The organism is Streptomyces sp. 4N124 (assembly GCF_052245395.1).
In the GTDB taxonomy this organism is placed as follows: Bacteria; Actinomycetota; Actinomycetes; order Streptomycetales; family Streptomycetaceae; genus Streptomyces.
Map to the genome: position 1 here is coordinate 1 of NZ_JBQQBS010000045.1, position 55436 is coordinate 55436.

A 55436-nucleotide genomic window follows, 5' to 3' on the forward strand; every position below is an offset into this window, starting at 1 on the left:
GCCCAGCCGCAGCAGGCGCCCACCCCGCCGTTCCCCTCCACCCAGCCCGTCCCCACCCCGGCGACCACCACCACGACCCGGGAACCCGACCGCAACCGCCGCGCCGCCATCGCCATCGTCGCGGGCCTCGCCGCCCTCGCACTGGCCCTGGCCGGACTGACGTACGCCCTGCTGAACAGGGAGGACAACGGGGGCGATCAAGGGGGCGGCACCACCACCAGCCAGACGAGCGAGGGCAGTTCGCCGTCCGAGGACGACGACGGGGCCGGTGGGGCGACCGGGCCTACCAAGAGTCAGAGCGAGGAGGAGACGACCTCGCCACCGCCGCAGCAGTCCGTGCAGGTCTCGTTGGCGGGGGCGAACACGGAGTACTCCGGGGCGTGTCCGCCGCCGAACGGCGAGGCGCCCGCGTTCACGGCGACGATCACGGTCGGGCAGCTGCCGGCAGAGGTGAGTTATCGGTGGGTGTCCCAGGACGGCGAGGTGATGGATCCGGGCTGGAAGACGCTGTCGTTCGCCGAGGGCGGCTCGCGGACCAAGCAGGACCGGGCGTTCGTGACGACGTACGACGCCAGCGGGACCTTCGAGAACGAGATCAGTGTCGAGGTGCGCGACCCGGTGCGGACCACGTCCAACTCGGTGCCGTTCTCGGTGACCTGTGAGTCGGAGACCCCGACGGGCGGGGTCTCCCCTTCACCTACGGCTTCTCCCTAGCCGTTCGCGTCGAGCATCAGTCGTTCGCTTCGAGCATCAGTCGTTCGCTTCGAGCATCAGTCGTTCGCGTTGAGGACCGGCAGATAGCCGCCCGACTGGCCGCCCGCGTTCGGGTGGTACGACTCGCTGATGTTGGCCAGGTTCACGCTGTGCAGCCAGGGGCTGCCGGAGCAGATCTCATGGCCGGTGAAGGTGGGACGGACGTCGCCGAAGGCGAAGCCGTGGTCGGCGGCGCGCTTGGCGATGGCGGTGTCGAGGTGGTCGGCGGCATCGTTGATCGCCTTCCGCTTGGTCTCGGAGAGCCCGAGGCAGAGGGCGCCGAGCCGGTAGAGGCGGGGATAACCGAGCACGACGACGCGGGCGGACGGTGCCTTGGCACGGATCGTCGAGTAGACGTTGTCGAGCTTGCCGGGCAGCGTCGAGTCGACGTACGCCCGCGCGGTGTTGACGCGGGACACGCAGGCGCTGTCGGACTGCAGCACGCAGGTGACCATCACGTTCATGAAGCCGGCGTCGTTGCCGCCGATGGTGATGGACACGAGGGACGTGGCGGCGCTGAGCGGGCCGAGCTGACTCGCCAGAACATCATCCGTTCGGGCGCCCGCGCAGGCGGTGAAGTCGAACGTCGAGGGTGAGTTGGCGGCGGCCCAGAGGTAGGCGTACGACCTCGTGCTGCGCTTGCACTCGCCGCTGGAGGAGAGGTAGCTCCCCGCGCCGAGTCCGGAGGAGTAGGAGTCGCCGAGGGCCACGTAGCCGCCTTCTGCGGCGGGCTGGGCGGCCTGCGCGGCGGCCGATCCGGTGAGGGTGACACCGACGGCCAGGAGGAGTGAACTGACGTATACGGCAATTCGGGAACGTCTCATGGAACCTCCCTATAGCAGGATCTCTGCCACAACCGTCGTAGCAACTACGCGTGTTGAACGGAAGTGTCCATGCCAAGACTTTCCGGGCCTTTCCGGGTTCTCCTCCATGAGTTCACCCGGCCGCAGATTTCGTGCCCATGACAGATTTGTTGACAGACGCTCAACTCCCTTTCGCTACGCCCGCAGACGGCTGATCCTTTACTTCAGCCCGGGACGGAACGCGACGCTCCGGGTCGTGTGCGCGATGACGCGCGCACCCCCCACAGACACGCGCCCCACCCAGGCGCGCGCCGCCAAGAGGAGGACTCCCTCGTATGGCACAGCTGCGTAGCAAGAGATTCCGGTTCGCCGCGATAACCAGCCTGGCGACCGCCGCCCTCGTGGGCGGGCTCACCACACTTCCCGCCGAGGCCGCACCGGCCACCGGCAAGGTGCTCGCCGCCGACTCCCCCACCGCGATCAAGGACAGCTACATCGTCACGCTCAAGAAGAGCGCCGGCCTCAAGGCCGCGTCGAGCGCGGGCAAGAGCCTGGTCACGGAGTACGGCGGCACGGTGAAGAAGACGTTCGGCACGGTGCTGAACGGCTACACGGCCACCCTCTCCGCAACCGAGGCCAAGCAACTCGCCGCCGACCCGGCGGTGGCCTCCGTCGAGCAGAACCAGCGCGTCCAGCTGACCGACACCACACAGAGCAACGCCCCTTGGGGCCTGGACCGCTCGGACCAGACCTCGCTCCCGCTGTCCGGCACCTACACATACCCGGACAGCGCGGGCAGCGGCGTGACCGTATACGTCATCGACACCGGCGTCCGGATCACCCACTCGGAGATCAGCGGCCACGCCACCTACGGCTACGACGCGGTCGACGGCGACACCACTGCCTCCGACGGCAACGGCCACGGCACCCATGTGGCCACCACGATCGCGGGCAGCACGTACGGCATCGCCAAGAAGGCGAACATCGTGGCGGTGCGGGTGCTGAACAACAGCGGCTCCGGCACCACGGCGGGCGTGATCGCGGGCATCGACTGGGTGACGCAGAACCACTCCGGTCCCTCGGTCGCCAACATGTCGCTCGGCGGCGGCGCCTCCACGACGCTGGACACGGCGGTCGCGAACTCCATCGCCAGCGGCGTGACCTACGCGGTCGCGGCGGGCAACAGCAGCGCCAACGCCTCCTCGTACTCCCCGGCCCGCGTCGCCTCGGCGATCACGGTGGGCGCCACCACCAACACGGATGCAAAGGCGAGCTACTCCAACTACGGCTCGATTCTGGACATCTTCGCGCCGGGCTCCTCGATCACGGCGGGCTGGTACACCAGCGACACCGCGACCAACACCATCTCCGGTACGTCGATGGCGACGCCGCACGTCGCGGGCGCGGCCGCGGTCTATCTGGCGAACCACACCTCGTCCACCCCGGCGCAGGTCGCCTCGGCGCTGACCAGCGGCGCGACCACCGGCGTGGTCACCAGCCCGGGCACCGGCTCCCCGAACCGGCTGCTGAAGATCGTTCCGTGACGGCAACCGGCCTGAAGTGACAGGGAGTTCCCCGGAGGCGTGCGTCGCCTCCGGGGAACACTTGTGCAAAGAGCGTCACGAGTCGGGGTCGCCGTCTTCCCCGTCTTGACGGCCCCCGCACGGCTGCGTCACATTGAAGTCCGGCATCCGGCGCGTCGGGGGGCAAAGTCGCCAATGCAGACCATAGGTATCAAGCGTTCTTCAACGGACGGCGCCGAGCGCGCGCGTCCCGGGCCGGCGAGAGACCTGACGCCGCTGCTCGCGGGCGCCGCGACCGCCGTCGGTGGGGTCGGCGCGGTGCTCGCGCTCGCCGACTCGGGCTCGCCGCTGCGCGGCCCGCTCACCCTCTTCTTCCTGCTCGCGGCACCGGCCACGGCCATCGCCGCGGCCCTGCACGGACTGCCCCCGCTCGGCCGGATCCTGGTCGCGGGCGCGGGCGCGGTCGTCGTGAACATGCTGGTCGCCCAGGCCATGCTGGCCGTGCACCGGTGGTCCATCGGAGGCGGTGTCGCGGCCGTGACCGCGATCAGCTCCCTGACTCTCCTGCTGGTTCTGGTACGGCGGCTGCGCGGCCGTACGGCTCAAAGGCGGACTGACTGACGTGGACATCAGCGTGTACCGCCCCGGCGAGCTGAGCCAAGCCGACCGGGCGGCCTGGACAGCCATGCAGTCGAAGGCCCATCTGCACGGATCTCCCGAGTTGGCGAACCCGTTCCTGTCCCCCGAGTTCACGCTCGCGGTCGGACGGCACCGGCGCGGGGTGCGGATCGCGGTCGTACGGGAGGACGGCGAACCGGCCGCGTTCTTCCCGCACCAGAGATCCGCCGCCGGCGTCGGACGGGCCATCGGCCTCGGCATCTCGGACGCCCAGGGCCTGGTGCACCGGCCAGGGTTCAGCTGGGACGCCCGGGCGCTGCTGCGGGCCTGCGGGCTGTCCGTCTGGGAGTTCGACCACCTGGTGGAGGGCCAGGGGCCGTTCCAGGCGGAGGCCACCGGAAGCTTCGCGTCGCCCGTGATGGACGTCGACCAGGGCTACGACCCCTATCTGAGCGATCTGCGGGCCCGGTCCCCGAAGTTCACCAGGACCACGCTCGCCAAGGAGCGCAAGCTCGGCCGGGACGCCGGCGAGGTGCGCTACGTCCATGACGAGCGGGACCCGGCCGCCCTGCGCACGCTCATGGGGTGGAAGTCGGCGCAGTACCGCAGGACCGGGCGCAGCGACCGGTTCGCGCACGAGTGGATCACGCAGCTCGTGCGGCACCTCTTCCACACCCGCTCCGAGCCGTTCGCGGGGATCCTGTCCGTGCTGTACGCGGGCGAGACGCCGATCGCCGCGCACTTCGGGCTGCGCACCGAGCGGGTGCTGGCCTGCTGGTTCCCGGCGTACGACCCGGCGTTCGCGAAGTACTCCCCGGGTCTGATCCTGCATCTGCGGATGGCGGAGGCTGCCGCCGCCGATGGGATCGCGTATCTGGATCTCGGCCGGGGCCAGAAGGAATACAAGGACTCCCTCAAGACACGGGAACTCAACGTGTCCGAAGGGTGGGTGACGCGCCGCCATCCGGTGGCGCTCGGGCACCGGGCGCGCCGCGCTCCGGTCCGGGCGCTGCGCAACACGGTGGTGGCCCGGCCGGAACTGTTCGAACGAGCGGACAACATGCTCAAACGGATAGGAAAAATCCGATCGGAACGATAGGAATCGCAATCTATCGTTTGGTAACGGACAGAACAACAAAAATGTGAGGCCTTGTTCCAGGTCTTGCCATACAGGCTCAATCGTCAATACCGTCGTACATCTCACCCGCATCGGGTTCATCGGCGTTCGGTCCGAGGGGAGGGCTCGAGGACCGCGATGGCTCCGGCGCGGGGCGCGGTAGGGGGGTGCCGTGCTCGGTGATCGCACCATGTGCCGAGTCGTGCCGCGCGACCGAATGCCCGTTCGCGGCAGTCGGCCAGCTTTGCCAGCTCACTCGGCATGCACGGAGATCGATTTCGGCATGCCGTGAGTGAGATACCCCCCTTTCGAACCGGACAAAGAGCCGGGCCGCCCGGGGGCGGGCGGTCCACCGGACGAGAGGGACCAGACTCATGAGCTCAGTTCTGCGCCCAGCCAGCACGGGCCAGGATCCAACCACCGCCGGTGCCTACCGGCCCATCTCCTCTCACCTGGCCATCGCGCCGCCGGTGAGTGTGGTGATTCCCGCCATGAATGAGGCGGAGAATCTTCCGTACGTCTTCAAGACGCTGCCCAGCTGGATCCACGAAGTGGTTCTGGTGGACGGCAACTCCACCGACGGCACCGTCGAAGTGGCCCGCGAGCTGTGGCCCGACGTCAAGGTCGTCGAGCAGCGCGGCAAGGGCAAGGGGGACGCGCTGATCACCGGGTTCGCGGCGGCCACCGGCGACATCATCGTGATGGTCGACGCGGACGGCTCGGCCGACGGCAACGAGATCGTCTCGTACGTCTCCGCCCTCGTCTCGGGCGCGGACTTCGCCAAGGGCTCCCGCTTCGCCAACGGCGGCGGCACCGACGACATGACGCCGATCAGAAAGCTCGGCAACTGGGCGCTGTGCACGGCCGTCAACCGCAAGTTCGGCGCCCGCTACACGGATCTCTGCTACGGATACAACGCGTTCTGGCGGCACTGCCTGGACAAGATCGAGCTCGACTGCACCGGCTTCGAGATCGAGACCCTGATCAACATCAGGGTGGTCAAGGCGGGTCTGAAGGTGCAGGAGATACCCAGTCACGAGTACCTCCGCATCCACGGCACCAGCAATCTGCGGGCCGTGCGGGACGGGCTGCGGGTGCTCAAGGTGATCCTCAGGGAGCGCTCCAACCGGCGTGCGCTGCGCCGCCGTGAGCAGCACTCCCCGATGCTCGACTCGGTACTCGACTCGACGCGGGGAGAGGTGTCTTGAGCAGCCCGGACATCTCCGTCGTGATCTGCGTCTACACCGAGGACCGCTGGGAGGACATCCTCGCGGCGGTCGCCTCGGTCCGGGCGCAGTCCCGGCCCGCCCTGGAGACGCTGCTGGTCGTCGACCACAACGCGACACTCCTGGACCGGCTGGCCAAGGAGTACAAGGAAGTGGCCGAGGTGCGGGTGCTCGCCAACGCGGGTCCCCGCGGTCTGTCCGCGGGCCGCAACACCGGTATCGCGGCCTCGCACGGCGAGGTGATCGCCTTCCTCGACGACGACGCCGTGGCCGAACGCGACTGGCTGCGGCACTTCGCGGCCGGGTACGCCGACCCGCAGGTGATGGCGGTCGGCGGGCGCACCATGCCGATCTGGGCGTCGCGGCGCCGGCCGGCCTGGTTCCCGGAGGAGTTCGACTGGGTGGTGGGCTGCACCTACAAGGGCCTGCCCGCCGGCCGGGTCCGGGTGCGCAACGTCCTCGGTGGCAACGCCTCGTTCCGTCGTACGGCGTTCGAGGCGGCCGGCGGATTCGCCACCGGCATCGGACGCGACGGTGACAAGCGCCCGCTGGGCTGCGAGGAGACGGAGCTGTGCATCCGGCTCACCCGGGCCAGACCGGACGCCGTGCTGCTGATCGACGACCGTGCGGTGATCCACCACAGGGTGCCCGAGGCGCGTGAGCACTTCGGGTACTTTCGCACGCGCACCTACGCCGAGGGCCTGTCCAAGGCGCTGGTGGCCCGAAGTGTCGGCGCCGACAAGGGACTTGAGTCGGAGCGCCGGTACGCGACCCGGGTGCTGCCCGCCGGAGTGGCCCGCGGGCTGCGCGACGCCCTGCTGGCCCGGCCGGGCGGCGCGGGCCGGGCGGGCGCGATCGTCGCGGGGGTGCTGACGGCGGCGAGCGGGTACGTCGTGGGGAGTGTGCGGGCACGCAAGGGGGCTTTCGTCGTGCCGGAGTCGGGGGGCGGTCGTGACTGACGCGCGCGTGCCGATCCTCATGTACCACGCGGTGGCGGCCGAACCGAACGATGCCACCCGTGCCCTGTCGGTGACACCCGAGGCGTTCGCCGAACAGATGGCGGTGATCGCCGACCTCGGCCTCACCCCCGTCTCCACGGCGGAGCTGGCCGAACGCTGGCGCCACGGCGGACCGCTGCCCGACCGCCCGGTCCTGGTCACCTTCGACGACGGCTACGAGGGCGTGCACCGGCACGCCCTGCCCGTGCTCGCCAAGCACTCCTTCGCGGCCACCGTGTTCGTCACCACCGGCTGGCTGCGCGGCCCGCACCACGCGGGCGGCGCACTCGACACCATGCTCGACTGGGAACAGGTCCGCGATCTCGCGTCCGCCGGCGTCGAGATCGGCGGGCACAGCCACACCCACCCGCAGCTCGACCAGCTCCCGGACGACCGGCTGCGCCGGGAGCTGATCCTGTGCAAGGAGATCGTCCAGGACGAACTGGGCTCCGTCCCGGCCTCGTTCGCCTACCCGTACGGCTACTCCACCCGCCGCGTGCGCGAGGCGGTCCACGAGACGGGGTACGGCCAGGCGCTCGCCGTCAGCAACGGCCTCGCGCGGCGCCGGCAGGGGCCGTACGCCCTGACCCGCCTCACCGTGCGGCGCAGCACGTCGATCGACGAGTTCACGCGGCTGGTCGAGGGCCGCGCGATCGCGCGCACGTTCGCCGGGGACCGTGCCCTCACCAAGGGGTACGCCCTGGTCCGCAGAGCCCGACAGGTCCGCCGGAAGGCCATCCGTTCCCGTGTCTGACACGACCACCAAGACCGAGGCCCAGCCCGAGACACAGGCGCCCGAGCGGTCGGGGCGCCGGCTGCGTCTGCCCGGACTCGGCCGGTCCGGGGGCGGCAGCCAGCTGTTCCGCAACGCCTACGCGCTGATGCTCAACACCGGTATCTCCGCCGTGCTGGGCCTCGGCTACTGGCTGGTCGCCGCCCGCTACTACTCCGAGTCGGCGGTCGGCCAGGGCTCCGCCGCGATCGCCGCGATGAAGCTCCTCGCGGGGCTGACCGCGGTGACGCTGACCGGCGCGCTGGCCCGCTTCATACCGCTCGCCGGACGCAGTACCGGGCGGCTCATCTTCCGTACCTACGCGGGCAGTTCGGTGATCGTGGCGCTGGCCGCGGGCGTCTTCCTGCTCGCGCTGGACATGTGGGGGCCGTCGTACCGCTTCCTGAACGGGCCGCTGCCCGCGCTCGGGTTCGTGGTCGCGGTGATCGCCTGGAATCTGCTCACCCTTCAGGACGGGGTGCTGACCGGGCTGCGCAGCGCGCTGTGGGTGCCGGTGGGCAACACCGTGTTCTCCGCGGTCAAGCTGGTGCTGCTGGTCGCGATCGCCGCGGCGGTCCCGATGGCCGGCGTCTTCGTGTCGTGGGTCGCGGCGATCGCCGTGTCGGTGCTGCCGCTGGGCTGGCTGGTGTTCCGGCGACTGGTGCCGGGGCACGTCAAGGCGACCGACGAGCAGGCCAAGCCGCCGACGCTGAGGGAGATCGGGCGGTTCCTGGCGGGCGACTACACCGGGTCGCTGTTCTCACTCGCGGTGGTCTATCTGGTGCCGGTGATCGTCGCCGCGCAGGTGAGCTCCGCCGACAACGCGTACTTCTACATCGCCGCCACCATCGGCGGGACGGTCAATCTGCTCGCCATCAACATGGGCGCCTCCCTGACCGTCGAGGGCTCGCACGATCCGGGGCGGCTGGCCGCCAACACCCGTGCCGCGCTGAAGCGGATGGCCCGGATCATGGTGCCGGTCGCCGTCATCCTGTTCTTCGGCGCCCCGTGGATCCTCGGAGTCTTCGGCGGGGGCTACGCGGACGCGGCCACGCCGTTGCTGCGGTGGTTCGCGGTGGGCGGGCTGCTGCGGGTCGTCATGGAGACGTACTTCGCGGTACTGCGCGCCCAGAGCCGTACCGCCGGACTCGCGTGGCTGCAGGGCCTGTTGTGCGCGCTGGTGCTCGGGCTGACGCTGGTGCTGCTGCCCCGCATGGGGCTGGCCGGCGCGGGCGTCGCCGAGGTCGGCAGCCTCGCCGTGATCGTGGCGATCGCCGCGCCCAAGCTCTTCCGGACCGTCATGACCGCACCGGCCGCCGCTCCCCAGGACGCGGCACCGCCCGACGGGGACCTCGCCGACCTGGGGGCGCGCGAGGTTCCCGTCGGAGCGAAGCCGCGTCGGCGCGGGCCGGGCTGGGCGCTCGACTCCGACACGCTCGCCCTCGGCATCCACGTCGACTTCGACCACCAGGAACGCCGCCCGGATGTGCGTCCGGGGCCGGGGACGCCGCCTACGGGGTCGCCGGTGGTGCGGGTGGAGCATCACCGGCCGACGTGGGCGCTCAAGTCGAGGGTGCCGGAGGTCGTGGGGCTGCCGGTGGAGGAGCGGGAGCCGGGGTCACCGGTGGAGGAGCGGGAGCCGGGCCTGGAGGTTTCGGCTGCTCCGGCGCCGATGGCCGAGGTTCCGGACACCCCGGAACCCCCCGAACCTCCCGCACCCCGCTCCCTCCGCGAACGCCTCCAGCCCACCCGCTCCGGCCTGATCCTCGGCTGTCTGCTGATCGCCGCCCTGCTCCTGTACTGGGTCCCGGCCCTGCGCCTGGGCGAGGCCGACCTGGACGGCATGGGCGGGCTCGGGCTGATCTCCGTACTGCCGCTGCCGACGCTGACCGGCGCCGCGCTGCTGATCGTGGTGTTCGCGTCGCTGCTCTGGCCTCAGCGCGAGCACCGGGCCCTGCTGCTGATCACGCTGCTCGTCACCGTCGTGTCGCTGCACGCGCTGCCCGCGGTGATCGAGACGGAACCGCGGTTCGCGACGGCCTGGCAGCATCTGGGCTTCCTCGACTACATCGACCGGACCGGGTCCGCCGTACCCGACCTGGACGCGCGCTGGAGCTGGCCGGGCTTCTTCGCGGCGGCCACGTTCGTGGCGGAGGCATGCGGGATCACGGACTTCACCGAGATCATCCGCTGGTGGCCGCTGACCATGCAGCTGCTGTACCTGGCGCCGTTGTTCCTGCTCACCCGCTCGATGCGGGCGAGCTGGCGCGCCAAGTGGACCGGCATCTGGGTGTTCGTGCTCAGCGGCTGGGTCGGCCAGGACTACTTCTCACCGCAGGGCTTCACCTATCTGCTGTATCTGGTGTTCGCGGCGATCCTGCTGGTCTGGTTCCGCGCGCCCCGGGTGATCTGGACGAAGCAGCGGCCCGGCGAGGCGGAGGTAGAGCCGACGGACCGGCGGCAGCGTGCCGTGCTGCTGCTGGTCGTGCTCGGCCTGTTCGCGACGACCGTGCCCGCGCACCAGCTGACCCCGTTCGTGATGCTCGGCGTGGTGACGGTCCTCGTGCTGATCGGCAAGTCCGAACTGCGCGGCCTGCCCATCCTGTTCGGCGTGATGGTGATCTCCTGGATCGGCTTCATGGCCGAGCCGTACTGGTCCGGCCACTTCGACGAGCTGTTCGGCGGGGTCGGCGGGGTCGGCGGCAATGTGTCCTCGTCGGTGTCCGGCCGGATCGAGGGCGGCAGCTCGACACACAAACTCGTGCTGTACGCGCGCGTGCTGCTGGCCGGCGGTGTGATGGCGTTCGCCTGCTGGGGCTGGTGGCGGCGGCGCGACCACAAGTACCGGGAGCGCTCGCTGCTCGTCCTGACCTTCGTGCCGTTCCTGGCCTTCGGCATGCAGTCGTACGGCGGTGAAATGGCGCTGCGTGTCTTCATGTTCGCGCTGCCGGGCGCGGCCCTGCTGATGGGTCTCGCCCTCTTCCCGCGGACCGGCGTCACCGCGAAGGAGCGCGACAAGGACCGGGTGAGCCTGGCACCGCTGGCCGCGCTGATGGCGGGCCTGGTCCTCATGGGCGGCTTCCTGGTGGCCCGTTGGGGCAACGAACCGTTCGAGCGGGTACGGCCCGGCGAGGTGGCCGGCATGGAGTACGTGTACGCCCATGACAAGCCGAGCGCCCGGCTGCTGTGGCTGAGCAGCGACACGGTGAACGACGTGACACCGGCGATGCCGTGGGGCTCGCGGGACATGGAGAAGGTGGCGTATCTGCCGACTCTGGCGCCGACCGACCCGGTGCTGGTGTCAGGGCTGGTCAAGGCGCTGAAGGACGCGGGCCCGAACTCGTATCTGATGATCAACCGCAGCCAGGTGGTCTTTCTGCAGTTGGACATGGGCTATTCGAAGACCTGGGACACCCGGCTCATCCAGAACCTGGACAGGCGGAAGGAGTTGACGAAGGCCTACGTCAACGAGGACGTGACCATCTACACCCTGCGCAAACAGCCCGCGGGCGACATCCCCAAGGCCGACCCCGGCCCGATCGGGCCCCAGGTGACCTGGACGCCCTGGTCGGTCGTCGGAGGCCTCGCCGCACTCGCGCTGATCGTGCTGCTCACCGCGCGCGAGGTGGTCCGGGTCGCGGTGCGGCCGAGCGTGCGGCAACTGCGCTGGCTGCAGAGCACGTTCTGGTTCTCGCTGCCGCTGCTGGCGGTGTTGCTGGCTTCGCTGGTGCAGCGGTTCCTGACGATCAAGTAGGTGAAGTGGCTCAACGCCGGAGCCACTTCACCTCGTACGCCTGCATCGTGAGCCGATGGCCGTCGACCGTCACGCCGACCTGCCGGTCCTGCGTGTTGACCACGAGGGCGACCTTGCCGGTGGCGAGGACCCGGACCTTGGAGACGTCGGACTGCGCGACGGAGACGTTCTCGTACCGCGTGCCGGGCGGGAACTCGGCGTTGAAGCGCGAGACCAGGTCGTACATGGGCAGCTTCTGGCCGCCCCGGCTCCCGGATGTGGGCGTCCACAGGCACCCCGGGCATTCGGTGCCCTTCTCGTCCTCCGGGTTCCAGTAGAAGCCGGAGGAGGCGCCGCCCTTGGCCATCGCGATCATCCCGGCGGCCTGGACGGCGCCGCGGCGGGCCTCGGACCAGCCGTGCCGGTCGTCGTTGCCGTCGGCGGGCTCGACGTAGTACTCGGCCCACCACAGCGGCAGTCCGGGCGCCCGCTCGCGCACCCACTGGCCGACGGCGGTGAACTTGTCGGTGGCCGCGAACTCGTCGGGCAGCAGTTCGTCGTCCCTGGTGTAGCTGGAGCCGTCGACGACGACGAAGTCGGCGCCGATCTTGTGCTCGTTCCAGTGGTCGAAGGCGTCCAGGGTCCGCTGGTCCATCGCGCCCCAGGGCCCCTTGAACGTCTTCGACGCGTCGTCCTCACGCGGATCGAGACTGTCCATGACCAGGTACGGGCCGCCGACCAGGATGTCCTTGTCGACCTTCTTCAGGGCCTTGTACACGAGGTTGTAGAGCTTGGTGTAACCCTCGTGGTCCCAGCGGGCCTCGGCGTCGTTCCAGAAGCCCTTGAACTCGTTCCAGACGATGAAGTGGCGCACGTCCGGATACCGCTTGGCGACGGTCGCGGCGAGCGCGGCGTAGTCGTCGAAGTGTTCGGGCTCCGGCGCGGTCTCCAGCGCTGCCTGGCTCCAGTCGGTGGCGTCGACGCCCGCCTTGCCGCCCTTCATCCAGTCCGGGGCGCAGCACAGTGTGACCACCGGGGTGCCGCCGGACCGACGGACGAAGTCGATACGGCGGTCCATCGCCTCGAAGTCGTAACGCCCCTTCACCGGCTCGGGGTTGTCGGCACCCCAGCCCATGATGTGCTGGATCTGCGGCAGGCCCCCGCCCTGCGCCAGCAGCCCCTCGACGCGGGCGACGGCGGCCGAGCTGCCCTCGTCGGCGCTGAACTGGGTGTGCGTGAAACCCCAGCCGACCTCGGGCTCGGGCCTGTCCGGCGTGGGGGCCGGCGTGCCGTGCACCTTGTCGCCTTCGCGTGAGGTGCCGTCGGTGCTCACGCCGTTCCCCGGAAGCGTGTTGAGCAGGGTCACGACCAGGGCCAGCGCGGCCGCACCGACCCCGAGCAGCGCGGTGAGCCGCCACCGCCCTGCCCCCGAATTCCACCCATGACGTCCCATCGAGGGCAAGAGTATCGGCGGAAACGGCCGTTCGGGAGGCTGTTCCCGTTACTGGACGGACACCACCAACACCGGCGATACACGACACACCCGACACTCCGGGCCCACTGCGGAAACCGGGTGCACACGGGGCCCGCGTGCCGGATCATGGCCCCATGTCTGTGAACCCTCACGAAGCTCTGCCGATCCGGCTCAACGTCGACGACAGCGACTCGCCGTCCGACGTCGTCGACGCGCTGTTCCTCGGCCGCTTCGCGACGGGCGAGCAGCCGCACTCGCACTCGGCGAACATCGAGCGCGTACGGTCCGGGGCGACCCTTCTGCCGCCGGGCGCCCGCGTGCTGCGCTCCGCCCGCGACGACGACCGCAGCGCGACGCTGGCGGAGGGCGACGGCTGGACGATGCTGATCTCCCGCTGGAACCGGGGCGCCGACGTCACCGTCACGGCGACCAGTGAGGAGCTTGCGGAGAAGGTCCTCGACCAGGCGACGGACGGCGCCGCGGACGAACCCGAGCCGCAGCCGGAGAACGTGACGATGGGCTTCTGGTACGTCTCACCCAGGCGCGGCCCGCACCGCACGACACGGCAGATCTCCGCGGGTACGTGGGACGAGGTGCGGCCCAACTACACCGCACCGGTCGCGGACGCGATGGACCGCCTGATGAAGACGACTCCGGAGGACATCGCGGGCCGTCTTCTCCTGCTGCACGGCCCGCCCGGCACCGGCAAGACGTCGGCGCTGCGCACGCTGGCCCGGTCCTGGCGGGACTGGTGCCAGGTGGACTGCGTGCTGGACCCCGAACGGCTCTTCAGTGACGTCGGCTATCTGATGGACATCGCCATCGGCGAGGAGGACTCGACGGGCAAGGGCCGCTGGCGGCTGCTGCTCCTGGAGGACTGCGACGAACTGATCCGCGGCGAGGCGAAGCACACCGCGGGTCAGGCGCTGTCGCGGCTGCTGAACCTGACGGACGGCCTCCTCGGACAGGGCCGCAACGTCCTGGTCGGCGTCACCACCAACGAGGACCTGGAACGCCTCCACCCGGCCGTCGTCCGCCCCGGCCGCTGTCTCGCCCGCATCGAGGTCGGTCCGCTGACCCACGCGGAGTCGGCGAACTGGCTCGGCACGGACGAGGGCATCGACCGCGAGGGCGCGACCCTGGCCGAGCTGTACGCGCTGCGCCGGGGCACGTCACCGACATCGCTGCCGGAGCCGCGGGGGCGGGCGGACGCGGGGCTGTATCTGTAGGCGGTGGCTGTAGCCGGTGGTTTCGGGCGGCCGGTGCTTTGATGGACGTATGACCCTGTTCGTCGGCACGTCGGGGTGGCAGTACAAGGACTGGCGGGGCGTTCTGTACCCGGCGGACTGTCCGACGCGGCTCTGGCTGGAGGAGTACGCGGAGCGGTTCGCGACGGTCGAGATCAACAACGCCTTCTACCGGCTGCCGACGCGGGAGAACTTCGAGGCCTGGCGGGAGCGTGTCCCGCCGGACTTCGTGGTCGGGGTCAAGGCGAGCCGCTACCTCACCCACATCAAGCGGCTGCGGGACCCCGAGGAACCGGTGCACCGCCTGATGACCCACGCGGCCGGCCTCGGCGACCGCCTGGGCCCGGTCCTCCTCCAGTTGCCGCCCACCCTCCGCGCCGACCCCGGCCTCCTGGACGCCTGCCTCGCCTGCTTCCCGCGCGGCACCCGCGTCGCCGTCGAACCACGCCACGACTCCTGGTGGACCGAGTCGGTCCGCCAGGTCCTCGAAGCCCGGGGCGCGGCCCTGTGCTGGGCCGATATCCAGGCGCGCCCCATGACCCCCCTGTGGCGCACCACCGACTGGGGCTACGTCCGCTTCCACGAAGGCCGGGCCCAGCCCTGGCCCCGCTACGGCCGCCAGTCCCTGACCACCTGGGTCCACCGCATCACGGACACCTGGACCGACGACCACGACGTCCACGCCTACTTCAACAACGACCCGGGCGGAGCTGCGGTGGAGGACGCGGTGCTGTTCGCGGGGGTGGCGAGGAAGGCAGGTGTGAGGGTGACGCGGGTGCCGGAGCATGTGCCGACGACGTGACCGTCCGTCCGCTCAGCCCTTGCTGTATGCCGCCCGCACCGCATCCCGGACGGCGGCAAGTGCCTCCTCCTCGCCGAGCCCCAGCCGCCGCACACGCTCCACGTACGCCTGAGCTGCCGACGCGGCCTCCCGCTCCGCGGCCGAGCCCGCCGCTGCCACGAACGTCCCGTTCCGCCCCCGCGTCTCGATCACCCCGTCCGCCTCCAGGGTCCGATACGCCTTGGCGACCGTGTTCGCGGCCAGCCCGAGCGACTCGGCGAGCCCGCGCACCGTCGGCAGCCGGTACCCCACGGGCAGCACCCCCGCCCGCGCCTGCTCGGAGATCTGCGCACGCACCTGCTCGTACGGCGGGGCACTGTCATCGATGTGGATCTTCAAGGTCACGGGCCGATTGTCCCGCACCCCGGGAAAATGAGAGGCATCGCGGCGCACGGCCCACGTAGCGTGCGGCCACATGACCGTCATCGTGCGCGAGCTGCGCCCCGAAGTCCGGGCCGACACCGAGGGCTTCGCCCACGTCCGCCAGCAGGCCCTCCCGTACATCCTGTACACCCCGGAGGCCATCGCCTACGACGTCACTCACGCCCATCCCGACGCCCACTACCTTCCCCTCGTCGCCGAGGAGGACGGCGAGGTGATCGGCACGGCCAACGTCGGCATGGTCCACGACAGCCCGGAGCCCGGCCAGGGCTACATCAACCTGTACGTACACCCGGAGCGGACGCGCCGCGGCGTCGGCTCCCTGCTGGTCCGTGCCGCCGACGAGCACCTGGCCGCGCAGGGCGCGACCAAGGTCTTCGCCTGGGTCCTCGACGAGCCTGGCAACCGCGTCTTCGCCGAGCGGCACGGCTATCGAGCGAGCCGTTCCGCCCACTTCCTCCGCCTGGACCTGGTGAACGGTTCCCTGCCCCCGCTGCAGGACCTCCCGCCGGGCGTCGAACTGCGGTCGGCCGCCGACTTCGCGGACGATCCGCGCCCGCTGTTCACGCTGGACGCGGAGACGATGGCGGACGAACCGAGCGACGTCGACTACGAGTTCACGGACTACGAGGCCTGGCTGGAGAGCACCTGGCGGCACCCCCTGCTCAGCCCCGAGCTCACCTCGGTCGCGCTCGTCGACGGCCGCCCCGCCGCCTTCAGCGCGGCCCGCACGGACGGCGGCACCCGCTACGGCACGGTCATGACCGGCACCGCCCGCGACTTCCGTGGCCGGGGCCTGGCCAAGCTCGCCAAGAACGACTCCCTGCACCGCGCCCGCGCCGCCGGATTCACGGAGGCGTTCACGGGCAACGACGCGGGGAACGGCCCGATGCTCGCGATCAACAAGTGGTTCGGATACGAGATCTGCGCGACGGAGGTGCGCTATGTCCGCGAGCTCGGCTGACTCGAAGACCCCTGTCGATGTCGTCCTGGTCAAGGCGGGCCGTACGAAGATCCGTTACCCGGCACAGCTGCTCGGCGACGACGGCACCAGGATCGCGGTACGCGCACCCTGGGCCGGCGACACCACCCGCGACTTCGGCTTCGTACGCTTCGAGTCCGGCGACGTCTTCACCGAGTACTACTGGCGCGACCGCTGGTACTCGGTGAAGGAGGTCCGCGACGCCCGAGGCGCGCTGAAGGGCTGGTACTGCGACATCACGCGCCCGGCCGTGCTCTCCGGCGCCGAGCTGGTCGTGGAGGATCTGGACCTCGACCTCTGGCGCTCCGCCGACGGGACGGACGTACGACGTCTGGACGAGGACGAGTTCGCCGAGAGCGGGCTGGCGCGGCGGGACCCCGAGGCCGCGGCCTCGGCGATGGCCGCCCTGGACGAGCTGGAGGCCTTGGCGCTCAGGGGTGACTTCGAAGCGCTGCTGGCCTGAGGTCACAGCTGGACCACCACCGCATACCGGTCGTCCTCCACCGCCCTCCCCCATAGCCGGGGCTCGTCCGACAGCCGTTCCACGCGCGCTTGTCCGGCGAGTGGCGCGAGCAGCTCGGTGAGCCGGTCGGCGGAGATGCCGGCCGGGCTGACCGTGCCCCAGACGCCCTCGACCAGCACGAGCCGGCCTCCTGGGCGCAGCAGCTCCCGCCAGTGCCGCAGGGCGCGGCCGGGGTCGGGCAGGGCCCACAGGACATGGCGTACGAGCACGGAGTCGAACCGGTCCTCGCCCACCGGTGGCGCCGCCGCGTCACCGACGAGGAACACGGCGTCACGTCCGGCGAGCTTCGCTCTCGCCAGCGCGACCATGGCCGGGGACAGGTCGACGCCAGTGACGCGGTGCCCCTGCTCGGCCGCGAGGAGCGACAGGCTGCCGGTGCCGCAGCCGAGGTCGAGGACGTCGCCCGGCCGCGGGGGCAGCCAGGCGCGCAGCCGGTCGGCCCAGGCCAGGCGCACGTTGGGGTCGCGCAGGCCGTGGTCGGGCTCGTCGTCGAAGGTGGGGGCCGCCGCGTCCCAGTCCGCGACCGCTCCGGCGTGCGTGTTCTCGTCATCGCTCATGCTCACAGCGTGACAGCCACCACTGACAATCGAGCCCTGGTCGAAGCGCAGTCGAATGAAGGTCGAAATCGTGATGACCGCCACTGACAGCCGGGCACCGATGAGGAACCCTCGCCGAAAGGGTCTACCTCCGTGACAACGCGGAACCCGGTAGCCCTGAAGGAGGCAGCCATGCGCCGAGTCACCGTGCAGAAGCCCCTGAAGAAGACGGACGTCCGCCGGCTCCGTGAGCGGGCCGACGAGCGCCCCGACGAGCGTTCCGAGGTCCGAAAGGACATCGCGCGCACATGGTGGCCGGACGGCTGACCGGGCGGGCGAGTTCATGAGACGCGTCAGATGAGCCGCTTGCGGTAGTGGATGCGGTCGTACGGCCCGTCCGCGCGATGCTCGATGACCTCGTAGCCGTATTTCGGGTAGATCTTCTGGTTCTCCCACATCATCACGTTCGTGTAGAGCCTGACCTCGGGCAGGCCGAGCGCACGCGCGCGTGCGTCCACGAACTCCAGCAGCCGTCGCCCGACGCCCTTGCCATGGGCGTCGGGGTGGACGGCGATGCTGTCGAGGAACAGATGGTCCTCGTGCGTCTCGAGCACGACCAGACCGATCACCGGATCGCCCGTGACGAACACCTTTCCCGCGGCCACGTTCGCCGCGTGGTCCGCCTCCATGGGCACCGGCACCACCCCGATCCGCTCGACATAGGGGCGGTACGCCGCGTCGGTGACGCTCTTCACGGCCGGTACGTCGGCGGCCCCGGCGGGCCGGATCTCGTCGTCTGTCATGTCTCGAACCGTAGCTACCTGATCCCAGTCTGAGTACTCCCTTAAAGCGACCATAAGGATCTCCCTCTCCCGCCTCCAGCAGGCGATTTCACGGTCATCCGGGGCTAGCTTGCTGATCGCCCCCCACGGGTTCCGGCCCATCGATCCAGTGACCGTTCCGAGGAGTTCCGTCATGCCCGCACGCCGCAAGGTCGCCACCGTCGCAGCCGTCGGCATCGCCCCGCTCGCCCTGACCGCGCTGGCCGCCGCGCCCGCGTCCGCGCACGGCTCGATGGGCGACCCGGTCAGCCGGGTCTCGCAGTGTTACGCGGAGGGGCCCGAGAGCCCGAAGTCCGAGGCGTGCAAGGCGGCGGTCGCGGCCGGCGGCACGCAGGCGCTGTACGACTGGAACGGCATACGCATCGGCGACGCGAACGGGCAGCACCAGGCACTGATCCCGGACGGCAAGCTGTGCAGCGCGAACAACGAGGCGTTCAAGGGGCTCGACCTGGCCCGCGCCGACTGGCCCGCGACCAGCGTGAGCAGTGGGTCGTACACCTTCAAGTACCGCGTGACGGCCCCGCACAAGGGCACCTTCAAGGTGTACATCACCAAGCCCGGCTACGACGCGGCGCAGCCGCTGGCCTGGGACGACCTCGATCTGGCCAACCCGGTCGCGACGGTCACCGACCCGGCCGCCTCGGGCGGCTACTACACCTTCTCCGGCAGCCTGCCCGAGCGCTCCGGCAAGCAGCTGCTGTACGCGGTCTGGCAGCGGTCGGACAGCCCGGAGGCGTTCTACTCCTGCTCGGACGTCACCTTCGGCGGCAGCGACGCCCCGGCCACCGACGATTCCTCCGCGGCCCCGGCCCCGGCTCCGTCCGCCTCCGCCCCGTCCGAGGAGCAGATCGAGGACGGCGCCGACAAGTCGACCATCGAGCACCACGGTCACGGCGACGACGACGCGAGCACGTCGGCGGAGCCGGCCACCGAGGCGGCCACCGATTCTGTCGCCGCCAACGAGCCGAAGGCGGCGGGCGCTTCGGAGAACCTGGCCGAGACCGGCGGCGACAGCAGCACTCCCTACATCGCGGTCGGCGGCGCGGCAGCCCTCGCGCTGGACGCCGCGGCCCTGTTCGCGTCGGTGCGCCGGCGTGCGGTGAGCGGTGGCCGGTCCGGCCGCTGACGCCCCCAGGACTCCGGGGCCTGACCGGCGGCTCAGGCCGGTCAGGCCCCGGCGCGTTCAACTGACCACCGATGCGCAGGTGGTCGGGGTGGCGCGGGCCGGGTCGAGGGCGTTCGCCACCTCATGGAAGGCGATCCGGCTGAACAGCCCGATGGACACATGCTCGGAGAGGTCGAGCGGGCACAGGTCCTGGAGCAGGACGTTGCGCACGCCGGATCCGCTCAGGTACTGGCTCCGGTACGGCGTGACGACCTCGTCGTACTTGGTGGCGAGGACCGTGTAGCTGACGCCGGGGACGGTGTCGCCGCCCTGGTTGAGCTTGGCGAGGAAGGCGGAGCCGACGATCTGGTCGGCGAGCGCGGGGGTCGCGGTGGTGAGCAGGTCCCCGGCGCCCGGGAAGTACGGCAGCAGGTTGGTCAGACCGTTGAGGTCGGTGCCGTAGTTGCTGGGCGCGATGCCGACGAGGGCCTTCACCTTGACGGCGCCGCCGAGGAACTTGACGTAGTAGCGGGGCATCATGCCGCCCTGCGAGTGGCCGACGAGGTCGGTCTCGGTGGCGCCGGTCGCGGTGAGCACCTTGTCGACGAAGGTCTTCAGCTGCTCGGCCGACTTGTCGACAGGTCCGAGGCCATGAAAGAAGGGGACGCCCGGCAGTTGGCCGTAGTCGAGGGAGAAGACGCAGTATCCGCGGTTCTTCAGATACGGCGCGAGGCCCAGCCAGTTGTCGACGGAGTTCCCGAGGGTGCCGTGCACCAGGACGACGGGGCGGGGGTGGGCGGCGGACGGTTTGCAGGAGTAGTTGTTCCAGCCACTGCTCGGGGAATCGGCGGCCTGAGCGGTGGCGGCGGGGACCAGGGCGACCGTGGCGGTCAGCAGCAGCGCGGTCAGGGGTCTGAGCACTCGTTTCCAGGGCAGCATCGGGTGATCTCCTTGCGGCTCAAGGGAGTTGCGACGGCTCTACGCCCTGTGATCCGGATCACGAAGGATGCTGTTCACTCGTCAAGTTACGAGTGGGTAGTTCACTTGTGAAGTTACGCGTCAGTAAAAACTTCCAGCGCTAGCCAGTGGCTGTGGCGGTGCCGTGGTAGTGCTACTGACGAACCATCACCAGATGGGCCTGAGGGGGCCATAGGGCGCGATGCGCCCCAACCGGTCGGACAACGCCCGCACTTCACTCTCGCCGAGCACATCGACCCACTCGCGCACCGCATCCGCGGCCGCCTCCTCCGCGGCCCTCGTGCAGGCCCACCCCCGCTCGGTCAGCACGACCAGCCGGGCGCGCGCATCGTCGGGATGCGGCCGCCGCTCGACATACCCCTTGCGCACAAGCTCCTCGACGAGCTGACTCGCGGCCTGCTTGGTGACCCCGAGATGGACAGCGAGGTCGGTGACCGTCGCCCCGTCGGGGGCGAGCCGCGTGAACGCGAAGCCGTGCGCGGGCCTCACCTCGAACCCGCGGGCCACTACACGGTCGTTGATGCGCTGCGTCAGGTCGGCCGCGGCGGAGAGCAGGGCGGCGGTGAGGGCGACGGCTTCGGAGTTCTGCACGGGGGCATTGAAACACCCTTGACGAATTGGTCAAGCAGCTTGATGATATGTCACATATAGTCAAGCTGCTTGACCATATTGCCGAGCCGAGGAGACCTCACCCATGCCAGTCATCCGCCAGTCCGACGCCGTCACCCACGAGATCCACGGCGCCCGCTTCGTCTCGTACGCCACTCCCCGCACCGGCAGCAAGGAACTCTGCGCCTGGCGGGGTGAGATCCCGCCCGGGACCAAGGCGCCCGCGCACACCGTCAACCGGGAGGAGATCCTGCACATCCTCGACGGCGAGCTGCTGATCACGCTCGACGGCCGCACCGACCGCGTCACGGCCGGCGACACCCTGATCATCAACCCCGGCGCGACCCTCACCGTCGAGAACCCGACCGAGCGGACCACGCTCACCTGGGTCACCACCTCCATCGGCCTGGAGGCGGAGCTGGCCGACGGCACACGCATCGTGCCGCCGTGGGCCAACTGACAGATCACCCAGGAGAGTTACGCCGCCAGCGTCCCCGGCATCACCGCGTGCGGGCCGAACTTCGCTCGCGCGCGGTCCGCCACTTCCTCGATACGGCGGGCCTTCTCGTCCACCGGGTCGAAGGTGAGCTGGTAGGAGGCCTGTTCGGCGGGGCCGAGGGCCTCGGCGCGCAGGGTGACCGACCGCACCCGGGCGCGCTGGAGGCCGAGGGCCTCGTACATGTCGTACGCGGTCCGGGTGAGGGCGGCCGAGTGGGCGGTGGGTTCCTTGAGGGTGCGGGTGCGGGTGGTCGCGGTGCGGTCGGCGTAGCGCACGGTGAGGGTCAGGGTGCCGCAGACCTTCTCCAGGGCGCGCAGCCGGGCGCCCAGCTCCTCGGCGGCAGAGAGCAGGGCGCGACGGTGCCGGTCGGGATCCAACTCATCGCGACGGAAGGGGCGTTCGGCGGCCAGGGAGCGGGAGACGGCGTTCGGTACGACCCGACCCCGGTCGAAGCCGTTCGCCTTCTCGCGCAGCTCGCGGCCGGTCTTCGCGCCGACCAGGCGCTGGAGCGTGGACAGGGGTGCGGCGGCGACCAGGCCGAGGGTGTCGAGCCCGTACTCGCACAGGGTGCGGGCGGTCGCGGTGCCGACGCCGGGGAGCGCGGTGACGGGCAGCTCGGCGATGCCGTCCGGCCCTTCGGGCAGCTCATGGGTCACCCCGGGCCGGGCGTCGTGCAGCGCCATGCGGGCCAGCATCGGTCCTGGCCCGGCGCCGATCGCACAGTCGACCCCGTACAGGGCCAGGGAACGGACACGGATCACCGCCGCCAGCTCGACGGCGCTACGCCCGAAGTACCGCTCGGCGCCCCGCAGATCGGCCAGCGCCCCGTCCGGCGGCAGCGCTTCGACGACCGGCGTGAACTCCTCGAGCAACCCGATCAGCTCCGGCAGGGCCGCCTCGCGCGCCGACGGCAGCTGGAAACGTACGCAGAGGATGGTCATCCCGCACTCCCCGGACTCTGGTGCCACAACTTCCGTACTTGTGAAGGCTCTTGACCCGCCGGACGCAGATCGGCCCACGGGTGCATTTCGTATCCGGTGGGCATCTGGATTCGCCGTCCGCCCGTCGAATCCCCGCTTCCTTCCGGCATCGGCTCCGCGAGCCGGGCCGCCACCACGTCGAGGCCGCCCTCGGCGCGCAGTTCGACCAGTTCGGCGAGGTTCCAGGCGGCGGCGCCCACCACGCTGAGGCTGCGCGGGCCGCGCCGCTGCACCACTCCGCGCACCAGCAGCAGCCAGGAGTGGAAGACGGTGTGGGCGCAGGCGTCGTGGGAGTCGTCGAAGAAGGCGAGGTCGACCAGGCCGGTGCCGTCGTCCAAGGTGGAGAAGATGACCCGCTTGCCGGACCGGATCGGCGGGGTCTGGGTCGCCGCCTTGGCGCCCGCGACCAGCACCGTCTCCCCGTGCCCGGCATCCCGCAGCCGCCGCGCGGACACCACTCCCAGTTCGTCGAGGAACGCGCGGTGATCGTCCATCAGATGGCGCGAGGTGTCCATGGACAGCACTCCCAGTTCGGCGCTGAGCCGCTCCGCCGAGGAGAGGTCGGGCAGTCCGGCCGGCGCGGTCTTCCGCCCGCCGGACAGCGGGAGTTGGCCGCCGCCCGCACCCCTGGCGCCTCGGTGCAGCTCGGTCAAGTGCAGTTGCAGATCACGGCGGTTGGCCCCGAAGGCGTCCAACGCGCCGACTTGGGCCAGCCTTTGGGCGAGCGGACGGCTGGGCCGCGCCCGCTCCCAGAAGTCCAGCAGCGAGGTGTACGGCTGCCCGTCCGCGATCCGCGCCGCCTCGGCCTCGCTGATGCCGTGCACGTCGGAGAGGGCCAACCGCAGCCCCCACACCCCGGATTCAGACACCAGTTCGATACGGTGTGCGACCCCCGACACATTCACGTCCAACGGCAGGATCGGCACCCCACGCCGCCGCGCGTCCGCCAGCAGCAGCCGCTTCGGATACATCCCGGGGTCGTGCGTGAGCAGCCCGGCGTAGAAGGCGGCCGGGTGGTGCGCCTTCAGCCACGCCGACTGGTAGGTCGGTACGGCGAAGGCGACGGCGTGCGCCTTGCAGAAGCCGTACGAGCCGAAGGCCTCGACGATCTCCCAGGTCCGCTGAATCGTTTCCGCGTCGTAGCCCTTCGCCGCCGCGTGCTGCGCGAACCACACCTTGATCCGCCCCTGCGACTCCGGGTCGGACAGCCCACGCCGCACCCGGTCCGCCTCGGCCCGTCCGCAGCCGGTCATGATGTCGACGATGTGGATGATCTGCTCATGGAAGACGACGACTCCGTACGTCTCCCGCAGCGGCCCTTCCAGATCCCGGTGCGGATAGCGGATCGGCGCCCGCCCGTGCCGCGCCTCGATGAACGGCCGCACCATGTCGGCGGCGACCGGCCCCGGCCGGAAGAGCGAGATGTCGACCACGAGGTCGTGGAAGGTGGCCGGCTGAAGCCGCCCGACCAGGTCCCGCTGCCCCGGCGACTCGATCTGGAAGCAGCCCAACGTCTCGGTGGAGCGGATGAGTTCGTACGTCGCCGGGTCGCCGTCCCCCCGTTCGAAATCGAGCGCGTCCAGGTCGACCCGCTCCCCCGTCGTCCGCTCCACCTCCGCGACCGCGTGCGCCATCGCCGACTGCATCCGCACCCCGAGCACATCGAGCTTGAGCAGCCCGAGGTCCTCGACGTCCTCCTTGTCGAACTGCGACATGGGGAAGCCCTCGCCGCTGGTGGGCATGACCGGCGTACGGCTCAGCAGGGACGCGTCGGACAGGAGCACTCCGCAGGGGTGCATGGCGATCCCGCGCGGGAGGGCGTCGAGGGCCTCGGTCAGCTCCCAGAGCCTGCCGTACTTCTCCTTCTCACCGGCCAGTTGGCGCAGTTCCGGCAGTTCCTCCAGGGCCGCGCGGGCGTCCCGCGCGCGGATGTGCGGGAAGGACTTGGCGATGCGGTCGATGTCGGCCGGGTCCATGGAGAGGGCGGCGCCGACGTCCCGGATCGCGTGCCGGACGCGGTAGGTCTCCGGCATCGAGACGGTCGCGACCCGTTCGGTGCCGAACCGGCCGATGATCTCGCGGTAGACCTCCAGTCGGCGGGCGGACTCCACGTCGATGTCGATGTCGGGCAGTACCAGCCGGCGCTTGGACAGGAAGCGCTCCATCAGCAGCCCGTGCTCGACGGGGTCGGCGTGGGCGATGCCGAGGAGGTGGTTGACGAGGGAGCCGGCGCCGGAGCCGCGCGCGGCGACCCGGATGCCCATCTTCTTCACGTCGTCCACGACTTGAGCGACCGTCAGGAAATAGGAGGCGAAGCCGTGGTGGGCGATGATGTCCAGTTCCTCGTGCATCCGCTCCCAGTAGGCGCGCCGGTGGTCGTAACCGTGCAGCACCATGCCCGCCGCCGCCCGGGAGGCCAGCGCGCGCTGTGCGGTGCGGCGGCCGGCGCCGACGAGGTGCGGTTCGGGGAAGTGGACGGTGCCGATGCCGAGGTCGTCCTCGGGGTCGACCAGGCACTCGGCGGCGGCGGCCTGCGTCTGTTCCAGCAGGCGGAGTGCGGTGTCGCGCCGGAAGCCCGCGGCCTCGACGATCCGCTCGGCCGCCTCGAGCATGACGTCCGCGTCCTTGAGCCAGGCCTCCCCCGAGTCCAGTCCCTTGGCGGGGTCGACCGGGACAAGGCGGCGGGCGGCGTCCAGGACGTCGGCGACCGGGCCGAGGCCGGGGTCGGCATAGCGGACGGCATTGCTGAGCACGGGCCGGATCCGCTGCTCGGCGGCGAAGCCGATGGTGCGGGCGGCCAGCCGCAGGGAGCCGGGGCCGGTGCCCGTGCGGTCGTGCCAGACGGCTTCGAGGCGCAGGGCGTCGCCGTAGGTCTCCCGCCAGGGGCCGAGGAGCCTCGCCGCCCGGTCGGGGCGTCCCGCGGCGAGCGCGCGGCCGACGTCGGAGTCGGGGCCGAGCAGGACGGTCAGGCCCTCCGCGGGGGCGGCGGACCAGGGCAGCAGCGGGGTGTCCTCGGCGGTGTGGGCGGCGGTGACGAGCCGGCACAGGCCGGCCCAGCCGCGGGCGCCGTCCCGGGCGAGGAAGGTCACCCGCGGTGTCGACTCGTCGATGAAGGCACCGCCACGGACCGGAGTACGGCGCTTTTGTCGACGTACGGACTCCTGCTCCTCCACCGCCAGGTTCACGCCGAACAGCGGACGGACGCCCGCCTTGGCGCAGGCCTTGGCGAAGCGGACCGTGCCGCCGAGGGTGTCGCGGTCGGTGAGGGCGAGGGCGTCCATGTGCCGTTCGGAGGCGCGCTCGGCCAGCCGCTCCGGGTGCGAGGCGCCGTAGCGCAGGGAGAACCCGGAGACGGTGTGCAGATGGGTGAAGCCAGGCATCCGCACCTCCCGCTATCGAACATCAGTTCCCGACTGCCTCACCCCCACCATAGACCAAATCCCGAACGTCTGTGCGATTACCACGCGAGCCTCCCTCACCTGCGGAAACGGCTACTCGGAGTCGGGAGCGTCCGTCTCGGCGGGTTCCTCGGCAGGCGTGCCGGTCGCCTGGGCGGTGGTGCCGGGCGTCGTGCGCTGCGCGGTCTCCAGGGCGTGCAGCCGGCGCTTGATGTCGCGGAGCTCGGTCAGGAGGGTGTCGGGGCGGTTGATCCTGGTCACGGGATGCTCCTGTTCGTGGTGGGTGTCACGGTCAGCTGGACCTGTTCCTCGCCCGCGTCGTTGCCCGGGGTGACCTCGATCCCGGTGATCCGTACGTCGAACTGGGTGCCCTCGGGGAAGAAGACGTCCTTGATGACGACGGTGGCGTCGTCGCCCACCTGGTAGGAGCCGAGCACCGGGTCCAGGTCGGCCCGCACGGTCAGCTCGGGCAGGACCACGGGGGCCGAGACGGCGGCGAGGGCCGAGCGGGCCTGGGAGGCCAGGAGGGCCGCGTCGGTGAGATGGACGTAGGAGACCTCGGTCTCGGTGAGCGGGCGTCCGGTGGCGCGGTCCTCGGCGACGGCGACGAGCTGGCTGTTCTCCCCCTCGCCCTGCTCGCCGAGGGCGAAGACCCGGCTCGCGGTGGAGGCGCCGTCGACCGGCCAGGTGTAGCCGATCAGATTGGCCCCGTACTCCCAGACGTGCGGGGTGCCCTGCTGGCCGAGGTGCGGAGTGCCGACGCGCAGCCGGTGGACGGGGCGGCCGTCGGTGCCGTACGCCATGTCGAAGACGAAGTCGGGGCCGTTCTCCAGGCTCGCCAGCTCGCGCAGGGCCTCGCCGGTGCTCTTGAGGTCGCTGCCGCGGTAGACGAGGGTGCGGGTGATGCCGGAGCCGGCCGTGGACTCGGGGCGCACCCGGATGTCGCCGCCGGGGTGTGCCTGGGCGGTGGCGACGAGGGCGCGGGCGATGTCGGACTGGTCGCGGTCGATGAAGGGCACGTCGGCCGCGGACAGGTCGGTGGCGTCCGGGTCGAAGTCGGCGGGCAGGACACGGCGGTGGTCGAAGTAGGAGAGGAAGCCGGCCGCCCCGATCTCCAGGTGCTGGTCGGCGGAGGTGTACTTGACGGTCCAGATCACCCCGCCCCATACGAGCACGCCGTCCCGCTCGACGTAGAGGGCGGTGCGTCCGGGCTCGGTGAGTTCCCGGGGGTGGTGCACGGTGACGCGCGGGTCGCCCAGGGGCAACCGGGCGCGGAACTCGCCCGCCTCGTTGAGTTCGCTGCTGAACGTGACGTCGTACAGCGGGAGTTCGTCGGTGATGGCGCCGGTGGCGAGGTCGGCGGTGTAGTAGGTGTAGCGGGTCGGGGTGCGGGTCACTGGTCCACCAGCCAGGTGGTGTTGAGGTAGATCAACTGGGTGGCCGGCAACTGGACGCCCTGAGCGAACAGCACCACGGTGCCGTCGGTGCGGAGCATGAGTTCGAGCCCTCGTGTCACACCGCCCAGCGCGGTGTACCAGTGGTGCCCCACCGCCGGGCGGAAACCGGCCGGGACGGCGATCATGGAGATGGCGTTGGTCGAGAGGGCGACGGCGGTCTGCAGGGCGCCGCGCATGTGGACGGTGGCGCCGACCCGGCGTACGGCCGGTGTCTCGTTGTTGTACACGTTCCAGTTGGGAAGCAGGGGGAGGGTGACCCAGCCGGTGTCGTCGTTGACCGCCTGCCAGCCCGCCGAACTGTCGTACCACTCCAGATGGTTGGTGTCCCAGCGGTGGATGTACATGCCGGTGTACGGGTACGTGGGCCGGTTGGCCGCGCCCCAGACCCGCAGGATGCCGCCGGCGGCCGTGGTCCAGGGGCGCAGGTCCTCGATGTTGGCGTTGGCGACGGACGCGGCGTTCTTCGGAATCCTGATCCGGGCGAGCGGGATGTGGTCGCCGGTCACCGCGGGGTCGGTGGGGGTGGCGGCGGCCGTTCCCTTGACGAGTTCGACGGTCATGGCAGTGGTGGCGTCGCCGTACTGTTCGTCCCGCTGCCGGGCGATGACCAGGTCGATGCGCGGGTTGGCCGAGTCGGCGGGGTGCGTGCCGAGTACGTCGAGGAGCTTCTCCTGGTCGAGCGTGACGAGGTAGGCGCCGGTCGCGGTGGCGCTCGTCCCCTGGATCACGCCCTGGAAGGGCGCCACGGTGACCTTGCCGGACACCGTGGTGGTGGCCTGGACCCGGCCGGGGTCGCCGGTGGCCGCGCGGATGCCGCTGCGGGCCTGGATGGGTCCGGCCCCGGGTGCGGCGAGCACGCCGGTCGCGAGGCGGGCGTCCTCGGCGTCGATGACCCCGCCGGAGATCCAGGCGGAGTCGCGTTCTGGAGTGGGCGTACTCATGCGGGTGCCTCTTCTGCTCGCGGAGTCAGGGGACGGGGAACGCCATCACGCGCAGACCGGTGTAGTGCGCGTCGGGCGAGAACACGGACGCGGTGCCGGTCGTCATGCCGCCGCCCCGGGCGACGAACTGCGTCAGCACCAGCGGCGTGTTCGCGGGCAGCAGCCGGTGGCCGCTCGCGACGCTGGTGGTGATCCCCGTGGCGCCGCCGTGGAAGCAGGCGAGGGAGTAGGGCGTCCCGTCCTGCCCGCGCACCACGTGGTCCCACCGCTCGTTGGCGCCCGAGGTCGACGCGGTCAACTGCCCCGTGATCAGGAGCAGTCGGGGATAGGGCGCGGCCGGCACGGTCACCTGGTTGAAGGTGTAGCCGGTGGCCCCCGCCGAACCGCTGGTCAGCGGCCAGCCGTTGTCGGCCGGGCCGAAGAACTGGACCGCGCCGGTGACCGCGGGCCGCCACTCGGTGCCGGTCCGTACGAGGTCGAGCCTGGTCTCCAGGTCGTACAGCCGCTGCCCGGAGTAGCCGTCGGCCGGGAGCGACTCGTGGGTCTGGAGGGGCAGCACTCCGCCGGCGGCGACGGTGGACACCCGCAGGTCCTTGATGTCGCCTCGGGCGATCGACCCCGCGTTCGCCCGGACGGTGATCGCGGCGAGCGGGATGTAGTCGTCGTCCACCGTGGGCGCGACCGGCGTCACCGCGGGGGCCCCGGCCACCACGTGGACGAGCATGCCGTCGCTCGCGTCGCCGTACTGCCGGTCGGTCTGCTGGGCCACGACGAGGGCGATGCGGGGGTTGGACGAGTGGGCGGGGGCCGCGGTCAGCACGTCGAGTTTCTTCTGCTGGGCGAGCGTGATCAGATACGCGCCCGCCGCGGTGCTCCGGGTGCCCTGCACGACGCCTTGGAACGGGCGCACGGTCACCTCGCGGGACGGCGTGGCGGTCGCCTCGACGGCGCCCGGGTTGCCGGGGCCCGGCTTGATTCCCGTACGGGCGGCGATCGGGTTGCCGGGGTCGGCGGACGCCGCAGCGAGCACACCGGTGGCGAGCCGGGCGTCCTCGGCGCCGACGACACTGCCCGAGAGCCATCCGGAGTCACGTTCGAATTCAGAGTCAGCCATGCGGGTGCGTTCCTTCTGTAGCTCTTTTGGTAGGCGGGTCAGAGCCAGGCGTCGCGCCACTCGGCGGTCAGCCGGGCGGCCGGGGCGTAGTCGCGGGCGCGGAAGAGGACGGGCGTCGAGCCCGGCCGGAGCGGGAACCAGTCCGAGCCGGGCCGCAGCGCGGAGCGGCGGGAGGCGGTGCCCTGGAGGAGGACCGAGCGCGCGTCGGTGTCGATGACCAGGAACTCGCCTTCCTGGAGGGCGAGTTCGAAGGCGAGTTCCTCGCCGGTCGCGGTGTTGGTGATCACCGGCTGGACGCAGGGCCCGCCGATCCGCCACACGGGCCAGGTGGGGACGGTGCCCTGGTTCTCCAGCAGCAGCCGGCCGCCGGAGGAACCCGATCCGAAGTCCAGGGGGAAAGTGAGCGGAAAGGCGACGCCACCGCTGGAGGAGGGCAGCGGGCAGGTACTGGTGTTGAGCCCGTACGAGTACCGCAGCGGATCCGGCGCGGTCATGGTCAGGGAGAACTCGAAGCCGGACTTGCGGTCGACGATCTTCGTCTCGGCGGTGAGCCGGACCAACGCCCGCCGGGTGCGGTGCGGTTCGGTGACGACGAGCGGCGTGAGCGTACTGCCGTCGGCGAGTACGGCGGCCAGCCGGTCCTTGGCCGTTTCGCGGGCCGGCCGGTCGGGGACGACGGCGGTGCCCTCCAGGGTGATCACGCGGGGTCCGCGGTAGGAGGGGGCGTCGAACGCGCCGTGCCGCTCGGGCCGGTCGGTCAGGGTGAGCCGGAGGGGCGGGGTGCCGGCCCAGCCCTGCTCGCTGGTGACCCACCATTCGACGCCGGAGTCGTCGACGGTGTTCCCGGCCCAGCCGTCCACCTCGAACACCGGCTGCTGGAGCTGCTGCCCGCTCATCGCTTGGCCGCCCAGGCGAGTTCACGGGCGGTGATACGGCCGATCTCGTACTCGGACTGTCCTGGGCGGGGATGGACGTTGACGGTGACCGGGGAGGTCGCGGTGGCGCCACCGGCACCGGTTCCCGAGCGGGCGGCGGTGCCGGTGAGGCGGTAGCCGGGACCGATGACGCTGCGCGCGGTGGCGGTGGCGAGCCGCCCGGCGGCACCCGCCACCCGGTTTCCGGCGCCCTCCATGCCCAGCGCGAGACCTTCGCCGACGTCACCGCCGAAGCCCATCATCACCTTGGACGGCGACGAGATGCCGAGGATGCTGCGGATGGGCCCGGGAATGGTGTTGATGATGAAGTTCTTGACGGTGTTGAGAAGGGCCGAGGCCGAGTTCTTGATGCCGTTGATGAGCCCCATGATGAGGTCGCCGCCCAGACCCATCAGCCGGTCGGGCAGTTCGGCGAAGAAGCCCCAGATCTTCCCGGGAACCCCCCGCAAAAAATCAACTACGGCGTTCCACTTGTCGACGATCCAGTCGCGCACCGTCCCGACCGCCTCTTTGATCCGGTCCCAGTGCTTCACGATCGCCAGCACGGCGATCCCCACCGGCCCGGTCAGAATGGCCACGAGCAACGGCCAGTTGGCCTTCAGCCAATTGACCACACTCTTCCCGGCATCAATGAGCCAGTTGATGGCGGCCGACGCCCCTTTCATGACCGTCCCCACCACCTGCCCGATAATCTTGAACGCCGCCTGCACCACGGCCTGCACGGTCTTCGACTGCATGGCCATGTCGATGAGCTTGGTGATGAGCGGCATGATGAGCGCGAGGATGGCACCGAGGATGTTGGCCTTCATCGCGGTGTTGAGCCCTCGCTGAGCGGTGGTGGCGGTCCGCAGCCCCTGACTGAACCGCGAGAACAACCCACCCCCCGACGCCGCACTCCGCCCCGCCCGCTGGACATCGGCGGAGGCCCGGGTGGCGGCCGTCCGCATCTGATTGAGCCCACCGCTCGCCTGGGTGGCGGCGGTCCGTAGCCGCCCGGTGGCGGTGCTCGCCTGCGTCGCGGCACTCCTGAGCCGGTCGACCGAACCACTGGTACCGGTCACCGCGGTCCGCATACGCGAGACGGCACCGCCGGTGTTGGTCGCGGCGGATCGCATCTGGTTCAGCGCCCGGGTGACCGATAGGAGTGACGTCTGCATGGTGGGTTGACTCCGTCGCTGTCGCCGTTGTGGTCGGGGTCGTGCGAGTCGCTCTTACCGCAGGGCGCGTTCGAGAGCGGTGACGCGGTCGATCAAGATGCCGATGTCACGGCCCGCGGCCTTGGCGCTGCCCTGCAACTGATCGACTCGCCGCAGGCCTGCCCTGACCTCTTTGTCCAGCTCCTTCACCCTGGCCTTCTCGACCCTGCTGCGGTCGTCCGCGTTGCGCGTGCCCTGGGCGACCTTGTTGCCGAGGGTGGTGATCCGGCCGTGCAGCTTCTGATCGTCGGCGAGCAGGCGGTCACGGATGGCGTTGACCTTGGTCCGGAGTTCGGGGACTTCCTTGCGCAGTTGCTTGTCGCCTTCACCCAGGGTCTTGCGGAGGGCGGCGGTGGTGGCCTGGAGGTCCTGCCTCACCTTGGCGATCAGGTCCCCAGTTTTCACAGCCCCGGCGGACAGACCACGGAGCCGGTCGTCCTGCTCCTTGTCCCGCCTCTCCTGGGCCCGGTCGGCCAGGACCTTGTTCAGGTCGAAGAGCGCGCCCTCGGCCTTGAACAGGCTGTACTCGGTCTGCGCCCCGAAGAACGTTGCGGCGGCGGCGTTGGCCTCCAGCTTCACACCGGTGGCTTCGGCCTTCGCACCGGTGACCGGCAGGTTGTCGGCGAGCCACTTGACGTCAACGACTTTTCTGACAGCGTCCTGGAAGGCCTTGGACGCCTCATAGGTGACGAACCACGAAGGAATGGTTCCGGGTGAGTCCGAGGGGGGCAAGGACTCCTCCTTTCATGCGGGCTTTCATGCGGGCGAACTCAGAAAGGCCACGATCTCGGCCGGAGTGGCGGAGTGCTCCTCCCCCGCTGTCCCCACGGCCTCCACCGCTTCCGTCGCCGAGCCGCCCGGTCGCGGCACCGGCTCCGGATAAGGAGCCGGCTCCGTGTCCTCGTCCCGGTTGGCCGTCGCGAACATCCAGTTGGCGACCGCGAGATGGTCGACGACGGCCGCCAGCAGATGATCCGTGACCGTCCAGTCCGCCTGTTCGCCGTGGACCGCCCGGGCGAAGGACGAGTCGGCGGGCAGGTGTTCGGTCAGGACGCGCAGGCGGCGGGAGGAGAGGCGGCCCCGGTGCCAGTCGAGGAGGTCGACTCCGTAGTGGCGGAGCAGGTCCGCCTCCAGGGCCTCGGCGTGCTCGTCGACCAGCGCGCCGAGGCTCAGCCTTCCCCCAGCGTCATGCCTGTCTCGTTGCCGTACGCCTCCAGGATCGCGGAGACGTCCTGGACGCTGATGTCGTACTTGCCCAGACGCTCGAACTGCTCGGGCCCGAGCAGCAGCGCCAGCAGGCCGTCGATGTCGTTGTCCTCCAGCGCCGCGATCTGCTTGGCGATGCTGCGCGGGAACTCGGTCGGCAGGTGGAACACATCGCTGTCCACCTCGAACTCCCAGTCCTTCCCGACGGTTTCGAGACGCTGGGCACGGGCGGCGTTGACGTTGAAACGGGCCATGGCGCGTAGGGCTCCTAGCTGGAAAGAAGGGGAATCGGTCAGGCCGCGCTGAAGCTCGGGTCCTTCATCAGGAACGTCGCCAGCGGTGCGTCGTCCACCGTCGCCAGCGCCGTGAAGGTGACGCCCAGCTTCACGGGGGCCGTACGGACGAGGGCGATCTCCTCCGTCTCGGTCACCTGGCCGCGGGCGACGATCATGCGATACGTCACCTCGTCCCCGTCGGTGAACTCCAGCCCGAGCATCCGCTCGTCGAACTTCGGCTCGGCCGCCATCTCGTACTTGTAGAGGCCGGACCCGGTCGCCGTCTCCGTCACCCGCCCGCCGCCGAAGAAGAACGGCAGGGTGTCCTCGTTCAGCTGAAGCAGCTGGAACTTGAAGCTGAGGTCGCGGTCGGAGTAGACGAACCTCGCCGAGCTGACGCTCTGCCAGGTGTCCACGGGGTCCAGCTTGTCCTTCTTGGAGATCTTGACCCCGTCGGTGGTGGTGTAGCCGAGGTCCTTCCACCCGGCACCCCACGCCGCGCCGGTGTCGGCGGGCGGTGCGGTGGCGAGCGGGGCGATGAGGACCCGGCCGCTGCCCGCGACCCGGATCTCCTTGGCGTTCGTTCCGGCCATCACTGCTCCTTGGTGGGAGATGGACATGACGTGCTACGGATGTGGTGCGCACCAGGCGCTGAGGGGACGTACGAGAGGGAACCGGCTCAGGCCGGGCGGACCACCAGCCGGGTGGTCGAGACATAGCGGTTGGCGGTGGCGTGCCGATAGTCGGGCAGCCAGCGCGGCCCGTCCTCCTCGACGACGTCCACGACGGTCGCCGCGCCGTGCACCGCTCCCCTGAGCTGGAGCATCAGAGCGCGGGCGACGAGGGAGACGGTGTGGGCCGCGGCCTTGGACGGCCCGTACACCTCAAGATCGACCAGTGGATTGTCGAGCCGCGGATCCTCCGCCCAGGCCCCGCCGACCCTGGAGACCAGCACGGCACGCTGCGAACCGTCGAACCCGGAGGGCGGCTGGACGTCCACAAGGACACCGGCCAGCTCGCTTCGGTCCTTCAGGAGATCGACGACCAGCTGCTCCACGTCCGGAAAGGTGACGTACGGCTCGCTCATCCCCGGGACTCCGGTTCGCCGTCCCGCTTGGCCTCGGCCTCAGCCTCCGGCACGGGCCGCGCGATCACACCGAGCACTCCGCGCGCGGTCGAGTCGTCGACCTCGACGACATCCCCCGGCTCATGCCCGTTCCACCAGTAGGTCAGCTGGATTTTCTGCACAGCGCTTCCCCCGAGCGTTCGGCTGTACGGCTGTACGGCCGTGAAGGAACTGACGGAGGATCAACTTCCGCTGCGGTCAACAACGTTGAGGTCCCCCGGAGCCCCAAATGTAACGGGCACCCCAAGCACAGCGTGAGCCACAAAAGATCTCGAACAGATAACGATGATGAAGAACGTGTGTACGGCACCCATTCGGCCGCACCCCGCCTGCGCAAACGCCCACCCCCTCGGACCGTAGGGGCATGACACAGAACAGCTTCCTCTCCGAGGTGAAGGACGCCGTCACCCCAAGAGCCACCCTGCTGGTCATCGGAGTGATCGCCCTCCAACTGCTGTTCATCGCCTCCTACGTCGGGGCACTGCACGACCCGAAGCCGAAGGACGTCCCCTTCGGCGTGGTCGCGCCCCAGGTCGCGGCCGAGCAGGCGGTGACCCGGCTGGAGCGGGTGCCCGGCTCACCCCTGGACCCGCGCGCGGTGGCCGACGCGGCGACGGCGCGCGAGCAGATCCTGAACCGGGACATCGACGGGGCGCTGATCATCGACCCGGCGGGGACGACGGACACGCTCCTGGTCGCGACCGGCGGTGGCACTGTCCTCGCCACCGCCCTGGAGACGATCGCCACCACCCTGGAGAAGGCCGAGCAGCGCACGGTCAGGGTCGTCGACGTGGCCCCGGCCTCGCCCCAGGACTTCGACGGGCTGTCGTCCTTCTATCTGGTCGTCGGCTGGTGCGTCGGCGGCTATCTGTGCGCCTCGATCCTGGCGATCAGCTCCGGCGCCCGGCCCGCCAACCCGCGCCGCGCGACGATCCGGCTGGCCGCCATGGCGCTGGTGTCGGTCGTCGGAGGGCTCGGCGGAGCGGTCATCGTCGGGCCGATCCTGGGCGCCCTGCCCGGGAGCGTGGCCGCCCTCTGGGGGCTCGGCGCGCTGATCACGTTCGCCGTCGGGGCCGCCACGCTCGCGCTCCAGGGCATCTTCGGGATCGTCGGCGTCGGTCTCGCGATCCTCATCGTGGTGATCGCCGGCAACCCGAGCGCGGGCGGCGCCTTCCCGCTGCCGATGCTGCCGCCGTTCTGGAACGCGATCGGCCCTGCGCTGCCGCCGGGCGCGGGGACGTGGGCGGCGCGCTCCATCGCGTACTTCAAGGGCAACGACACGACGGCATCGCTGCTGGTCCTGTCGGCGTGGGCGCTTGGGGGGATCGTGATCACGATGGCCGCGGCGACGTTCCGGCGGAAGCGGGCGGCAGTCTGACCCCGGGCCCATTGTCAGTCCCGTCTGCAAGTCTGGACACATGCTGCGCACACTCGCCGTCGAGAACTACCGGTCCCTGCGTCGCCTGATCGTGCCCCTGGACAGACTGAACGTGATCACGGGAGCGAACGGCACGGGCAAGTCCAGCCTGTACCGCGCCCTGCGGCTACTGGCCGAGGCCGCGCGCGGCGGCGCCGTCGCGGCCCTCGCGCGCGAGGGCGGGCTGCCGTCGGTGCTGTGGGCGGGGCCCGAGAAGATCAGCCGCGCGGTGCGCGAGGGCAGCCATCCGGTGCAGGGCACCCGCCGCTCCGGCCCGGTCAGCCTGCAACTGGGCTTCGCGGGAGACGAGTTCGGGTATGCGATGGACTTCGGGTACCCGGTCCCGGCAGGCCCGCCGTCCATGTTCGACCTCGACCCGGAGATCAAGCGCGAGTCCATCTGGAGCGGGCCGGTGCTGCGCCCCGCCGCCGTGCTCTCGGACCGCGCGGGGGCAGCCGTCAAGGTGCGCGGCGCGGGCGGCGGCTGGTCCCGGGCGCACGGGACGCTACGGCCGTACGACAGCATGCTCGGCGAAATGGCCGACCCCCAGCACGCGCCGGACGTGCTGGCGGTGCGCGAACTCATCAGGTCCTGGCGGTTCTACGACCATGTCCGCACCGACGCCCACGCCCCGGCCCGCGCCGCCGTGATCGGCACCCGCACGCCGGTGCTCAGCGGCGACGGCTCCGACCTGGCGGCGGCGCTCCAGACGATCCGCGAGATCGGTCACCGCGAGGCGCTGGACGAGGCGGTCGACGCGGCCTTCCCCGGCAGCCACGTCGAGGTCATGAACCACGGCGGCCGGTTCGAACTCGCCCTGCGCCAGCATGGACTGCTGCGCCCGCTCACCGCGGCCGAACTGTCCGACGGCACCCTGCGCTATCTGCTCTGGGCCGCCGCGCTGCTCACACCCCGGCCGCCGTCTCTCCTGGTCCTCAACGAGCCCGAGACCAGCCTCCACCCCGACCTGATCCCCCCGCTCGCCGATCTGATCCTCACCGCGACGAAGGACATCCAGATCATCGTCGTCACCCACGCAAGACCGCTGGCCGACGCCTTGGCCAAGGGCGCGATACGTCACCGCCTGGACGTCAACTCCATAGAGCTGGTGAAGGAGTTCGGACAGACGGAGGTGGCGGGGCGGGAGGGTCCGCTGGACGAGCCGCTGTGGTACTGGCCGAAACGCTGATCGGCTCCGCCGAAGTCCCGTCCGGTTCTGCGGCGCCGGAAGGGGCGCGGGGAACCGCGCGACCAGCCACGACGCACCCGCAGCCGCTGCACCGGACTTCCAGACCCACCCTGATCGCGCGAAAGTCCCGCCCCTCACAAAGGGGCGGGACTTCACGGCGCTACAAAAAGCGTCAGCCGATCTCCGTACCCGTGGCAGACAGCGCCTCGGTCACCGGCTGGAAGAACGTCTCGCCGCCGGACGTGCAGTCGCCGCTGCCGCCGGAGGTGAGGCCGATCGCCTGGTCGCCGGAGAACAGCGAGCCGCCGCTGTCACCGGGCTCGGCGCAGACGTCGGTCTGGATCAGGCCGTTGACGATGTCGCCGTTGCCGTAGTTCACGGTGGCGTCCAGGCCGGTGACCGTGCCGTCGTGCACCTGCGTGGTCGAGCCGCTGCGGGTGACCTCCATGCCGACGGTGGCCTCGGAGGCGCCCGCGATGGCCTGCGAGGAGCCGTTGTAGAGGTTGACCTCGCTCGGGTGCTCGACGTCGGCCGTGTACTTGACCAGGCCGTAGTCGTTGTCCGGGAAGCTGGAGACCTCGTTGGTGCCCAGCTCGTTGCCGTCCGAGTCCTGCCAGGTCGTGATGGACTCGGTGCAGTGACCGGCGGTCAGGAAGAACGGCTCGCCGCCCTTGACGACGTTGAAGCCGAGCGAGCAGCGCCCGCTGCCGTCGGTGATGGCGTCGCCACCCGCGATGAAGGGCTTGAACTCGCCCTTGGTGCGCTTGAGTTCCGCCGTGGCGCCGAGCCCGTCGACGACCTTGGTCAGCTTGGCCCACTCGGCCTTGGAGACCGTGCGGTCGGCGGTGACGACGACCTTGTTGGTGGCCGGGTCGGTCATCCAGGAGGTGCCCGGGATGGTCGCGTCCTGCTTCAGGGTGGTCCGGGCGCTCTTGAGCTCGGCGAGGGAGTTCGCCACGACTCTGGCCTTGGCTCCGGCCTCCTCGACGGCCTGGGCGGCGGCCTCGTCGAGCACGTTGACGACGAGGTTCTTCGCCTGCGCGTCGTAGTAGGTGCCGGCCGCGTCGGTGCCGAGTTCCTTGCCCAGCGTCGAGGCGAGCTTTCCGGCCGCCGTGACCGAGAGCGTCTCGGGCGCGGAGTTCTCCGTGCTCTCGCTGGCGTTCGCAGTCTGCAAGGTGACACCCGCGGCTACGAGTGCGGCGATGCCCGCACCTGCCACGGCGGCACGCCGCTTGGGTATGCGTCGGTGCTTCAACTCACGTCCTCCTGTGGGGGGTCGGTCCGCAAGGCTGTGGGGGCCTGACGAACCGGAAGGCGTACGGCACGGGGGACGACCTACAACAAAAAGGGCCGCGTCCGTGCCGGTTGAACAACGTTCACTATCCCGAGACTTACAGGGGGCACACAAGGTCGACTTCCGGACGCGCGTAGAACGCGGTTGCGCGCCCCCTCACCTTGACCGTGCACAGTCACCCCTGGTGTGTTCGCGCTGCAAACACTACGAGCGAGTAATTCATGAGCTGTCCGTGAGGACTAGTCCTGTCTTGAAATCGACCCTTCGGGGTCCGGATCCAAGCGCGGTTCGGCGGGCGGCAGTTGTTCCTGCGCCGGGCGCGGGGGCACCGCCGGTGCCGACGGGGCCTGTCCCGGCGCCTTCTCCAGGAAGCGCAGCAGTTCCACCGGGATGGGCAGCACGAGCGTCGAGTTCTTCTCGGCGGCGACCGCCATCACCGTCTGGAGCAGCCGCAGTTGCAGCGCGGAAGGCGTGTCCTCCATCTGCTGGGCGGCCTCGGCGAGCTTCTTGGACGCCTGGAGTTCGGCGTCGGCGTTGATGACCCGGGCCCGCCGCTCCCGGTCGGCCTCCGCCTGCCGCGCCATGGAGCGCTTCATGGTCTCGGGCAGCGACACGTCCTTGATCTCGACGCGGTCGATCTGCACGCCCCAGCCGATGGCCGGGCTGTCGATCATCAACTCCAGGCCCTGGTTGAGCTTTTCGCGGTTGGAGAGCAGATCGTCCAGGTCGCTCTTGCCGATGATGGAGCGCAGCGAGGTCTGTGCCATCTGCGAGACCGCGAAGCGGTAGTCCTCGACCTGCACGATGGCGTCGGCCGCGTCGACGACCTTGAAGTAGACGACGGCGTCCACCCGCACCGTGACGTTGTCCCGGGTGATGCCCTCCTGCGCGGGCACGGGCATCGTCACGATCTGCAGGTTGACCTTGCGGAGCTGGTCCACGAACGGAACGATCATCGTGAATCCGGGCCCGCGCACATCGGACTTCAGCCTGCCGAGCCGGAACACCACACCGCGTTCGTACTGTTTGACGACCCGCGCCGCCGACATCACGTACACCGCTCCGACAGACGCGAGCGAGACGCCCGCCGCCACCAGCTCCTCGACCATCACGGCCCCCCAGGGTCCGAATCGGGCGCACAAGGTGTGTACTTCGACGGTAACTCCGGGATGTTCGCGTTGGGGAGACGGAGGACGCAGGTGGTCGACGGCGTACGGATGCGGGACGGCCGATGGCTGGCGGTGGCGGAGCGAGGAGATCCGGACGGCACGCCGGTGGTGCTGCTGCACGGCACCCCGGGCTGCCGCCACGGCACGGTGCCGGAGGACGTCCTCACCGCGCGCCCCGGCGTGCGGTTCATCTCCTACGACCGTCCCGGCTACGGCGATTCGGACCGCCGGCCGGGACGCCGGGTGGCCGACGCCGCCCGGGACGTGGCCGCGCTGGCGGACGCCCTCGGCCTCGACCGGTTCGCCGTCCTCGGCCACTCGGGCGGCGCCCCGCACGCACTGGCCGCCGCCGCGCTGCTGCCGGCGCGGGTGCGGCGTACGGCGGCGCTGGTGTGTCCCGCGCCACCGAACGCCGCTGGACTGCGCTGGTTCGAGGGCATGGCCCCCTCGAAGGTGGAGGACTTCACCCGGGCCCTCACCGACCCGCTGGACTTCGCCGACCGGCTGGCCGCGCGCGCCGCCGCCATCCGCAGCGATCCGGCCCAGCTGCTGGTCTCCATCCGCGACGGGCTCACCGACTCCGACCGGCGGATCATCTCCGACCCGGCCATCAGCGACATGCTGCTGCGCACCTACCGCGAGTCGCTGCGCACTTCGGCGTACGGCTGGCTCGACGACGACCTCGCCCTGCTCAGCAGCTGGGGCTTCGACCCGGCGGTCATCACCCGGCCGGTGCTGCTGTGGCACGGCGCCCTGGACACCCTCTCCCCCGTGGGCCACTTCAAGTGGCTCGCGGACCACATCCCCCGGGCCCGCCCCGTCCTGGACCCGGACGCCGGCCACTTCGGAGCGCTCAAGGCCCTGCCCGCCGTACTGGACTGGCTGTGCGCCACACCGGAATCCAGGGCCACATGATCCTGTCGCCCGAGCCGCACTCCAACTGCCATTCCTCTCCCACATGTTCCCGCTCCACGACAGCGAGCCCCCGCACGCGGGTGCGTGCGGGGGCTCGCCTGCTGCCGGCTGCAGGTGGTGCCGTGCGAGTGCGGTGGTGCGAGGCGGCTGGGAGTACCCGCCGTACGGCCTAGTAGACGCTGACGCCGTAGGCGCTCAGGGCCTCTGTGACCGGCTGGAAGAAGGTCGTGCCGCCGGAGGAGCAGTTGCCGCTGCCGCCGGAGGTCAGACCGTACGCGGTGCCATTGCTGCCGTAGAGCGAACCTCCGGAGTCGCCGGGCTCGGCGCAGACGGTGGTCTGGATCAGACCGCCGACGACGTCGCCGCCGCCGTAGTTGACGCTCACGTTGAGGGCGGTGACCCGGCCGCTGTGCGTACCGGTGGTGGAGCCGTCGCGGATGACGGTGGTGCCCACGCTGGGCGTGGCCGCGCGGGTGATGTCCACGCCGTTCGCGGTGCCGGGACGGCTGACGGACCCGGAGTAGCGCACGATGCCGTAGTCGTTGCCCGGGAAGCTGGAGCCGGCGGTGGAGCCGATGACCGTGGTGCGGCCGGAGTTGGAGTACCAGGTGCCGGCGCCGTCGGTGCAGTGACCGGCGGTCAGGAAGAACTGGGCACCGCTGCTGTTCTGGACGTTGAAGCCGAGGGAGCAGCGCCAGCTACTCGCATAGATGGCGTCGCCGCCTTGGATGAGCTTCTGGAACTTGCCTTCGGTGTGCTTGATCGTCAGCGCGGAGGCGTTGGCGCCCGCCTGCTGCTTGATCTTGGCTATCTCGGCCTTGGAGACCGTGCTGTCGACGGTGACGACGACCCGGTTGGTCTTCGCGTCGACGGCCCAGGCGGTGCCGGGGATGTCAGCCTTGAGCACCGAGGAGCCGGCGCTCTTGAGCTGGGAGGCGCTGAACGTGGTGGGGTCGGCGGCGTTCGCGTTGGGGATCGCGATCGCGGCTGCGGCCACGAGACCGGTACTGACGGCGATCAGCCGGGTCCGTCTCTGAATACCGCTGCGGGGGGTGGTGCGCTTGATCCTCACTTGTCGTTCCTCCACATGGGAAGTTGGGGGCCCGCGTGGGGTCGGGGCCCGTGAGGCGCAGCCAGTGGCCCGAATGTCCGGATTCCGAACACGTCGTGCCCCTGACAAGCGCTGGAGGGAGTATTCGGCCGAACGACCGGTAGACGCAAGGGCGCCTTTCGGCCGTCAATCATTGAACGATCTGTGAAATGTGCGCCCCCTGCCCCGCCCCCGCCCCGCTCAGAGCAGCGTGCGCTCCCCCGCCGCCACGGCGACGCCCAGCGTGTTCCCCGGCGGCGGGAACGGGCAGATGAAGTGGTCCGCGAAGGCGCAGGGCGGCAGCAGCGCACGGTTGAAGTCGACCGTCGTACGGCCCTCGGCGTCGGGCGCGGCCGGGCGCAGAAAGCGGAAACGGTAACTGCCGCGCCCGCTCGTGCCATCGCCGAAAACCGCCCACAGCGAGCCGTCCGACTTGACGCTCACCTGAAGCGTCAACTCCTGCCCGTCGAGAGTGAACGCCAGCTCCCCGCCGAGCCCGAGCCCCCGCTGCCGTCCGTCGGCGTTGTCGACCCGCACGGTGCGCCCGGAGTCGTACGGCGTGAAGCGCCCCGGCACCGACCAGCGCGGCTCGTACGGCGTGGCCTTGATGCCCCGGAACGCCCGCCGCGCCTCGGAACCGGGGTCGAAGTCGCGTACGCCCCACGCCCCTTCGCGCACCAACACCACGAGCCGGCGCTCCCCGTGCGCCACCCGGGCCGCGCTCGCCGGCCCCGGATCGGCGGCCAGCCTCACCTCGCCGGTGAAGGGCCGCCCGTCCATGGTCAGACCGTCGGCTTCGGACGCGGTCAGGACGACTCCGTCGCCCTCGGCCGCCCAGATCCCGGGGATGTCCGGCAGCCGCCCGCCCGGGTGGTCCTCCAGCCAGTGCGTGCCGGTCAGGGCGAGCGGTCCGTAGGGCGCGGAGACCGAGGCGACACGGTGCTCGTGCCACTGCTGCCATTCGCCGAACGCGTCTCTCGTCATCTGCTCAGCCCTTCCGTGCCGGATCGGACAACCGGAGAGGTGAGCGTAGGGTCGCGCCCTCGTATTCCGTCGCCTCGGGCCCCTTCGCCTTCACACGCGCCCTCGCCTCACTCAGCAGTCGCAGCCACAGCAATCGCAGCCGTCACCGCAGTTCCCGCAACAGTCGCAGCAATCACAGCAGTTGGAGCAGTCGCAGTTGTTGCACAGCCCCTCCCTGCGCTCCCGCGTCCAGGGGTCCTCGTACTCGCCGCAGCACATCTGGCACGTACAGGCCAGCCCCATCCAGAGGGCGCACCCGGCGAGCAGCCCACGCCGGTCGCGGCGCGGCGGCTCCGGCGGCAGCCAGGGACCGCCGGGACCACCGGGACCGCCTGGTGGGGCGTACGGGCCCGCCATGTGCGCACACGAGGCCGTACCGAAGGCACGGTCGACGGAGCTGTGCAACTCGTGCACGAGCAGCCGGTGCGCCAGCTTGCCGTCAGTGAACTGGGCTTCCCGCAGCGCGAGCCGTATCCCGTGCAGGGCGTCGTCGGCGAGCCGCCGGGCCTCCGTGAGCGAAGTGCCGGTCGCGGTGAGCGGGTTCCACGCGCCCGACGCGGCGTCAGCCTCCCTGTCCTCCACGGCGTCCAGGAGATGCGCGAGCCGTCCGAAGAGGCGCCCGGCCTCGGCGAGCGGCGCGGCGTTGCCCGGCCGTCCGGCGAGGACCGCGGTGTGCGCGAAGGCCGCGGCGGTGGCGGTCTCGGTCGGCTCGGTGACCGTCAGAAGGGGCGTGCCCGGCCCGGCAAGGGTCTCGATGCCGAGCTGCCGGTCCACGGCGTCGACGAGTACGGCGGTGTCGAACCCGACATCGGATCCGGTACGGGCGCCCGCGCGTCCCCAGCCCGCGGCGACCCGGCGTGCCGCGAGCGCGACCGGCCTGCGGGCCAGCAGCCCGTCCCCGTCGGCGACATGGTCGCGCACCTTGGCCGAGGCGAGCACCAGCGAGACGGCGGCCGCGAGCCGGGCGCCCTCGCCGTGCGCGACGGACGCGGTGCGCATCCCGCGCAACGGGCAGGGTCCCGCCGTACGTCTGCCGCCGCCGTCCCGATCCGCCTGAGCCTCCGTCAGAACCGAGATGAGCAGCCCGTCGTAGTTGGTCACGACGCGGGCGAACTGGCCGTGGTCCCGGCGCAGCGCGAGGCACAGCCCGCACAGATGCGCCATCCACTGGGTCTTGAGACTTGCACCGAGCCGGTGCCGGCACGGCCTGACGATTCCGAACACGACGATCCCCCGTGATGCGTGCGATGTTGAGCGGCCGCATCGTACCGACCGATCATCACACCAATGAGACCGTCAGTGTTCACCCGTACGCTCCGCCAGTCACCCATACGACGCGAACAATCATATTTCACTCACAGTCAGCAGCACTGTCCGGCAAGACCCTTGGGGGACCAGGGCTCTCGACGAATTCGCTGTGCACCAGTACCGTCACAAACCCCCCGCGCGGCGTCTATCCCCTTGGCGCGACGTCCGCATCATGGATGACGATAGGGATGCGGAAAGCAAAAGAGACCGCTGTGAGAGGAGGCGTCCATGGGATCGGTACGCAAGGCGAGTGCCTGGCTTGGCCTCGTCGACGACAACGATGACGAGCGTTACTACGACGACGACTACTCCGAAGGGACCGAGCCCGGGGAGGCCTGGGTCACCGATCCGCGGGTGAAGGTGGCCTCGGACGTGGCGGTCGAGAAGGGCCGCCGGATCGGCACGGTCACTCCGGACAGCTTCCGGGACGCGCGCGCCATCGGCGAGCTGTTCCGCGAGGGTGTCCCGGTCATCATGAACCTCACGGCCATGGAGCCGGGCGACGCCAAGCGCGTGGTCGACTTCGCGGCGGGCCTGATCTTCGGTCTGCGGGGTTCGATCGACCGGGTGTCCAACCGCGTGTTCCTGCTCAGCCCGGCCGACACGGAGATCGTCAGCGGGGAGCCGGCGGCACACCGCGCCGACGGTTTCTTCAACCAGAGCTGAGGCAGGGCCGCCCGTCGGCCCTGCCCGCTCTGCCGGGTCTTACCGGAACGCGTCGAGTCCGGTGAGCGCCTTGCCCAGCACGAGCTGGTGCATCTCGACGGTGCCCTCGTAGGTGAGCACCGACTCGAGGTTCGTCGCATGCCGCATGACGGGGTACTCCAGGGAGATCCCGTTGGCCCCGAGGATCGTCCGAGCCGTACGGCAGATCTCGATCGCCTCCCGTACGTTGTTCAGTTTGCCGAAGCTGACCTGCTCGGGACGCAGGCGCCCGGCATCCATCCGCCGCCCCAGATGATGGGCGAGCAGAATCCCCTTGTGCAGTTCGACCGCCATGTCGGCGAGCTTGGCCTGGGTGAGCTGGAACCCCCCGATGGGCCGCCCGAACTGCTCCCGCGTCCTCGCGTATTCCACAGCGGTCTCGAAACACGACCGCGCCGCCCCCATCGCCCCCCACACGATGCCGTAGCGCGCGTGGGAGAGACAGCTGAGGGGGCCGCGCAGACCGGTGACGTCCGGCAGTACGGCGTCGGCGGGCAGCCGTACGTCTTCGAGGACGAGTTCGCTGGTGACGGAGGCGCGGAGCGACCATTTGTGCTTGATCTCCGGGGCGGAGAAGCCGGCGCTGTCGGTGGGCACGACGAACCCACGGATCCCGTCGTCGGTCTGCGCCCAGACGACGGCGACACCGGCCACTGACCCGTTGGTGATCCACATCTTGCGCCCGTTGAGCACCCAGTCGCCGCCGTCGCGCTTGGCGTGCGTGCGCATGGAGGCGGGGTCGGAGCCGTGGTCGGGTTCGGTGAGGCCGAAGCAGCCGATGACCTCGCCGGAGGCCATACGGGGCAGCCAGCGCTGCTTCTGGTCTTCCGAGCCGAACTTGTGGATGGCGTACATGGCGAGAGAGCCCTGCACGGACACCAGGGAGCGGATGCCGGAGTCGGCGGCCTCCAGTTCCAGGCAGGCCAGCCCGTACTGCACGGCGCTCGCACCGGCGCAGCCGTACCCGCTCAGCGACATCCCCAGGGCCCCGATCCCGCCGAGTTCACGGGCCAGTTCCCTTACGTCGGGCAGCTCGCCCTTCTCGTACCAGTCCGCGACATACGGCAGGACCCGGTCGGCGGCCCACCTCCGCACGGTGTCGCGGATCGCGAGGTCCTCCGGGTCCAGCAGGTCGTCGATGCCCAGGGGGTCGGCGGGATCGAACGGGGGCAACGGCATGGGACACCCTCCGGATAATTAACTAGCACCGGTAGTTACCGTACCCGGGGTTCGCCGTCACACCGAGACGCGGGACTCCGCGACTTCCCGAGGACCGGGAAGCTCCACGGTCGCCGCCTGCTCACACTGCATGACCCGCGGCAACCGCAGCGCCATCACCGCGCCCAGCACCAGCAGCCCCGCGCTCACCAGGAGCGTCACATGCAGCCCGTGCACGAAGGCGTCCTGGGCGGCCCGGCGCAGGGCGACACCGGCCGGGCCGCCGAGACGGTCGGCGACCTCGTACGCCTCGCCCAGCGAATGCTCCGCCGAGGCCGACGCCCGCCCCGGAACCCCCGGCACGGACGACAGTCCGGGCGCATACGCCGCGTTCATCACGCTTCCCAGCAGCGCGATCCCGATCCCCGCACCGAGCTGGTACGACGTCTCGCCGATCGCGGCGGCGCCGCCCGCCTGTTCCTGCGGAGCCTCGCTCAGCATCGACTCGTACGCCCCGAACAGCGTCGTCTCCAGACCGAAGCCCAGCAGCACGAACCCGAACAGCAGCAGGCCGGGATTGTCCTCGCCGCCCATCGCCATCAGCGTCAGCACCGCGACCGCGGTCAGCGCGAACCCGGCGCACACCATCCGCCGTGGCCCGAACCTGCGCAGCATCCGCGCCCCGGCAAGACCCGCCGCCATCGCGGCGAACGTCAGCGGCAGCAGTCGTAGACCCGTCTCCAGCGGGGAGAGCTCCAGCACCAGCTGCAGATACTGCGCCGCGATCAGCTCGAGCCCGACCAGCGCCAGCATCGCCAGCACGATGCAGCCCACGGACGTGCTGAACGCGGGGCGGGCGAACATCCGCAGGTCGACGAGCGGATGCTTGAGCCGCCGCTGCCGTCGTACGAACAGGACGAGCAGCAGCGCGCCCACCACCAGCGGCAGCGCGGTGGCCTCGTCCACTTCGCCGCCCCCGAGCCGCTTGACGCCGAGCACGACCCCGAAGAGGCCGGCCGCCGCCATCAGCGCGCCGATGACATCCCAGGGCCCCTTGCCGTCGCCCTTCGACTCGGGCAGCAGCAGGCGTCCCACCGGAAGGCTGACCAGCATCAGCGGGATGTTGACGAGGAAGACCGAGCCCCACCAGAAGTGCTCGAGGAGGAAGCCGCCGAGCAGCGGCCCGACGGCCGCGCCCACCGCGGCCACCGCGCTCCAGATGCCGATGGCGAGGGCCCGCTCGCGCCGGTCGGGGAAGACCTGGCGAAGGATCGAGAGGGTCGCGGGCATGATCATCGCGCCGCCGACGCCGAGCAGCGCCCGTGCGGCGATCAGCACCTGGGCGGTGTCGGCGAGGGCCGCCATGGCCGAGGCGACGCCGAAAAGGCCGTATCCGAGGAGCAGGATCCGTCTGCGGCCCACCCGGTCGCCGAGCGTGCCGAAGAGGATCAGCAGCGAGGCGCAGACCAGCGGATAGATGTCGACGATCCAGAGCAGCTCTATCGCGCCGGGCTTGAGGTCCTCGGTGACGGCGGGCACCGCCACGTGCAGCACGGTGGCGTCGACGGCGACCAGGAGCAGGCTCACGCAGAGGACGACCAGGACGACCCAGCGGTTTGCACCGGCCCCGGCCGCCCGACGGCGCAGCGCAGCGGCCGTGGTCGTCCCGGACATGTACGTACCTCCCAGATGTTCCCTCGCGTTCGGCGGGCACACGGGGTGGGGCTCCCCGTGACTCGGCCGGAGAGGAGCGGTGGTCTCCGGCCCGCGCAACGAATGGCGAGTGACACGTCAATGTACGCGAGAACGCGCCGGTCCTGCGTGGCGGACCTCTCACACGTCCCACGGAACACATGTGGCGTACGCCACTCCGCCTCCCCCTCCACCACATAGCGCGGGTCGGTCCGGTTCCGGGGGCCGTCGATAATCGGACCCGTGACCGATCTTGCGACGCGCGTGGCACCGGCCAGACTCACGGGGACGGCCCGGGCCCTCCTCGGGTACGCGGCCGTCCGCGCCCTGGGCCTGCTCGCCCTCGCCCTGTGGAGCGCGGCGCGCGACAAGAGCGCGTACACCCTGCTGACCGCCCGCTGGGACTCCCTCTGGTACACGAGGGTCGCCGAGCTGGGGTACGGCTACGAGGTCCGCCTTCCGAACGGCGACATCCACTCCAACCTCGCCTTCTTCCCGCTGCTGCCCTGGCTGGAGCGGCTGCTGCACGCGACGACCCCGCTGTCGTACGCGGGCGCCGGCTTCCTCGTCGCCGTGCTGGCCTCGCTCGCCGCGGCCTGGGGGATCTTCGCGGTCGCCGACCTTGTGTACGGCCCGCGCGCGGGGTTCTGCGCGGTGCTGGTGTGGGCCGTGCTGCCCGTCGGGATCGTGCAGTCGATGGCGTACAGCGAGTCACTGTTCACCGCACTCGCCGCCTGGTCGCTGTACGCCGTCCTGACCGGCCGCTGGCTCACGTCCGGCACCCTGGCCCTGCTGGCGGGCCTGACCCGCCCGGTGGGCCTGGCGGTTGTGGCGGCGGTGTGGGCGGCCGGGATCGCCACTTTCGTACGACACCGAAGCGCGGCGCCCGACGAGGGCGCACGCAGCCCGGAACACGCCCCCTCCCTTGCCCCCGGTACGCCGGAAAACGGCGCATCCGCGTGGCGGCGCGCCCTCGGGATGCTGCTCGCGCCCCTCGGCGCCGCCGGGTACGTCCTGTGGGTCGGCCACCGCACCGGCAAGGGCCCGCTCGGCTATCTCGACGTCCAGGCGGGCTGGCGCAACGGCTTCGACGGCGGCTGGGCGTTCGCCCGATTTGTCGCCGCAAAGTTCACGTCGTTTCCGTCGGCCCTGGCCGGGGTCGGGCTGATCGCCGGCGTGGGCCTGGTCGTCTGGCTGTATGTCGTCTGTGTACGGCAGCGCCAGCCGCTGCCGCTGCTGGTGTACGCGGGTGTCGTCACCGCGCTGGCACTGTGCGCGTCGAGCTACTTCGGCTCGAAACCGCGCCTCCTCATGCCCGCCTTCCCCCTGCTGCTGCCCCTCGCCCTGGCCCTGGCCCGGCTGCGAACCTCCAGGTCGGCGCCGGTGCTGGGCGCTGTCGCGGCCGGCTCGGCGGTGTACGGGGCGTTCTGGCTGAACGGCTCCGGTCCGCCCTGACAGGCCACCGCGGAGCCGCCGACGGAGGGTGAGCTTCCGGAGAATTCCCGGCCATCACCCGGTGAACGGATTTATAAGGGGGGCAAAACCTGGCCCCTGAAGTGATCAAAGGAATTGAAGGGAAGGGGCACAGGGGATTGCAGAATCCTCGGAAATAAACCCCGCCCTGAGAGCTTTCCCACATCACATCGTCATTACAAAGGGCCAGCTTCTGCGGGTAACTCCACTCACTCCCTGTAACGTCGATCGTGTGCGTACCGAACCAAAGCCGAGCCGGCTCGACCGGATCTTCGCCCGGCTGGACCGTGAACCGGAGCGGCCCGTCCTAGACGTGCCCCGGATGACGCGGCACCGGGTGGTCCTTTTCGGCGCGACGCTCGCCTTCTACCTCACGATCGTTCTGGCGGTCGTGCTCACCTCTTGGCTGGTCCGGTTCGACTGGCAGGCGATGCTCTTCCGGCCGTACCAGCAATGGCCGGAGATCCACGCCTTCCTGGACTACTGGGTGGTGCTCGGCCAGCGCGGCCCGACGGCGGTGATGGTCACGGCCTGGCTGGGCTGGCGCTCCTGGCGGCAGCACACGCTGCGCCCGCTGCTGGCCTTCGGCGCGGCCGTGCTGCTGCTGAACATCACAGTGGCCGTGGTGAAGTACGGCCTGGGCCGCTCCGGTCCGCACTACGCGACCGACATCGGCTCGAACGAGATGTGGCACTGGTTCCAGGCCGGCAGCGACATATTTCCTTCGGGACACACCGCGAACGCCGTGGTGACCTGGGGCATCCTCTCCTATCTGGCCGCCACGCCGCAGGCCCGGCGCTGGCTGTCGGCCCTGTCGGCCGTGGTGTCGCTCAGCGTCGGCCTGACCACCGTGTACCTGGGTACGCACTGGCTGAGCGATGTGCTGCTCGGCTGGGCCGCGGGTCTGCTGATCCTGCTGGCGCTGCCGTGGTTCGAGCCGATGGTGGCCCGCGCCGAAGCACAGATCTTCGACCTGCGCGACCGCTGGCGCTCCCGCCGCGCCGCCCCGGCGACCGTCCCGACGAGCCCGGTCGAGGTCCCGGTGGTGCTCAAGCCGCGTCCGTCCGCCCAGGGGGAGCCCGCCGCGCCCGAGCCGGTGTCCACGGCCACGGAGCCGGTGTCCACTGTCTCCACGGCGCCCGAGCCGGTCTGCGCGGCTCAGGAGCCGGTCTCCACGGCGCCCGAGCCGCTCTCCACGGCCCACGCGCCCAAGACGCACCTCCATATGGCGCCGGGCCCGCACACGGCCCGCTCGGAGCGCACACCGGTCACTCCGGTCGGCAGCCGCCGCCCGCCGCAGGCGGACCGCGTCACCCGCGGCACAACCACCTCGGCCCACCCCATCGCGGGCGGCTGAGCGCGCAGCACGACGGCCCTGGTTTCCCGCATCGGACGCGGGAAACCAGGGCCGTCGCCGTTTCTCAGCCCTTCCAGGCCCGCGCCACCAGGCCGTCCTTGACCTCGAAGTTCAGCCGTCCCACGCGGTACTCCATGGTGATGATCGCGCCCGGGGGCAGGGACCGCACGGTCGACCAGCCCCGGTCACGGGCGCGTTGTTCGGCCGCTCCGGCATCGAGGCCCACATACGAATCCGGGCTGTCCTGAGGTTCGGCGGGAGGTTTCGGAATGGGTGCCATGGCGCCACGCTAGGCCCCATCGAACGGGCACGGAAGTCGGATCCGTACACCGTGGGTCACTGATCCCTCTCGGGTCACACTTTTGTCACAGGATCACGACATGCGTTTCTGATGCACTTCGTCACACCAACGGGCGCGCGCGTACGCCTTACGCAGGCATTCGAACGTGATTTCCGCGTGTCGCCCCGACTCTCCGAAAAGCCCGGCGGAAAGTGCCGGGGTAACCGCCACGGATCCGCATTCCATTCCGATTCCGCGTGGGGCGCCCATGGGGGCTGACGTCGCACAGGAAATGCATGGCTCAGGCACAGAACCCCGGTACGCCCCCTGTCGCGGCGCACGACGACGCGAGCATCATGACGTGAGCTCGCGGGCACTCGCGCGCCGCGGGCGGCAGCGGCCCGTGGCGCGACGAGCGAAGGGGCGAGCGAGCGTATGGGGACTCAGACCGTGCAGACGGCGATGCGGCCCGTGCGGAGGAGGCCGCAGGGACGGGTGATCGTCGACTGGCTGACGACCACCGACCACAAGAAGATCGGCCATCTCTACCTGATCACGTCGTTCGCGTTCTTCCTCGTCGGCGGCCTGATGGCGTTGATCATGCGCGCCGAACTCGCCCGGCCGGGGCTGCAGCTCATCGACAACCAGCAGTTCAACCAGCTGTTCACGATGCACGGCACGATCATGCTGCTGCTGTTCGCGACGCCGACCTTCGCGGGTTTCGCCAACGAGCTGATGCCGCTGCAGATCGGCGCCCCCGACGTCGCCTTCCCGCGCCTGAACATGCTGTCGTACTGGCTGTTCCTGTTCGGCGGCCTGATCGTGCTGGGCTCGCTGCTGGTGCCCTCGGGGCCCGCGGCCTTCGGCTGGTTCGCCTACGCGCCACTGAACAGCGCGGAACGCTCACCGGGCGTCGGACCCGACCTGTGGATCATGGGGCTCGCGCTGGCCGGTTTCGGCACGATCCTCGGCGCGGTCAACTTCATCACCACCATCATCGGGATGCGCGCCCCCGGCATGACGATGTTCCGGATGCCGATCTTCGTGTGGAACACGCTGTTCACGTCGATCCTGATCCTGATGGCGTTCCCGGTACTGGCCGCGGCGCTGCTCTGTCTGGAGGCCGACCGGCGGTTCGGCTCGCAGATCTTCACGGCGGCGAACGGTGGCGCACTGCTGTGGCAGCACCTGTTCTGGTTCTTCGGGCATCCCGAGGTGTACATCATCGCGCTGCCGTTCTTCGGCATCATCACGGAGATCATTCCGGTCTTCAGCCGGAAGCCGATCTTCGGCTATCTGACGCTGGTCGGCGCGACGATGGCGATCACCGGTCTGTCGGTGGTGGTGTGGGCGCACCACATGTTCGCGACGGGCGCGGTGCTGCTGCCGTTCTTCTCCTTCATGAGCTTCCTGATCGCGGTGCCGACGGGCGTGAAGTTCTTCAACTGGACCGGGACCATGATCAAGGGCTCACTGTCCTTCGAGACGCCGATGCTGTGGTCGGTGGGGTTCCTGGTGACGTTCCTCTTCGGCGGTCTGACCGGCGTGATCCTCGCCTCGCCGCCGATGGACTTCCACGTCACGGACACCTACTTCGTGGTCGCCCACTTCCACTACGTCGTGTTCGGCACCGTCGTCTTCGCGATCTTCGCCGGGTTCTACTTCTGGTGGCCGAAGTTCACCGGGAAGATGCTCGACGAGCGGCTCGGCAAGATCCACTTCTGGACGCTGTTCATCGGCTTCCACACCACGTTCCTGGTGATGCACTGGCTGGGCGCCGAGGGCATGCCGCGCCGCTACTCGGACTATCTCGCCGCCGACGGCTTCACGGCGCTCAACACCATCTCGACGATCGGCTCGTTCCTCCTCGGCCTGTCGACCTTGCCGTTCCTCTACAACGTCTGGAAGACCGCCAAGTACGGCACGAAGGTCGAGGTCGACGACCCCTGGGGCTACGGCCGCTCCCTGGAGTGGGCGACCTCCTGCCCGCCGCCCCGGCACAACTTCACCACGCTGCCCCGGATCCGGTCCGAGTCCCCGGCGTTCGACCTGCACCATCCCGAGTACGCGGAGCTCGCTCCAGAGCGCGAGACAGCCGGTCCCGAGCGGTCCTGATCGTGTCGGTGAGCTCGGCGGGCTCCAGCACCTCGAACTCGAAGCCCATCAGCATCACGTGAATGACCATCACGTCGAGACTCGCGGCCCCGGTGCGCAGGACGCAGCTGTTCTCGCCGTCGGGCTCCAGCACCCCGGCCGACGGCGAGATCCGCTCGGCCGCCTCCGCGAGCGGCACCAGCAGCCGGACGACGGCGTGCGCGGCGTACGCGCGCGTGGAGACCCCTTGGGAGACATACGCGGCGAGGTCGTCGGCGGGCGGCTTGCGCGGGGTGAAACGCGGGCCGTGCGGCGGCTTGGGGGTGATGCGGTCGACGCGGAACGTACGCCAGTCGTCGCGGTCCAGGTCCCAGGCGACCAGATACCAGCGGCGCTCGGTGCACACCAGGCGGTGCGGTTCGACGGTACGGCGGGTCACGGCTCCTTCGTGCGTGCGGTACTCGAAGCGCAGCCGCTCGGCGTCACGGCACAGATGGGCGAGCTCGGTGAGGACGGCCGGGTCGACGGCGGAGGGCTGGGGGCCGCGCAGCATCGGCACGGTGAACGCGTTCAGGGCGCCCACGCGGCGGCGCAGCCGGCTCGGCAGGACCTGTTCGAGCTTGGCGAGGGCCCGTACGGAGGTCTCGCCGATGCCCTCGATGCCCTGCCCGGCGGCCGTGCGCAGCCCGACGGCGACGGCCACCGCCTCGTCGTCGTCCAGGAGCAGCGGCGGCAGCTCGGCGCCCGCGCCCAGCTGATAGCCGCCCCCCGTGCCAGGACTGGCGTTGACGGGGTAGCCCAGCTCGCGCAGCCGGTCCACGTCCCGGCGCACGGTGCGCGGCGTGACGCCGAGGCGCTCGGCCAGGTCGGCGCCGGACCATTCGCGGTGCGCCTGGAGGAGCGAGAGCAGGCGCAGCAGTCGTGCCGAGGTCTCCAACATGGTCGTGAGTCTGCCAGCCCTTGCGGACAGGGATGGTCCGCAAAGACGTCATTGCTCGTACGGCAGTTGCGGCACGTCGAAGCACGTGTCGTTCATGTCTCCCTGGGAGACCCAGCCCTTGTCGTCCTGCCAGCGGGCCACCGACAGACAGGTCCTGCGGGTTCTGGGCGGCTCGGCCAGCCGCTCGAACCGGACCGGAACCAACAGCCCGCCGGCGGTGTAGCCCTCGCTGCGGTTCATGAAGTCGTCGACACACGCGCGCGTGACGCCCTCCTGGGCACAGGACCGGGCCGCCTCCGTGAACCACGCCGCGGCGGCCCACCCCTCCAACTGCCACTGGGAGTGCGTCTTCAGGCCTTCGGTGGCGTCCCGGAACTCCCGTACGGCCTCATGGTCCGTGTCCTCGTAGTTCCGGCTGGATCCGGTCGCCCACAGGGCGTTGCGGCAGCGCGGCGAGTCCCTGTAGTCGTCGGGGACGGCGGACGTCCAGTTCTGTACGTTCGTGACCTTGGCGGTGACGTCGGCGCCGACGTCGTCCATCGCCTTGCACAACTGGGCGTTGCCGTGCCCGTCGATGGCGTCGAAGACGAGGTCGGCGCCCTGCTCCTTGAGGTCGGCCGCCACGGCACGGAAGTTGGACAGCGCGAAGTCGACCTGCTCGGTGACGACCTTGTAGCCCTCGGCCCTCAGTCCCCGCTCGACCAGCCGCGCGTAGGCGGCGGACGCGGCCTGGTTGTACGAGACGACGGCGGCCGTGCGGGCGCCGTGCTCGCGTTTGAAGTACCGGTAGACCTCGGTGCCGCCGTACTGCTTGCCGTCCCAGCCGGTCGTGCCGTCGCGGGGCGCGAGGCTGCCGTAGATGCCGTAGAGGTGCGGCCACGTGTCGTAGGCGGCGCCGATGGGCTGGCCGCCGATGTCGGGCACGCGCGCGCGTGAGACACGGGAGGCGCCCGCGTAGTCGAGCGCGGTGGTGGCGACCAGGGCGACGACCTCGTCCTCGTCGATGAGCTTGTGCACGCACTCGTTGTTGCCGACCCCGCTGCCGCCGTCGTCACACAGGCGCACCTCGACCGGGCGCCCGTCGATGCCCCCGCGCGCGTTGAGGCGGTCGAAGTAGGCCTTCGCGCCGTCGCGCGGGCCGGTGAAGGCGTTGCCGCCGACAGGGCTGGTGGCGCTGGTGATGATGCCGACGCGCAGCGGGGCACCGGCCGTCGCCTGTGGGGTCGTACGGCCGTCGCTCTCGAAGTCGCTCTCCGGCAGGCGGCTGCCGCAGGCCGTGCTCAGGGCGAGCAGCAGCACCGCGGCGAGGGCCTCAGCAGCCCGGGAGGGCCGACGCCGAGGCATTGCCGCTCATGCTCACCAGCGCGCACAGGGTCTTGGCGGACACCTTCCAGGCGCCGTCCTGCTCGACCGCCGTTCCGGAGGCGCCGGGCAGTGCGGTGGCGCCCTTCAGCGTCAGGTCGTACGTCACGTTCGCCTCGGTCGGCGAGGTGAACTCGACCGCGGTGACCTTCGCCTGGACCTGACCGCCGCGTTCGTCGCCGCTGAAGGCCGCCAGCACGGGCGCCATCCGGTCGCCGTTCTCGAGGACCGACTGCTTGTCCTGTGCCGAGGTCGCCGGATCGAAGAACTTCTGCCAGTTCTGCTTGATCTCCCGCTCGGCCGCCGCCGTGTCGGCGGGCCCCGACGCGGCCGGACTCGTCGGCTGCTCGGTCTGCTCGACCGTCGGTGTCGGCGGTGTCTCGCTGCTGCCGCCGCCCTCGTCGTCGCTGCAGGCCGCGAGGGCCGGGGCGAGGAAGAGGAGCAGCGCGGCCATGATCGCGGTACCGCGTCCCGCGTTCCCCCGCCTGAGGTCGCTCCCGAGAACCATCTGGCTCACCACCGGGTGTCGGTCCGGGCCGTGCGCGCCCGGTGCTTTCAGGGTCAGCTTGCAGAAGGCATAGTGCAAGCGATCGGCTGACATGGACAGACTCACGACGTGTGGGAGCCAGAGATGCGGACAGCCCGACTGCGGACCGTGCACCCCGTCCTCTGGGCCGCCTGGGCGGCGCTCGCCGCGGGCGCGGTGCTGTGTGTGATCGGCTGGTACGGCGTCTCCGGCGAGCGGTTCGCCGAGCGGCAGCTGCCCTACCTCGCGTCCTGCA

General features: G+C 70.5%; 53 protein-coding genes and 1 pseudogene (1 of these 54 running past the window's edge). 23 read left to right on the forward strand and 31 right to left on the reverse strand.

Annotated elements, in window-relative coordinates; all coding sequences use genetic code 11:
* A pseudogene (locus ACTWQO_RS34275) lies at nt 1-714 on the forward strand (serine/threonine protein kinase); the annotation flags it as partial.
* 56 nt (nt 715-770) lie between these two features.
* On the opposite strand, the gene ACTWQO_RS34280 reads toward ACTWQO_RS34275, so the two are convergent.
* The gene (locus ACTWQO_RS34280; RefSeq protein WP_443241275.1) at nt 771-1577 is read right to left on the reverse strand and encodes an SGNH/GDSL hydrolase family protein; all 807 of its coding nucleotides are present in this window, start codon (nt 1575-1577) and stop codon (nt 771-773) included.
* Nucleotides 1578-1891: 314 nt separating this feature from the next.
* Here ACTWQO_RS34280 and ACTWQO_RS34285 point away from each other — a divergent pair, with 314 nt between their 5' ends.
* The 7 genes from ACTWQO_RS34285 (at nt 1892) to ACTWQO_RS34315 (ending at nt 11564) form a co-directional block, all read left to right on the forward strand.
* The gene (locus tag ACTWQO_RS34285) at nt 1892-3100 is read left to right on the forward strand and encodes a S8 family peptidase (RefSeq protein WP_443241276.1); all 1209 of its coding nucleotides are present in this window, start codon (nt 1892-1894) and stop codon (nt 3098-3100) included.
* Nucleotides 3101-3274: 174 nt separating this feature from the next.
* Nucleotides 3275-3700, forward strand: coding sequence for a hypothetical protein (locus ACTWQO_RS34290; RefSeq protein WP_443241277.1), 426 nt, complete (start codon nt 3275-3277; stop codon nt 3698-3700).
* A 1-nt stretch (nt 3701) separates the two neighbouring features.
* Nucleotides 3702-4796: a GNAT family N-acetyltransferase gene (locus ACTWQO_RS34295; RefSeq protein ID WP_443241278.1), complete on the forward strand. Its 1095-nt coding sequence runs from the start codon at nt 3702-3704 to the stop codon at nt 4794-4796.
* 392 nt (nt 4797-5188) lie between these two features.
* A complete protein-coding gene (locus ACTWQO_RS34300; protein ID WP_443241279.1) occupies nt 5189-6022 on the forward strand; it encodes a glycosyltransferase family 2 protein in 834 nt (277 codons plus the stop codon).
* A complete protein-coding gene (locus ACTWQO_RS34305) occupies nt 6019-6999 on the forward strand; it encodes a glycosyltransferase family 2 protein (RefSeq protein ID WP_443241280.1) in 981 nt (326 codons plus the stop codon). The genes ACTWQO_RS34300 and ACTWQO_RS34305 overlap by 4 nt, the downstream gene beginning before the upstream one ends.
* Nucleotides 6992-7792 carry a polysaccharide deacetylase family protein gene (locus tag ACTWQO_RS34310; RefSeq protein WP_443241281.1) on the forward strand — a complete coding sequence of 267 codons (801 nt, stop codon included), beginning with the start codon at nt 6992-6994 and terminating at the stop codon, nt 7790-7792. The genes ACTWQO_RS34305 and ACTWQO_RS34310 overlap by 8 nt, the downstream gene beginning before the upstream one ends.
* On the forward strand, nt 7785-11564 hold the full coding sequence (locus ACTWQO_RS34315) for a lipopolysaccharide biosynthesis protein (RefSeq protein WP_443241282.1): 3780 nt from the start codon (nt 7785-7787) through the stop codon (nt 11562-11564). Before ACTWQO_RS34310 ends, ACTWQO_RS34315 begins: the two co-directional genes overlap by 8 nt.
* A 10-nt stretch (nt 11565-11574) precedes the next feature.
* Here ACTWQO_RS34315 and ACTWQO_RS34320 read toward each other — a convergent pair whose 3' ends face one another.
* Entirely contained in the window at nt 11575-12996 is a 1422-nt protein-coding gene (locus ACTWQO_RS34320; protein ID WP_443241283.1) for a GH39 family glycosyl hydrolase, read from the reverse strand.
* A gap of 155 nt (nt 12997-13151) precedes the next feature.
* Here ACTWQO_RS34320 and ACTWQO_RS34325 point away from each other — a divergent pair, with 155 nt between their 5' ends.
* Nucleotides 13152-14246, forward strand: coding sequence for a DUF5925 domain-containing protein (locus tag ACTWQO_RS34325; RefSeq protein WP_443241284.1), 1095 nt, complete (start codon nt 13152-13154; stop codon nt 14244-14246).
* 49 nt (nt 14247-14295) lie between these two features.
* Complete coding sequence (locus ACTWQO_RS34330) at nt 14296-15066, forward strand: DUF72 domain-containing protein (RefSeq protein WP_443241285.1); 771 nt, start codon at nt 14296-14298, stop codon at nt 15064-15066.
* A gap of 12 nt (nt 15067-15078) precedes the next feature.
* Here the strand turns inward: ACTWQO_RS34330 and ACTWQO_RS34335 are convergent, their stop codons facing one another.
* Entirely contained in the window at nt 15079-15450 is a 372-nt protein-coding gene (locus ACTWQO_RS34335) for a GntR family transcriptional regulator (protein WP_328367421.1), read from the reverse strand.
* A gap of 70 nt (nt 15451-15520) precedes the next feature.
* Here ACTWQO_RS34335 and ACTWQO_RS34340 point away from each other — a divergent pair, with 70 nt between their 5' ends.
* Complete coding sequence (locus tag ACTWQO_RS34340) at nt 15521-16450, forward strand: GNAT family N-acetyltransferase (protein ID WP_443241286.1); 930 nt, start codon at nt 15521-15523, stop codon at nt 16448-16450.
* Nucleotides 16431-16931, forward strand: coding sequence for a DUF402 domain-containing protein (locus tag ACTWQO_RS34345; protein ID WP_443241287.1), 501 nt, complete (start codon nt 16431-16433; stop codon nt 16929-16931). The genes ACTWQO_RS34340 and ACTWQO_RS34345 overlap by 20 nt, the downstream gene beginning before the upstream one ends.
* A 2-nt stretch (nt 16932-16933) precedes the next feature.
* On the opposite strand, the gene ACTWQO_RS34350 is transcribed toward ACTWQO_RS34345, so the two are convergent.
* Nucleotides 16934-17548, reverse strand: coding sequence for a class I SAM-dependent methyltransferase (locus ACTWQO_RS34350; RefSeq protein WP_443241288.1), 615 nt, complete (start codon nt 17546-17548; stop codon nt 16934-16936).
* A 171-nt stretch (nt 17549-17719) separates the two neighbouring features.
* Here ACTWQO_RS34350 and ACTWQO_RS34355 point away from each other — a divergent pair, with 171 nt between their 5' ends.
* Nucleotides 17720-17854: a hypothetical protein gene (locus tag ACTWQO_RS34355; RefSeq protein ID WP_443241289.1), complete on the forward strand. Its 135-nt coding sequence runs from the start codon at nt 17720-17722 to the stop codon at nt 17852-17854.
* A gap of 26 nt (nt 17855-17880) precedes the next feature.
* Here the strand turns inward: ACTWQO_RS34355 and ACTWQO_RS34360 are convergent, their stop codons facing one another.
* Nucleotides 17881-18330 (reverse strand): GNAT family N-acetyltransferase, encoded by a 450-nt coding sequence (locus tag ACTWQO_RS34360; protein ID WP_443241290.1) that lies wholly within the window; start codon nt 18328-18330, stop codon nt 17881-17883.
* Between the two features lie 172 nt (nt 18331-18502).
* On the opposite strand from ACTWQO_RS34360, the gene ACTWQO_RS34365 reads away from it, so the two are divergent.
* On the forward strand, nt 18503-19495 hold the full coding sequence (locus ACTWQO_RS34365; protein WP_443241291.1) for a lytic polysaccharide monooxygenase: 993 nt from the start codon (nt 18503-18505) through the stop codon (nt 19493-19495).
* A gap of 57 nt (nt 19496-19552) precedes the next feature.
* On the opposite strand, the gene ACTWQO_RS34370 is transcribed toward ACTWQO_RS34365, so the two are convergent.
* A complete protein-coding gene (locus ACTWQO_RS34370; RefSeq protein WP_443241292.1) occupies nt 19553-20413 on the reverse strand; it encodes an esterase/lipase family protein in 861 nt (286 codons plus the stop codon).
* Nucleotides 20414-20599: 186 nt separating this feature from the next.
* Complete coding sequence (locus tag ACTWQO_RS34375; protein ID WP_443241293.1) at nt 20600-21043, reverse strand: MarR family winged helix-turn-helix transcriptional regulator; 444 nt, start codon at nt 21041-21043, stop codon at nt 20600-20602.
* 103 nt (nt 21044-21146) lie between these two features.
* Here ACTWQO_RS34375 and ACTWQO_RS34380 point away from each other — a divergent pair, with 103 nt between their 5' ends.
* Nucleotides 21147-21521 carry a cupin domain-containing protein gene (locus tag ACTWQO_RS34380; RefSeq protein WP_443241294.1) on the forward strand — a complete coding sequence of 125 codons (375 nt, stop codon included), beginning with the start codon at nt 21147-21149 and terminating at the stop codon, nt 21519-21521.
* 17 nt (nt 21522-21538) lie between these two features.
* On the opposite strand, the gene ACTWQO_RS34385 is transcribed toward ACTWQO_RS34380, so the two are convergent.
* From ACTWQO_RS34385 to ACTWQO_RS34445, 13 genes are all read right to left on the reverse strand, one after another.
* A complete protein-coding gene (locus ACTWQO_RS34385; protein ID WP_443241295.1) occupies nt 21539-22501 on the reverse strand; it encodes a DNA polymerase Y family protein in 963 nt (320 codons plus the stop codon).
* Complete coding sequence (locus tag ACTWQO_RS34390) at nt 22498-25920, reverse strand: DNA polymerase III subunit alpha (RefSeq protein ID WP_443241296.1); 3423 nt, start codon at nt 25918-25920, stop codon at nt 22498-22500. Before ACTWQO_RS34390 ends, ACTWQO_RS34385 begins: the two co-directional genes overlap by 4 nt.
* Nucleotides 25921-26031: 111 nt before the next feature.
* The gene (locus tag ACTWQO_RS34395; protein ID WP_443241297.1) at nt 26032-26199 is read right to left on the reverse strand and encodes a hypothetical protein; all 168 of its coding nucleotides are present in this window, start codon (nt 26197-26199) and stop codon (nt 26032-26034) included.
* Complete coding sequence (locus ACTWQO_RS34400; protein ID WP_443241298.1) at nt 26196-27335, reverse strand: hypothetical protein; 1140 nt, start codon at nt 27333-27335, stop codon at nt 26196-26198. The genes ACTWQO_RS34395 and ACTWQO_RS34400 overlap by 4 nt, the downstream gene beginning before the upstream one ends.
* Nucleotides 27332-28336, reverse strand: a complete 1005-nt coding sequence (locus ACTWQO_RS34405) for a hypothetical protein (RefSeq protein WP_443241299.1) — start codon at nt 28334-28336, stop codon at nt 27332-27334. Before ACTWQO_RS34405 ends, ACTWQO_RS34400 begins: the two co-directional genes overlap by 4 nt.
* 25 nt (nt 28337-28361) lie before the next feature.
* A complete protein-coding gene (locus ACTWQO_RS34410) occupies nt 28362-29450 on the reverse strand; it encodes a hypothetical protein (RefSeq protein WP_443241300.1) in 1089 nt (362 codons plus the stop codon).
* Nucleotides 29451-29488: 38 nt separating this feature from the next.
* Nucleotides 29489-30346 carry a phage distal tail protein gene (locus tag ACTWQO_RS34415; RefSeq protein WP_443241301.1) on the reverse strand — a complete coding sequence of 286 codons (858 nt, stop codon included), beginning with the start codon at nt 30344-30346 and terminating at the stop codon, nt 29489-29491.
* A complete protein-coding gene (locus tag ACTWQO_RS34420; protein ID WP_443241302.1) occupies nt 30343-31542 on the reverse strand; it encodes a phage tail protein in 1200 nt (399 codons plus the stop codon). The genes ACTWQO_RS34415 and ACTWQO_RS34420 overlap by 4 nt, the downstream gene beginning before the upstream one ends.
* Before the next feature lie 54 nt (nt 31543-31596).
* Entirely contained in the window at nt 31597-32313 is a 717-nt protein-coding gene (locus tag ACTWQO_RS34425) for a hypothetical protein (RefSeq protein ID WP_443241303.1), read from the reverse strand.
* A gap of 437 nt (nt 32314-32750) precedes the next feature.
* Nucleotides 32751-33041: a hypothetical protein gene (locus tag ACTWQO_RS34430; protein WP_443241304.1), complete on the reverse strand. Its 291-nt coding sequence runs from the start codon at nt 33039-33041 to the stop codon at nt 32751-32753.
* 38 nt (nt 33042-33079) lie between these two features.
* Nucleotides 33080-33655: a phage tail tube protein gene (locus ACTWQO_RS34435; protein ID WP_443241305.1), complete on the reverse strand. Its 576-nt coding sequence runs from the start codon at nt 33653-33655 to the stop codon at nt 33080-33082.
* Nucleotides 33656-33741: 86 nt separating this feature from the next.
* Complete coding sequence (locus ACTWQO_RS34440; protein ID WP_210574670.1) at nt 33742-34149, reverse strand: hypothetical protein; 408 nt, start codon at nt 34147-34149, stop codon at nt 33742-33744.
* Nucleotides 34146-34310, reverse strand: coding sequence for a hypothetical protein (locus tag ACTWQO_RS34445; RefSeq protein WP_443241306.1), 165 nt, complete (start codon nt 34308-34310; stop codon nt 34146-34148). The genes ACTWQO_RS34440 and ACTWQO_RS34445 overlap by 4 nt, the downstream gene beginning before the upstream one ends.
* Nucleotides 34311-34552: 242 nt before the next feature.
* Between ACTWQO_RS34445 and ACTWQO_RS34450 the strand changes: the two genes are divergently transcribed.
* Nucleotides 34553-35566 (forward strand): DUF3533 domain-containing protein, encoded by a 1014-nt coding sequence (locus tag ACTWQO_RS34450; RefSeq protein WP_443241307.1) that lies wholly within the window; start codon nt 34553-34555, stop codon nt 35564-35566.
* Between the two features lie 40 nt (nt 35567-35606).
* On the forward strand, nt 35607-36794 hold the full coding sequence (locus ACTWQO_RS34455) for an AAA family ATPase (protein ID WP_443241308.1): 1188 nt from the start codon (nt 35607-35609) through the stop codon (nt 36792-36794).
* Between the two features lie 172 nt (nt 36795-36966).
* On the opposite strand, the gene ACTWQO_RS34460 is transcribed toward ACTWQO_RS34455, so the two are convergent.
* Both ACTWQO_RS34460 and ACTWQO_RS34465 read right to left on the reverse strand, forming a co-directional pair.
* A complete protein-coding gene (locus tag ACTWQO_RS34460; protein WP_443241309.1) occupies nt 36967-38049 on the reverse strand; it encodes a S1 family peptidase in 1083 nt (360 codons plus the stop codon).
* 278 nt (nt 38050-38327) lie between these two features.
* The gene (locus ACTWQO_RS34465) at nt 38328-39197 is read right to left on the reverse strand and encodes a slipin family protein (protein WP_443241348.1); all 870 of its coding nucleotides are present in this window, start codon (nt 39195-39197) and stop codon (nt 38328-38330) included.
* Nucleotides 39198-39287: 90 nt separating this feature from the next.
* On the opposite strand from ACTWQO_RS34465, the gene ACTWQO_RS34470 reads away from it, so the two are divergent.
* The gene (locus ACTWQO_RS34470) at nt 39288-40172 is read left to right on the forward strand and encodes an alpha/beta fold hydrolase (protein ID WP_443241310.1); all 885 of its coding nucleotides are present in this window, start codon (nt 39288-39290) and stop codon (nt 40170-40172) included.
* 169 nt (nt 40173-40341) lie between these two features.
* Here the strand turns inward: ACTWQO_RS34470 and ACTWQO_RS34475 are convergent, their stop codons facing one another.
* The 3 genes from ACTWQO_RS34475 to ACTWQO_RS34485 all read right to left on the reverse strand — a co-directional run bounded on the left by ACTWQO_RS34475 (nt 40342) and on the right by ACTWQO_RS34485 (nt 43509).
* Entirely contained in the window at nt 40342-41244 is a 903-nt protein-coding gene (locus ACTWQO_RS34475; RefSeq protein ID WP_443241311.1) for a S1 family peptidase, read from the reverse strand.
* A 219-nt stretch (nt 41245-41463) separates the two neighbouring features.
* Nucleotides 41464-42246, reverse strand: a complete 783-nt coding sequence (locus tag ACTWQO_RS34480) for a DUF1684 domain-containing protein (RefSeq protein WP_443241312.1) — start codon at nt 42244-42246, stop codon at nt 41464-41466.
* Between the two features lie 111 nt (nt 42247-42357).
* Complete coding sequence (locus ACTWQO_RS34485) at nt 42358-43509, reverse strand: DUF5685 family protein (RefSeq protein ID WP_443241313.1); 1152 nt, start codon at nt 43507-43509, stop codon at nt 42358-42360.
* Between the two features lie 312 nt (nt 43510-43821).
* On the opposite strand from ACTWQO_RS34485, the gene ACTWQO_RS34490 reads away from it, so the two are divergent.
* Nucleotides 43822-44259: a cell division protein SepF gene (locus tag ACTWQO_RS34490; protein ID WP_210574660.1), complete on the forward strand. Its 438-nt coding sequence runs from the start codon at nt 43822-43824 to the stop codon at nt 44257-44259.
* Between the two features lie 39 nt (nt 44260-44298).
* Here the strand turns inward: ACTWQO_RS34490 and ACTWQO_RS34495 are convergent, their stop codons facing one another.
* Together ACTWQO_RS34495 and ACTWQO_RS34500 are read right to left on the reverse strand one after the other, a co-directional pair.
* Nucleotides 44299-45477 carry an acyl-CoA dehydrogenase family protein gene (locus tag ACTWQO_RS34495; protein WP_443241314.1) on the reverse strand — a complete coding sequence of 393 codons (1179 nt, stop codon included), beginning with the start codon at nt 45475-45477 and terminating at the stop codon, nt 44299-44301.
* A gap of 57 nt (nt 45478-45534) precedes the next feature.
* A complete protein-coding gene (locus ACTWQO_RS34500; protein WP_443241315.1) occupies nt 45535-47130 on the reverse strand; it encodes an MFS transporter in 1596 nt (531 codons plus the stop codon).
* 261 nt (nt 47131-47391) lie between these two features.
* On the opposite strand from ACTWQO_RS34500, the gene ACTWQO_RS34505 reads away from it, so the two are divergent.
* Both ACTWQO_RS34505 and ACTWQO_RS34510 read left to right on the forward strand, forming a co-directional pair.
* The gene (locus ACTWQO_RS34505; RefSeq protein ID WP_443241316.1) at nt 47392-48603 is read left to right on the forward strand and encodes a mannosyltransferase family protein; all 1212 of its coding nucleotides are present in this window, start codon (nt 47392-47394) and stop codon (nt 48601-48603) included.
* A 250-nt stretch (nt 48604-48853) separates the two neighbouring features.
* Nucleotides 48854-49978, forward strand: coding sequence for a phosphatase PAP2 family protein (locus tag ACTWQO_RS34510; RefSeq protein ID WP_443241317.1), 1125 nt, complete (start codon nt 48854-48856; stop codon nt 49976-49978).
* A 64-nt stretch (nt 49979-50042) separates the two neighbouring features.
* On the opposite strand, the gene ACTWQO_RS34515 is transcribed toward ACTWQO_RS34510, so the two are convergent.
* Nucleotides 50043-50258: an I78 family peptidase inhibitor gene (locus ACTWQO_RS34515; RefSeq protein WP_210574655.1), complete on the reverse strand. Its 216-nt coding sequence runs from the start codon at nt 50256-50258 to the stop codon at nt 50043-50045.
* Nucleotides 50259-50693: 435 nt separating this feature from the next.
* Between ACTWQO_RS34515 and ctaD the strand changes: the two genes are divergently transcribed.
* Complete coding sequence (gene ctaD, locus ACTWQO_RS34520; protein WP_443241318.1) at nt 50694-52373, forward strand: aa3-type cytochrome oxidase subunit I; 1680 nt, start codon at nt 50694-50696, stop codon at nt 52371-52373.
* Here ctaD and ACTWQO_RS34525 read toward each other — a convergent pair.
* Genes ACTWQO_RS34525 through ACTWQO_RS34535 form a run of 3 tightly spaced genes read right to left on the reverse strand, consistent with a single transcriptional unit; the run spans nt 52264 to nt 55162 of the window.
* Nucleotides 52264-53292, reverse strand: coding sequence for a helix-turn-helix transcriptional regulator (locus ACTWQO_RS34525; protein WP_443241319.1), 1029 nt, complete (start codon nt 53290-53292; stop codon nt 52264-52266). The genes ctaD and ACTWQO_RS34525 overlap by 110 nt on opposite strands.
* A gap of 48 nt (nt 53293-53340) precedes the next feature.
* Nucleotides 53341-54636, reverse strand: a complete 1296-nt coding sequence (locus tag ACTWQO_RS34530; protein WP_443241320.1) for an ABC transporter substrate-binding protein — start codon at nt 54634-54636, stop codon at nt 53341-53343.
* Nucleotides 54605-55162, reverse strand: coding sequence for a hypothetical protein (locus ACTWQO_RS34535; RefSeq protein WP_443241321.1), 558 nt, complete (start codon nt 55160-55162; stop codon nt 54605-54607). The genes ACTWQO_RS34530 and ACTWQO_RS34535 overlap by 32 nt, the downstream gene beginning before the upstream one ends.
* 123 nt (nt 55163-55285) lie before the next feature.
* On the opposite strand from ACTWQO_RS34535, the gene ACTWQO_RS34540 reads away from it, so the two are divergent.
* On the forward strand, nt 55286-55436 hold the 5' portion of the coding sequence (locus tag ACTWQO_RS34540; protein ID WP_443241322.1) for a hypothetical protein. It continues 326 nt past the right edge of the window; the window shows 151 of its 477 coding nt (coding positions 1-151); the start codon lies at nt 55286-55288; the stop codon falls past the right edge of the window.

What these genes read in the sequence shown, in the direction of transcription:
- ACTWQO_RS34360 (WP_443241290.1), bottom strand. Translation starts at nt 18,330, where the DNA reads ATGACAGACGACGAGATCCGGCCCGCCGGGGCCGCCGACGTACCGGCC.
- ACTWQO_RS34320 (WP_443241283.1), bottom strand. Translation starts at nt 12,996, where the DNA reads ATGGGACGTCATGGGTGGAATTCGGGGGCAGGGCGGTGGCGGCTCACC.
- ACTWQO_RS34490 (WP_210574660.1), top strand. Translation starts at nt 43,822, where the DNA reads ATGGGATCGGTACGCAAGGCGAGTGCCTGGCTTGGCCTCGTCGACGAC.
- ACTWQO_RS34300 (WP_443241279.1), top strand. Translation starts at nt 5,189, where the DNA reads ATGAGCTCAGTTCTGCGCCCAGCCAGCACGGGCCAGGATCCAACCACC.
- ACTWQO_RS34535 (WP_443241321.1), bottom strand. Translation starts at nt 55,162, where the DNA reads ATGGTTCTCGGGAGCGACCTCAGGCGGGGGAACGCGGGACGCGGTACC.
- ACTWQO_RS34440 (WP_210574670.1), bottom strand. Translation starts at nt 34,149, where the DNA reads ATGAGCGAGCCGTACGTCACCTTTCCGGACGTGGAGCAGCTGGTCGTC.
- ACTWQO_RS34290 (WP_443241277.1), top strand. Translation starts at nt 3,275, where the DNA reads ATGCAGACCATAGGTATCAAGCGTTCTTCAACGGACGGCGCCGAGCGC.
- ACTWQO_RS34350 (WP_443241288.1), bottom strand. Translation starts at nt 17,548, where the DNA reads ATGAGCGATGACGAGAACACGCACGCCGGAGCGGTCGCGGACTGGGAC.
- ACTWQO_RS34385 (WP_443241295.1), bottom strand. Translation starts at nt 22,501, where the DNA reads ATGACCATCCTCTGCGTACGTTTCCAGCTGCCGTCGGCGCGCGAGGCG.
- ACTWQO_RS34355 (WP_443241289.1), top strand. Translation starts at nt 17,720, where the DNA reads ATGCGCCGAGTCACCGTGCAGAAGCCCCTGAAGAAGACGGACGTCCGC.
- ACTWQO_RS34480 (WP_443241312.1), bottom strand. Translation starts at nt 42,246, where the DNA reads ATGACGAGAGACGCGTTCGGCGAATGGCAGCAGTGGCACGAGCACCGT.
- ACTWQO_RS34345 (WP_443241287.1), top strand. Translation starts at nt 16,431, where the DNA reads ATGTCCGCGAGCTCGGCTGACTCGAAGACCCCTGTCGATGTCGTCCTG.
- ctaD (WP_443241318.1), top strand. Translation starts at nt 50,694, where the DNA reads ATGGGGACTCAGACCGTGCAGACGGCGATGCGGCCCGTGCGGAGGAGG.
- ACTWQO_RS34280 (WP_443241275.1), bottom strand. Translation starts at nt 1,577, where the DNA reads ATGAGACGTTCCCGAATTGCCGTATACGTCAGTTCACTCCTCCTGGCC.
- ACTWQO_RS34340 (WP_443241286.1), top strand. Translation starts at nt 15,521, where the DNA reads ATGACCGTCATCGTGCGCGAGCTGCGCCCCGAAGTCCGGGCCGACACC.
- ACTWQO_RS34515 (WP_210574655.1), bottom strand. Translation starts at nt 50,258, where the DNA reads ATGGCACCCATTCCGAAACCTCCCGCCGAACCTCAGGACAGCCCGGAT.
- ACTWQO_RS34530 (WP_443241320.1), bottom strand. Translation starts at nt 54,636, where the DNA reads ATGCCTCGGCGTCGGCCCTCCCGGGCTGCTGAGGCCCTCGCCGCGGTG.
- ACTWQO_RS34430 (WP_443241304.1), bottom strand. Translation starts at nt 33,041, where the DNA reads ATGGCCCGTTTCAACGTCAACGCCGCCCGTGCCCAGCGTCTCGAAACC.
- ACTWQO_RS34285 (WP_443241276.1), top strand. Translation starts at nt 1,892, where the DNA reads ATGGCACAGCTGCGTAGCAAGAGATTCCGGTTCGCCGCGATAACCAGC.
- ACTWQO_RS34455 (WP_443241308.1), top strand. Translation starts at nt 35,607, where the DNA reads ATGCTGCGCACACTCGCCGTCGAGAACTACCGGTCCCTGCGTCGCCTG.
- ACTWQO_RS34495 (WP_443241314.1), bottom strand. Translation starts at nt 45,477, where the DNA reads ATGCCGTTGCCCCCGTTCGATCCCGCCGACCCCCTGGGCATCGACGAC.
- ACTWQO_RS34465 (WP_443241348.1), bottom strand. Translation starts at nt 39,197, where the DNA reads ATGGTCGAGGAGCTGGTGGCGGCGGGCGTCTCGCTCGCGTCTGTCGGA.
- ACTWQO_RS34330 (WP_443241285.1), top strand. Translation starts at nt 14,296, where the DNA reads ATGACCCTGTTCGTCGGCACGTCGGGGTGGCAGTACAAGGACTGGCGG.
- ACTWQO_RS34415 (WP_443241301.1), bottom strand. Translation starts at nt 30,346, where the DNA reads ATGAGCGGGCAGCAGCTCCAGCAGCCGGTGTTCGAGGTGGACGGCTGG.
- ACTWQO_RS34420 (WP_443241302.1), bottom strand. Translation starts at nt 31,542, where the DNA reads ATGCAGACGTCACTCCTATCGGTCACCCGGGCGCTGAACCAGATGCGA.
- ACTWQO_RS34525 (WP_443241319.1), bottom strand. Translation starts at nt 53,292, where the DNA reads ATGTTGGAGACCTCGGCACGACTGCTGCGCCTGCTCTCGCTCCTCCAG.
- ACTWQO_RS34390 (WP_443241296.1), bottom strand. Translation starts at nt 25,920, where the DNA reads ATGCCTGGCTTCACCCATCTGCACACCGTCTCCGGGTTCTCCCTGCGC.
- ACTWQO_RS34500 (WP_443241315.1), bottom strand. Translation starts at nt 47,130, where the DNA reads ATGTCCGGGACGACCACGGCCGCTGCGCTGCGCCGTCGGGCGGCCGGG.
- ACTWQO_RS34435 (WP_443241305.1), bottom strand. Translation starts at nt 33,655, where the DNA reads ATGGCCGGAACGAACGCCAAGGAGATCCGGGTCGCGGGCAGCGGCCGG.
- ACTWQO_RS34325 (WP_443241284.1), top strand. Translation starts at nt 13,152, where the DNA reads ATGTCTGTGAACCCTCACGAAGCTCTGCCGATCCGGCTCAACGTCGAC.
- ACTWQO_RS34380 (WP_443241294.1), top strand. Translation starts at nt 21,147, where the DNA reads ATGCCAGTCATCCGCCAGTCCGACGCCGTCACCCACGAGATCCACGGC.
- ACTWQO_RS34365 (WP_443241291.1), top strand. Translation starts at nt 18,503, where the DNA reads ATGCCCGCACGCCGCAAGGTCGCCACCGTCGCAGCCGTCGGCATCGCC.
- ACTWQO_RS34410 (WP_443241300.1), bottom strand. Translation starts at nt 29,450, where the DNA reads ATGGCTGACTCTGAATTCGAACGTGACTCCGGATGGCTCTCGGGCAGT.
- ACTWQO_RS34450 (WP_443241307.1), top strand. Translation starts at nt 34,553, where the DNA reads ATGACACAGAACAGCTTCCTCTCCGAGGTGAAGGACGCCGTCACCCCA.
- ACTWQO_RS34405 (WP_443241299.1), bottom strand. Translation starts at nt 28,336, where the DNA reads ATGAGTACGCCCACTCCAGAACGCGACTCCGCCTGGATCTCCGGCGGG.
- ACTWQO_RS34370 (WP_443241292.1), bottom strand. Translation starts at nt 20,413, where the DNA reads ATGCTGCCCTGGAAACGAGTGCTCAGACCCCTGACCGCGCTGCTGCTG.